The 57,671-nt window shown below is 35.3% G+C and carries 51 protein-coding genes and 1 pseudogene (2 of these 52 running past the window's edge); 9 read left to right on the top strand and 43 right to left on the bottom strand.

The window, feature by feature from the left end; translation table 11 throughout:
* From BP17_RS02940 to BP17_RS02930, 3 genes are all read right to left on the bottom strand, one after another.
* Positions 1-1,260, bottom strand: partial view of an ABC transporter ATP-binding protein gene (locus tag BP17_RS02940; RefSeq protein ID WP_035051478.1) — the 5' portion only. 501 nt of this gene lie to the left of the window's left edge; 1,260 of the gene's 1,761 nt are visible here — the first part of the coding sequence; the start codon lies at positions 1,258-1,260; its stop codon lies off the left edge, out of view.
* A gap of 316 nt (positions 1,261-1,576) precedes the next feature.
* Positions 1,577-2,431: a glycosyltransferase family 8 protein gene (locus tag BP17_RS02935; RefSeq protein WP_035051475.1), complete on the bottom strand. Its 855-nt coding sequence runs from the start codon at positions 2,429-2,431 to the stop codon at positions 1,577-1,579.
* Positions 2,432-2,549: 118 nt separating this feature from the next.
* Positions 2,550-3,413, bottom strand: a complete 864-nt coding sequence (locus BP17_RS02930; RefSeq protein ID WP_035051473.1) for a glycosyltransferase family 8 protein — start codon at positions 3,411-3,413, stop codon at positions 2,550-2,552.
* 342 nt (positions 3,414-3,755) lie between these two features.
* Here BP17_RS02930 and BP17_RS02925 point away from each other — a divergent pair, with 342 nt between their 5' ends.
* Positions 3,756-4,313, top strand: a complete 558-nt coding sequence (locus BP17_RS02925; RefSeq protein WP_035051471.1) for a hypothetical protein — start codon at positions 3,756-3,758, stop codon at positions 4,311-4,313.
* Between the two features lie 502 nt (positions 4,314-4,815).
* Here the strand turns inward: BP17_RS02925 and BP17_RS02920 are convergent.
* A complete protein-coding gene (locus tag BP17_RS02920) occupies positions 4,816-7,875 on the bottom strand; it encodes an AAA family ATPase (RefSeq protein WP_035051463.1) in 3,060 nt (1,019 codons plus the stop codon).
* A 1-nt stretch (position 7,876) separates the two neighbouring features.
* Positions 7,877-9,007: an exonuclease SbcCD subunit D gene (locus BP17_RS02915; RefSeq protein ID WP_035051462.1), complete on the bottom strand. Its 1,131-nt coding sequence runs from the start codon at positions 9,005-9,007 to the stop codon at positions 7,877-7,879.
* Positions 9,008-9,232: 225 nt separating this feature from the next.
* Here BP17_RS02915 and BP17_RS02910 point away from each other — a divergent pair, with 225 nt between their 5' ends.
* Positions 9,233-9,670 carry an acyl-CoA thioesterase gene (locus BP17_RS02910; RefSeq protein WP_035051461.1) on the top strand — a complete coding sequence of 146 codons (438 nt, stop codon included), beginning with the start codon at positions 9,233-9,235 and terminating at the stop codon, positions 9,668-9,670.
* Between the two features lie 300 nt (positions 9,671-9,970).
* Here the strand turns inward: BP17_RS02910 and BP17_RS02905 are convergent, their stop codons facing one another.
* From BP17_RS02905 to BP17_RS02895, 3 genes are all read right to left on the bottom strand, one after another.
* Positions 9,971-10,534, bottom strand: a complete 564-nt coding sequence (locus BP17_RS02905) for a 5-formyltetrahydrofolate cyclo-ligase (protein WP_035051448.1) — start codon at positions 10,532-10,534, stop codon at positions 9,971-9,973.
* Between the two features lie 88 nt (positions 10,535-10,622).
* Positions 10,623-12,299 (bottom strand): formate--tetrahydrofolate ligase, encoded by a 1,677-nt coding sequence (locus BP17_RS02900; protein WP_084676244.1) that lies wholly within the window; start codon positions 12,297-12,299, stop codon positions 10,623-10,625.
* A 154-nt stretch (positions 12,300-12,453) separates the two neighbouring features.
* Positions 12,454-13,656 carry a dicarboxylate/amino acid:cation symporter gene (locus BP17_RS02895; RefSeq protein ID WP_035051444.1) on the bottom strand — a complete coding sequence of 401 codons (1,203 nt, stop codon included), beginning with the start codon at positions 13,654-13,656 and terminating at the stop codon, positions 12,454-12,456.
* Positions 13,657-14,046: 390 nt separating this feature from the next.
* Here BP17_RS02895 and BP17_RS13005 point away from each other — a divergent pair, with 390 nt between their 5' ends.
* Together BP17_RS13005 and BP17_RS02885 are read left to right on the top strand one after the other, a co-directional pair.
* Positions 14,047-14,433, top strand: a complete 387-nt coding sequence (locus BP17_RS13005) for a DUF4362 domain-containing protein (RefSeq protein ID WP_051910424.1) — start codon at positions 14,047-14,049, stop codon at positions 14,431-14,433.
* 104 nt (positions 14,434-14,537) lie between these two features.
* On the top strand, positions 14,538-14,726 hold the full coding sequence (locus BP17_RS02885; RefSeq protein WP_035051442.1) for a hypothetical protein: 189 nt from the start codon (positions 14,538-14,540) through the stop codon (positions 14,724-14,726).
* 563 nt (positions 14,727-15,289) lie between these two features.
* On the opposite strand, the gene BP17_RS02875 is transcribed toward BP17_RS02885, so the two are convergent.
* The 10 genes and pseudogenes from BP17_RS02875 to BP17_RS02830 form a co-directional block, all read right to left on the bottom strand.
* The gene (locus BP17_RS02875; protein ID WP_035051429.1) at positions 15,290-16,627 is read right to left on the bottom strand and encodes a C1 family peptidase; all 1,338 of its coding nucleotides are present in this window, start codon (positions 16,625-16,627) and stop codon (positions 15,290-15,292) included.
* Between the two features lie 113 nt (positions 16,628-16,740).
* Positions 16,741-16,944, bottom strand: coding sequence for a heavy-metal-associated domain-containing protein (locus BP17_RS02870; RefSeq protein ID WP_035051427.1), 204 nt, complete (start codon positions 16,942-16,944; stop codon positions 16,741-16,743).
* 42 nt (positions 16,945-16,986) lie between these two features.
* Entirely contained in the window at positions 16,987-19,443 is a 2,457-nt protein-coding gene (locus BP17_RS02865) for a heavy metal translocating P-type ATPase (RefSeq protein WP_084676243.1), read from the bottom strand.
* Between the two features lie 21 nt (positions 19,444-19,464).
* Positions 19,465-19,911, bottom strand: coding sequence for a CopY/TcrY family copper transport repressor (locus tag BP17_RS02860; protein ID WP_035051426.1), 447 nt, complete (start codon positions 19,909-19,911; stop codon positions 19,465-19,467).
* A 236-nt stretch (positions 19,912-20,147) separates the two neighbouring features.
* Entirely contained in the window at positions 20,148-20,897 is a 750-nt protein-coding gene (locus tag BP17_RS02855) for an OmpA/MotB family protein (protein WP_035051425.1), read from the bottom strand.
* On the bottom strand, positions 20,894-21,700 hold the full coding sequence (locus BP17_RS02850) for a motility protein A (RefSeq protein ID WP_035051424.1): 807 nt from the start codon (positions 21,698-21,700) through the stop codon (positions 20,894-20,896). The genes BP17_RS02855 and BP17_RS02850 overlap by 4 nt, the downstream gene beginning before the upstream one ends.
* Before the next feature lie 204 nt (positions 21,701-21,904).
* Positions 21,905-22,227, bottom strand: a pseudogene (locus BP17_RS02845) (IS30 family transposase); the annotation flags it as partial.
* A gap of 48 nt (positions 22,228-22,275) precedes the next feature.
* Positions 22,276-22,737, bottom strand: a complete 462-nt coding sequence (locus tag BP17_RS02840; RefSeq protein WP_035051419.1) for a MarR family winged helix-turn-helix transcriptional regulator — start codon at positions 22,735-22,737, stop codon at positions 22,276-22,278.
* 31 nt (positions 22,738-22,768) lie between these two features.
* Complete coding sequence (locus BP17_RS02835) at positions 22,769-23,446, bottom strand: ABC transporter ATP-binding protein (protein ID WP_035051417.1); 678 nt, start codon at positions 23,444-23,446, stop codon at positions 22,769-22,771.
* A gap of 16 nt (positions 23,447-23,462) precedes the next feature.
* On the bottom strand, positions 23,463-24,554 hold the full coding sequence (locus BP17_RS02830; protein ID WP_035051415.1) for an ABC transporter permease: 1,092 nt from the start codon (positions 24,552-24,554) through the stop codon (positions 23,463-23,465).
* Between the two features lie 252 nt (positions 24,555-24,806).
* Between BP17_RS02830 and BP17_RS02825 the strand changes: the two genes are divergently transcribed.
* On the top strand, positions 24,807-25,025 hold the full coding sequence (locus BP17_RS02825; protein WP_035051412.1) for a hypothetical protein: 219 nt from the start codon (positions 24,807-24,809) through the stop codon (positions 25,023-25,025).
* A 14-nt stretch (positions 25,026-25,039) separates the two neighbouring features.
* Here BP17_RS02825 and BP17_RS02820 read toward each other — a convergent pair whose 3' ends face one another.
* Positions 25,040-25,675 (bottom strand): NUDIX hydrolase, encoded by a 636-nt coding sequence (locus BP17_RS02820; protein ID WP_035051411.1) that lies wholly within the window; start codon positions 25,673-25,675, stop codon positions 25,040-25,042.
* Positions 25,676-25,821: 146 nt separating this feature from the next.
* Here BP17_RS02820 and BP17_RS02815 point away from each other — a divergent pair, with 146 nt between their 5' ends.
* Positions 25,822-26,655, top strand: a complete 834-nt coding sequence (locus BP17_RS02815) for an aminotransferase class IV (RefSeq protein WP_035051410.1) — start codon at positions 25,822-25,824, stop codon at positions 26,653-26,655.
* Positions 26,656-26,732: 77 nt separating this feature from the next.
* On the opposite strand, the gene BP17_RS02810 is transcribed toward BP17_RS02815, so the two are convergent.
* From BP17_RS02810 to BP17_RS02800, 3 genes are all read right to left on the bottom strand, one after another.
* Positions 26,733-27,170, bottom strand: coding sequence for a threonine/serine exporter family protein (locus BP17_RS02810; RefSeq protein WP_035051409.1), 438 nt, complete (start codon positions 27,168-27,170; stop codon positions 26,733-26,735).
* Positions 27,167-27,928, bottom strand: a complete 762-nt coding sequence (locus tag BP17_RS02805) for a threonine/serine exporter family protein (protein WP_035051407.1) — start codon at positions 27,926-27,928, stop codon at positions 27,167-27,169. The genes BP17_RS02810 and BP17_RS02805 overlap by 4 nt, the downstream gene beginning before the upstream one ends.
* A 220-nt stretch (positions 27,929-28,148) precedes the next feature.
* A complete protein-coding gene (locus tag BP17_RS02800; RefSeq protein WP_035051406.1) occupies positions 28,149-29,702 on the bottom strand; it encodes a gluconokinase in 1,554 nt (517 codons plus the stop codon).
* Positions 29,703-29,985: 283 nt separating this feature from the next.
* Between BP17_RS02800 and BP17_RS02795 the strand changes: the two genes are divergently transcribed.
* A complete protein-coding gene (locus tag BP17_RS02795; protein WP_035051405.1) occupies positions 29,986-30,603 on the top strand; it encodes a 50S ribosomal protein L25 in 618 nt (205 codons plus the stop codon).
* 146 nt (positions 30,604-30,749) lie between these two features.
* On the top strand, positions 30,750-32,066 hold the full coding sequence (locus BP17_RS02790) for a hydroxymethylglutaryl-CoA reductase, degradative (protein WP_269544560.1): 1,317 nt from the start codon (positions 30,750-30,752) through the stop codon (positions 32,064-32,066).
* Between the two features lie 257 nt (positions 32,067-32,323).
* Here the strand turns inward: BP17_RS02790 and BP17_RS02785 are convergent, their stop codons facing one another.
* The 19 genes from BP17_RS02785 to arcA form a co-directional block, all read right to left on the bottom strand.
* Complete coding sequence (locus tag BP17_RS02785; RefSeq protein ID WP_035051403.1) at positions 32,324-33,496, bottom strand: hydroxymethylglutaryl-CoA synthase; 1,173 nt, start codon at positions 33,494-33,496, stop codon at positions 32,324-32,326.
* Positions 33,497-33,773: 277 nt separating this feature from the next.
* Positions 33,774-35,192 carry a glycoside hydrolase family 1 protein gene (locus BP17_RS02780; protein ID WP_035051401.1) on the bottom strand — a complete coding sequence of 473 codons (1,419 nt, stop codon included), beginning with the start codon at positions 35,190-35,192 and terminating at the stop codon, positions 33,774-33,776.
* Positions 35,193-35,340: 148 nt separating this feature from the next.
* Entirely contained in the window at positions 35,341-35,646 is a 306-nt protein-coding gene (locus BP17_RS02775) for a PTS lactose/cellobiose transporter subunit IIA (protein WP_035055042.1), read from the bottom strand.
* A 61-nt stretch (positions 35,647-35,707) separates the two neighbouring features.
* On the bottom strand, positions 35,708-36,028 hold the full coding sequence (locus BP17_RS02770; protein WP_035051400.1) for a PTS sugar transporter subunit IIB: 321 nt from the start codon (positions 36,026-36,028) through the stop codon (positions 35,708-35,710).
* Positions 36,029-36,668: 640 nt separating this feature from the next.
* Complete coding sequence (locus tag BP17_RS02765; protein WP_084676242.1) at positions 36,669-39,365, bottom strand: sigma 54-interacting transcriptional regulator; 2,697 nt, start codon at positions 39,363-39,365, stop codon at positions 36,669-36,671.
* A 43-nt stretch (positions 39,366-39,408) separates the two neighbouring features.
* A complete protein-coding gene (locus BP17_RS02760; RefSeq protein WP_408605791.1) occupies positions 39,409-40,158 on the bottom strand; it encodes a GntR family transcriptional regulator in 750 nt (249 codons plus the stop codon).
* 389 nt (positions 40,159-40,547) lie between these two features.
* Positions 40,548-41,831: a PTS cellobiose transporter subunit IIC gene (gene celB / locus BP17_RS02755; RefSeq protein WP_035051398.1), complete on the bottom strand. Its 1,284-nt coding sequence runs from the start codon at positions 41,829-41,831 to the stop codon at positions 40,548-40,550.
* Positions 41,832-42,056: 225 nt separating this feature from the next.
* Positions 42,057-43,448 carry a glycoside hydrolase family 1 protein gene (locus BP17_RS02750; protein ID WP_035051397.1) on the bottom strand — a complete coding sequence of 464 codons (1,392 nt, stop codon included), beginning with the start codon at positions 43,446-43,448 and terminating at the stop codon, positions 42,057-42,059.
* Positions 43,449-43,629: 181 nt separating this feature from the next.
* The gene (locus tag BP17_RS02745; protein WP_035051395.1) at positions 43,630-44,424 is read right to left on the bottom strand and encodes a histidinol-phosphatase HisJ family protein; all 795 of its coding nucleotides are present in this window, start codon (positions 44,422-44,424) and stop codon (positions 43,630-43,632) included.
* Between the two features lie 109 nt (positions 44,425-44,533).
* Entirely contained in the window at positions 44,534-45,886 is a 1,353-nt protein-coding gene (locus BP17_RS02740; protein WP_035051394.1) for a PTS ascorbate transporter subunit IIC, read from the bottom strand.
* 46 nt (positions 45,887-45,932) lie between these two features.
* On the bottom strand, positions 45,933-46,214 hold the full coding sequence (locus BP17_RS02735; protein WP_035051393.1) for a PTS sugar transporter subunit IIB: 282 nt from the start codon (positions 46,212-46,214) through the stop codon (positions 45,933-45,935).
* Positions 46,214-48,256, bottom strand: coding sequence for a BglG family transcription antiterminator (locus tag BP17_RS02730; RefSeq protein ID WP_035051392.1), 2,043 nt, complete (start codon positions 48,254-48,256; stop codon positions 46,214-46,216). Before BP17_RS02730 ends, BP17_RS02735 begins: the two co-directional genes overlap by 1 nt.
* A 198-nt stretch (positions 48,257-48,454) precedes the next feature.
* Positions 48,455-49,114 carry a polyprenyl diphosphate synthase gene (uppS, locus tag BP17_RS02725; protein ID WP_035051390.1) on the bottom strand — a complete coding sequence of 220 codons (660 nt, stop codon included), beginning with the start codon at positions 49,112-49,114 and terminating at the stop codon, positions 48,455-48,457.
* A gap of 160 nt (positions 49,115-49,274) precedes the next feature.
* Positions 49,275-50,132: an ROK family protein gene (locus BP17_RS02720; protein WP_035051389.1), complete on the bottom strand. Its 858-nt coding sequence runs from the start codon at positions 50,130-50,132 to the stop codon at positions 49,275-49,277.
* Between the two features lie 458 nt (positions 50,133-50,590).
* Complete coding sequence (locus BP17_RS02715; RefSeq protein ID WP_051910423.1) at positions 50,591-51,295, bottom strand: Crp/Fnr family transcriptional regulator; 705 nt, start codon at positions 51,293-51,295, stop codon at positions 50,591-50,593.
* Positions 51,296-51,456: 161 nt separating this feature from the next.
* Entirely contained in the window at positions 51,457-52,398 is a 942-nt protein-coding gene (gene arcC / locus BP17_RS02710; protein ID WP_035051388.1) for a carbamate kinase, read from the bottom strand.
* Between the two features lie 15 nt (positions 52,399-52,413).
* Positions 52,414-53,841 carry an arginine-ornithine antiporter gene (gene arcD, locus BP17_RS02705; RefSeq protein ID WP_084676240.1) on the bottom strand — a complete coding sequence of 476 codons (1,428 nt, stop codon included), beginning with the start codon at positions 53,839-53,841 and terminating at the stop codon, positions 52,414-52,416.
* Between the two features lie 110 nt (positions 53,842-53,951).
* Positions 53,952-54,968: an ornithine carbamoyltransferase gene (argF, locus tag BP17_RS02700; RefSeq protein WP_035051387.1), complete on the bottom strand. Its 1,017-nt coding sequence runs from the start codon at positions 54,966-54,968 to the stop codon at positions 53,952-53,954.
* 43 nt (positions 54,969-55,011) lie between these two features.
* Positions 55,012-56,253 (bottom strand): arginine deiminase, encoded by a 1,242-nt coding sequence (arcA, locus tag BP17_RS02695; protein WP_035051386.1) that lies wholly within the window; start codon positions 56,251-56,253, stop codon positions 55,012-55,014.
* Positions 56,254-56,493: 240 nt separating this feature from the next.
* Here arcA and BP17_RS02690 point away from each other — a divergent pair, with 240 nt between their 5' ends.
* Positions 56,494-57,003 carry an arginine repressor gene (locus tag BP17_RS02690; protein WP_035051384.1) on the top strand — a complete coding sequence of 170 codons (510 nt, stop codon included), beginning with the start codon at positions 56,494-56,496 and terminating at the stop codon, positions 57,001-57,003.
* An 88-nt stretch (positions 57,004-57,091) separates the two neighbouring features.
* Here the strand turns inward: BP17_RS02690 and BP17_RS02685 are convergent, their stop codons facing one another.
* Complete coding sequence (locus BP17_RS02685) at positions 57,092-57,523, bottom strand: organic hydroperoxide resistance protein (protein WP_035051383.1); 432 nt, start codon at positions 57,521-57,523, stop codon at positions 57,092-57,094.
* Positions 57,516-57,671 carry the end of a MarR family winged helix-turn-helix transcriptional regulator gene (locus BP17_RS02680; RefSeq protein ID WP_035051382.1) on the bottom strand. The gene runs 288 nt beyond the window's last position, so the window shows 156 of its 444 coding nt (coding positions 289-444); the start codon falls outside the window, past its right edge — the gene reads right to left on this strand; the stop codon is at positions 57,516-57,518. The genes BP17_RS02685 and BP17_RS02680 overlap by 8 nt, the downstream gene beginning before the upstream one ends.

The raw sequence follows: 57,671 nt of genomic DNA, 5'->3' as shown, positions 1-57,671 counted from the left end.
AAAGACATCTTGCATAACAATAGCAATATGGCTTCGTAATTCTCTTACATTCCATTGTTTTACATTAATACCATCAATCAATACATTTCCTTCTGTAGGATCAAAGAAACGTGAGATAAGGTTAACTAATGTTGATTTTCCAGAGCCTGTTTCTCCCAAAATACCAATCGTCATACCCGGTTTGGCCTTTAAAGAAATATGGCTTAAGATAGGTGTTTCAGGATCATCTGCAAAAGAAAATGACACATCTTGGAATTCAACGATTCCTTGGATTGTTTTAGTTGATGTCTTTTCTTCAATCGGAATCATGGGCTTAGTCGCTAATAATTCTCTGATTTTATAAGATGAAGCAATAAATCGCTGCAAATCATTTACATACCAACCAACATTTCGCATAGGCAAGTTTAACATCCAGATAAACCCATTAAAAGTAACTAAATTTCCTAGACTCATTGAACCGTTGATTACTAAAAATCCGCCATAACCGATCGTAATGACCGATAAAAATCCAGCTAGTGTTTCTAATGGTGGCAAATACGTTTTTGTGACATTTGCTGAATCCATATTACGTTGCTTGTAATCATCATTGAACTTATCAAATTTTTCTTTTTCATAATCTTCTCTAGCGAAAGCTTTGATAACTTTATTTCCACTTACATTCTCTTCTACCATTGAATTTAGTCTGGAAAAACTTTCTCGGATCTCATAATAAACAGCATTTGCTTTCGCTGACAATAGAACAGTTAACAAACCAATGAACGGTGTAACAATCAATAAAGCTAACATTAGTCGCCATTCTATAAATCCCATAACTAGGATAGCAGACACTAAAAGTAAAATATTATCTAAGATGTTGTATGACAACCACGAGATTGCATGACGGATAGCATCCGTATCCCCAGACATACGAGCCATGATGTCTCCAACCCTTGTATTGTTAAAAAAAGCAAAGTCTAATTCTTGAAGCTTTTTGTACATACTCTCCCTTATTTCGTAAATTGCGTCTTGTCCTATCCGTTCAAACATAATTTGATATACATACCGCAACACTGTGCGTAGCACTGTTGCACCTATCATTAAGGCTAATAGAGGAATAAGCATATCGCTCTGTTCATTAACGATCACCCTATCGACGATTTCTCCACCAATCAATGGTGAAACAATATTCAATACGGCAACTATTATTACCATAGCAGTTCCCACTAGAGCTTTTGTCTTATTTGATCTGATGTATCGTAAAACCCATTTAATACTTTCCATGTAGCTGTGCCTCCTTACAACGCTTTTCTTTTTATTCTTTAGACTTATTGAAGAACAAAAGAGAAAGAGAACTTTATTCACTAAACATTTTTTGACTAGTCGTAGCATGAAATAGTCATTCATGATCTTTTATCTAGTATATTTGATTAACAAAGTGAATACACGTATTCAGCTTGCTAATTGTATTTATGTAAAAGACTGTTTATCTTTTTTGCGTTATTTTCTTTAAAAGCAGCCCTTGAAAATTATAAAATCAAAAAAAGATGAGGTGGAACAAAAATTCCCAACTCACCTTTCTTTCATGGTTAAATTCTTTTTATTCCTTAGAGTAACTTGGTTTTTTTTCTATTGGGAAAAATGTTTTTTCGCGAACCTCAAAGTACTTTTCTTTAAACGGATGATTTGAATCTGCATTCCAAGGTTTCGCATGTCCGCAGAAATGAATAACAGCCGGTTTTTCTCTTGCTGCATCCCACTTTAATTGTCCTTGAATCGTTGGATGTTCTTTTTCTTGCAACATCATGTACGTTTGAGCATTCCATCGCGGATCAAGTACTAACCATCTGTCGTGCAGAATAGCATTTAATGAATCTTGATCGTGGAATCTCAATTTTTCCGGGTTATTTTCAATGAAAGCTAAGACTTTTTCTGTTATATTTTCTTCACGCCATTTTTCTAAATTCATTACCATAAGACCCGAATTGAAGTAAAGATCTGTTTCACTTTCAATTCCCATTTTTTCTAATCGGTTATGGAAACCAGCATCTTCAACTGCTCCTAATAGTTTATCACCTAAATCAACTTCCCAAAGTGCTTCGATATCTTCTAATGTAATCATATCGCAATCCATATAAATGGCACGCTTATTTTCTTTTAATAGATTCGGTATTGAGATACGATAATAAGCCGTTTGCGGAATACGGTCACTTTCTACCGCACCTGAAAATTCAGTGGGGTCAATTGTAACATAGCTGATTCTAGCATTGAATTCCCCTACTGTCCGATTTAATAAGAATTTTGACCGTAATGAAATATTATCATCAATTACATAAAAGTGAAAAGTTGAATTTGTTTGTTTTGTTGTTAAAAGGGACAGAAAGAGAGTGGCCAAGTGTGGGACAAATGCTTCATTACTCGATGAGACGATCGAGATACTTTTTTGTTCAACCATTGATAATTCCTCCTTAAAATTGCTGCTTCTCTGATACTGACTCATTCCTATTTATAAATGAGGCCAGATAAACATTTTTTTTAGAAGAATTTCTCTTCTAATCCATTAAAACGTTAATTTAAAAACTAGTTGATCGCATTTCTTTAATTGCACTATTTTTAAAAGGTGTTTCACCCAATTCTGCTAAATATTTTTCGGTATAGGGATGGTATTCATCTGAATTCCATGGTTTGTCATGTCCTGTAAAATGGATAATAAGTGGTTGGTGGACCGCTTCTTTATATAACTTAGCATATTCATCATTTGGCGGTTGATGCCTTTCAAAGAGCAAAGAAGTTTGAACATTCCACTTAGGATGTAGTGCATACCATTTCCCATAGAGGGTTCCATTTAAAGCATCTTGGTCATGATAGATAATTTTATCTATTTGTTCTTCAAGAAAGGTTAAGGTTTTTTCAGTAATTTGCGCTTTACGCCAATTATCTAAATCAATCAACAGCAAACCTGAATTAAAGTAATAGTCATCCGTCTCAATTCCTAATCTGGGATGAGCTAGGGCTTGTCCAGGATCAACAACAGCACCTACTACTTTTTCTCCTATATTTGTTTCATATAATTTGGAAATGTCATCTAATACTAAGACATCACTATCTATATACAATACTTTTTCATAATTTTGATCTTTCAACAAATCTGGTAGTGATATTCGATAGTAAGCTGTTTGTGTTATATGATCGCTTTCCATGACATTCGCATACAATTCTGAATCAACTTCTAAATAATCAATTGTAGCCGTCTGATTGGAAATAACTTCTGCTAATTTTTTTTTACTATCTAAAGATATGTGGTCATCGATAATATAAAAAGCTACAGCGTAATCGTCAGAGAGATGATCTATAATTGTTTTTAGCGTGACGCATAAATAAGGTGCATAATTGTTATCTGCAGCACTTACAATTGGAATAAGTTTTTTTTCTCCCATTTCCAACCATCTCCTTCTATATTAATTAAATAAAAATGAGTATTTAATTAATATTTGGTTTCTATCTATCCAAAATTTTACCCCTTTATTCTTTTTTTTACAAACGAAACGCCTTGGTATAACAATGTTCATTTTAATTTTTCCCAAAAAAAGGGTTGAATTATACGTGCTCAAACATAGTGTCCGCTTGCTTTCATTCTGTTTTTTGAAATGAATTTTTTTCTGTAAAATCTTTTAATTTTCCTGAGAATCATGTATACTAAAAATGAATTCTCTAAACTTAAAGAGTTATATATTGTTTCATATTTATCAAATAAAAAGTAAAAGAGATGAAGGTCTATAATGAAAATTTACCTTATGTTAACAGATACAAATACCATTCTTTCTAAAACGATTAAATTGTATACTAAAGCAACTTATAACCATGCTTCGATTGCATTAGAGCCTACTTTACTAAAACCTTACAGTTTTGGCCGTAAGTACACACACAATCCTTTTTCCGGTGGCTATGTAGAAGAAGATTTGTCTCGTTATTATTTTTTAAGAGCTCAATGTACCATTTACAGTTGTGAAATATCTGAGCAACATTATGAAAATTTAGTTGAAGTGCTCTCTTTCTACAATGAGACTAAAAGTATTTATCGTTATAACTTAGTGGGTTTAGTTACTTTAGCTTTAAATATTGACTTTGACCGAAAAGATGCTTTCTTTTGTTCGCAATTTGTCGCATCCGTTCTTAGTGAAAGTGGCATCTATAAATTCGAAAAAGAACCTCATTTTGTTACTCCTCAGAATCTAAGCCAACTCCCTATCTTTGTGCCTATCTATTCTGGCTCATTACAGGACTATTTGTGCAGTGTTTCTGAAGAACAGACCAAGCCACAATTATTGTTGTCATGAATACAAAAAAGCAACTAGGATAAAACAGCTAGCTCAAAAAAAGCCGACAGAGAAGAATTTTCTCTGTCGGCTTTTTAAGTTTTCAAACTAATGACGAATGGTAGCTGAGATAATCGGCTCAAAATCAGGTGGTGTGGATAAGTCTTACCAAAAGTGAGGATATGACAAATAGTGTTTATACTTCAAAAGAATTTCTTGGGGAATAAACAAGTTTGCTTGTAAAGCTATGGGGACCAATTTAAAGCTTTCAATCCTCAACAGACCGTAATCGCTGAAGCGTTAACGCTCTGTTATTCGCATTGGATCCAATACACGGCTATAAGCAAATCCTAGTCCTCAAGAATTTCCAGGTGAGTAAGTGGATTAAACCTATCACCACTAAAAATTATAGACCCAAACTAATGACTAGTAATAGATAAAGTAATTTGATTACCATTAGCCTTTAATTGCTTGTGGAACAGGAATTGTTATTTTTAGGCGAATATGATGCTGCTGTTTTATTTCACATTTTGATTGTCGCCTGACTGCCTCTTGAAGATTTTGTTACTTCAATGTGGATCGGTATTCGTGTTTTCAACTCTTCAACATGGGAAATAACCCCTACTAAGCGACCACGTTGATTTAATTCAAATAATGTCTCAATAGCACTGTCTAATGATTCAGCATCCAGTGTCCCAAAACCTTCATCAATAAATAACGTATCTACACTGACTCCGCCGCTGTGATTTTGAACAACATCACTTAACCCTAAAGCAAGTGCCAAGGAAGCTTTGAAGCTTTCCCCACCTGATAATGTTTTAACACTTCTTTTCATACCCGTATAATTATCGAATACATCTAGATCTAAACCTTTAGGACCTGCACCCTTTGTTTTCTCTTTATTCCGAATCAAGGCATACCGATCGATAGTCATTTGAGAAAATCTTGTATTGGCTGCTTCGATGATTTCTTCAAAATAAATTCCCAAAACAAACCGTTCAAATGAAATGTAATCTGTCTCTTTTGAACCATTAGCCATTTCTGATAATTCTTTATATAGCAAATATTCTTCTTGCCCACCCTTTTGCGCTTGATAATTCAATTGAATTTGAGAGAGAGTAGACTGGACCGTTTTTTCTGTGCCAATTAGCTCGCGCTGTTGCTCTTTTGACACCTTTCTTTCTCGTTCTATTTCTTGATTTCTCATGTCGTATATTTCAATTGGCTGATTGGTTCCTTCTTTTTCAAGCATGCTTTTTTTCTCCAAAAGATTGGTTTGATTCAGCCAGTTTTTTTTATCAAAAGCTGAGATTTCCTCGATCTGCTGCTGCTTAACTTCTTCTTCCATTAAATATTTTTCAAATGTATCGTCTAATTGACTGACGGCCAACTGTCCAATAAATTTCTCTTTCGTATCAACCTCACGGTCAATCAGCGTACTCAATTGTTTTTCAAATGCTTTTGTACTTGTTTGGTACTGTGTTTGTGCTTTTTCTAATTCACTTTTCTTTTCTTGGGCTTGACTGTATCTTTCTTCAATGCGGGTAATTTCATTTGTATTTTCATTAATTAGGACTTGGATTTCCACTAGACTAGTCGTCGTTAGTTTTGTTACTATGGTGTCAATCTCTACTTTCAATTCATCTATACGCTTTGTATTGTGCTGAACAGCAGATTTTAGGACTTGGATTTTTGATTCTTCTTCTCTAACTTGCAAGGCGGTAGCTTGCCTTTCTTTCTCTACCATTTCCTCGTTATCAATATCTTTTTGCAATGCTTTTAATGTCTCAGTTAGTTTATCTTGTTGCTCACTTTCTTCAGCCAATCGTTGTTCAATTTTAATTTGTTCATCAGGTAATTCTCTTTGTTGAATGCCCAACTGTATTTCACTTGCTTGGATAGCTTCACTTAATCCTTTCAATTCAATCGAGATTCGGTCAAATTGCTTGCCTACTTCATTTTTTTGCCCTTCTAGCTCTTCTAAAGTTTCTTTTGAAACGGTATCCTCGCCTAACTTTGCAGGAGCCGGGTGATGAAGCGATCCGCAAACAGGACATTCCTTTTCTTTTTCCAATTCAGTAGCTAGTATTCCAGCTATATTTCGATTATAACTCAATCGTTGTTCTTGATAATGACTTTCTATTTGGGTAAACCTATGTTCTATTTCTTGAAATTCTTTATGCTTCATAATCTTTTTTGTTAGGTACCCGCTGAATTCCATTAAAACAGTTTGTTGGATTTTTGTTTGATAGTGTTCTTGTTGAAGGCTACTTGCTTCGCGTTGTTTTTCCATGATACTTGTTTTAGCTTGCTGGATTTCTTGCAATTTGTGCTCTTGTTCTTTTAATTGTGACTCATCGATAATAATTTGCTCATTTAACTGCTGGATCCTCTGTTTCTTTTCTTTATTTTCTTTTACCAAACTTGTTCGAATTTTTTCTTTAGCTGCTTGCTCAAAAAGTTGTTTTTCTTGCTCTTTTAAATTGACTAAATGTTCTCGCTGATTTGGTAATTCTTTGTATGCAGATTGTAATTCATGAAAATTTTCCTCTGTCTCTAGTAAGTGTTGTGTTGTTTCAGCTAGCTGTTGGTTTTCTTTGAACAACTCTTTTTGAATAACTTTTTTTTCATCAGCAATATGGTCCACTTGTTGCTTTTTTTCAAAACAGTCTTCGGCTTTTTCAGTTAAAGAGAGTCCCAACCGTTTCGCATCGATCAACTCTGTACTAGCTTCCAATAGTTCTTTTTCTTTTTCAAGGATAGTTAAAGCGGCTATCAAGTCGATCTTTTGTTGATTGTTATGATAAGTTTTATCTAGTTCAGTCAATTCTTTCTCAAGTAACTGAATCTTTTCTTGATGGCTTTCAACTAACTGGCTCAACTCTTTTATAATTGCTGGAACATCTAATAAAAGGATGGCTTCTTTTAATGCTTCATTGGCATTCTCAGTAATCATGCCAACAAATTGCTGCAAGGTACTTTCACTCTGATCTATTTCTTGTTTTAATCGACTAGCTTTATCTTTTAGTAGCGATTGAAGTTCTTTTATCGTATCCGTCTGAAAAATATTCCGGAAAATCTTTTCTTTATCCGCGCTGTTGGATTCCAACATTTTTTTGAATTCCCCTTGAGGCAGCATCACGATTTGTTTGAACTGTTCGTAAGACAAAGAAAGCAATTCCTGTATCTCTTTATTGGCTTCATTTATTTTAGTCGTCACCGTTCCGTTATGATGAAATTCAACTTCTGATGACCAATTTTTTAATTTCCCATTTTTTCCTGGGCCTTTTTGTGCCGGACTTCTTTTTATAAAATACTTTTTTCCAGCTAGTTCAAATTCTAACTCTACAAAACACAATACCTCATCTGTAACAAATTGTGATTTAAAGGAATCCTTTCCTCGACTTGTCCCACTTGCATCATCATAAAGAGCATAAGCAATGGCATCAAAAATGGTGGTTTTACCAGCTCCGGTTGGTCCACTTACTAAAAAAAGGGTTTGATGATGAAATTGGGTGAAATCAATAACGACTTTTTCTTTAAAAGGACCAAAAGCATTCATAACCAATTTTAAGGGCCTCATTTTACTCGCCTCTTTCCATTTGATGCAGTATTTTATTAATAATGCCTTTGTGCTCGATTGTTAATTCTTTTTCTTTGTAATGAGCATAAAAATCCGCAAAAATATCTTGGACCGCTAATTTTTCCAATTGTGCTTGATGCATAGCTGACTCACCTTCTGCTCGCTCTTTCTTAGCTGCATATTCCAAACCCATTGCATTTGGATAGCGGCGTCGCAGTTGATTCATCGCATCCATAACGAAATTCTCATCTAGTAGTTCAAAAAATACATAGTCATCCGATTTTTGTTCCATTAGTACATCAAAGAAACCTTTTACGATTCGCATATCACGTTTAGCCTCGATAAATATTGGTTCAATCGCAACTTGATTTTTTTCTAACGTCACTAATGATACTTGTTTTTTATGGACGGCTTCTGATTTAGAGTATTTTAATATTGACCCACTGTAACGTATACGATCGTGTTTTACTTTTTGAGCTTTATGCAAATGACCTAAAGCAACATAATCAAAATCTTCAAATAATTCAACACTGACATATTCAGCTGTTCCAATACTGAGTGGCCTTTCCGAATCAGTTGTTTCAGATGTATCGTGGTTTAAATTGATCACGTATCCATGAGCGATCAGCACATTGATTTCCGTTGGATCCATTTCTTTTTTTATGATTTCGATTTGTACTCTCGCGGCATCTTCTAAACTTTTAATAGTCTCATCTTGTAGCAACTCTCTGATATAAGCATAGTCCGCAAACGGTAGCAAATAAAAATTGACTCCTTTGATAGTTGCTTTCCGGGTCACTTCTTTTACAGTTCCTTCAATATATAACTGATTAGTGGCTAACAGATCTGCTCCATACTCCACACGTTCATTGCTGTCATGATTTCCAGCAATAACTAAAACGGGCAATTTGACTTCTTGAACGAGACGGGTCAATACTTTATTAGCTAAAGTAACGGCCTCTTTTGAAGGTATGGCACGGTCATATAAATCGCCTGCCATGATCAGCGCATCTACTTCTATCGTTTTCAATTTTTCAATCAGTTGATCTAGAAAATATTCTTGGTCTTCTAGCATCGACATTTCATTCACTATTTTCCCAATATGCCAGTCTGCTGTATGTAATAATCGCATCAGTATTCTCCTTTATAAACTTTATTTAAACATGCATTTTCATGAACTTTTAAAAAGTTCGTCTATCCAATAAGTATACTACGAATATTTCAATGAAAACACACCGAAAAGAAAACTCGCCTCTTTTTATTCGCTTCTCTGATCAGATGAAAAAAATGATCTATAAAAGTTTTGTTGAGTTATGCTATCCTATTAATAAGCAATAGATAGAGATGAGGCCTAGTTATGGAAAAAGAATTCGACTTATACGAACATCAAGCGCACTATTATGAAACAGACCAGATGGGAATCATTCATCATTCGAATTATATTCGTTGGTTTGAAGAAGCCAGAACCAATTTATTGGATCAAATGAATTTTGGCTATGATCAAATGGAAAAACTCGGGATCATCATTCCCGTATTAGCTATTACTTGTACTTACAAATCAATGGTCCACTACAATGATCATGTTTACATTATTCCTAAAATTGAAGCATTTAATGGTATTCGTTTAACTATCTCTTATCAAATAGTAGATAAAGGAACTGGCGAATTACGAACGACCGGCGAAAGCAAACATTGCTTTTTAGATAAAAACAATCGACCTATTTCATTAAAAAAACAACAGCCAAAAATATATGAGCTGTTTGATACTTATTTAGGAGTCGATTTCTCAAAGTAAAATCAAGGTACAACAAATATAGGTCTATAATTTTTAGTGTTGATCATTCAATTAAATTACTCACCTAAAATTCCTGAAGGAATTGGGTTGCTTGTAGCCATGTAAAGAATTCAATGCGAATTATAACGCTTCAGCGATTAAGCTTTATTTGAGGCTTGAAAGTCTGAAGACTTCCTTTCAGGCTTCAGGCGCTTCCATGGCTCTCCACAAGCAAATCCATCTATTCCAGAAGAAATACTATTTGACCTAGAACCCTAATAAACCAATCAGACTTTTTTTAGTCTGATTGGTTTATTTTTATTATGCATTTATTTCAGTGATTATTTTTCGGACAGGTACATCAAAAGATTCAATTGGAAGCCCAGTGCGTACTTGTTTTGAATAAATAAGTGCGATTGTATGCTTGGAGAAGTCTTTTAAAAAACGATCATAATACCCTCCACCAAAACCGATGCGATACCCCTTTTTGTCAAAAATCAAACCGGGGACTAATATTAAATCAATACTTGTTTTACTGACTTCTTTTGTCTCTTCAGGTTTAGGCTCAACAAGGTTATGGAATCCCTTTTCTAATTGCTCCAAATTTGTAAAGTCATAAAAAATCATCGCCTTTTGTTGTGGAATACATTTAGGAGCACAAACCTGTTTGCCTTCTTGCCAGGCCCGCTCAACAATACCCAGCGTATTCCATTCAAATCCTTGCGCAAGTGTAACTCCTACACGCTCAGCTTCTTGCCATTCTTTTGATTGAAATAAATTTTCTTCTAACTTTTTTTCAATAGCAATTTTTTCTGTTATAGAAATACTTTTTAAGAAAGAAATCATTTTTTGACGTAACCCTTGTTTATCTTCTTTTTCGGTCATCAATTGCCTCTTTCTTTTCGTATGTTTTATTGAATGCACGCTTTTTACAAGTCTTAGCTTGAGCATTTTTTCTTTAGTGTGTAAAAGATTAAAATAATCCAATGACTCTTCCATCAGCCAAAAGATCTATCGCTTCAGCTGCTGGCACTTTAGGTAAACCTGGCATGGTCATGATATCCCCAGTTAATACAACAACAAAGCCTGCTCCGGCAGAAACGGTCACTTTTTTGATAGTAACCGTGAAATCTTTTGGACGGCCTAATTTATTTTTATCATCTGAAAAAGAATACTGCGTTTTTGCCATACAAATCGGTAAATTCCCAAATCCAAGCGCCTCTAAACGATTGATTTCTCTTTTCACTCCAGGAGCTAAAAGGATTCCTTCACCGCCATATACTTTCTGGACGACTTTAGTCATTTTATCAACCAGCGTATCTTCTAGCTCATAAGCAAATGTTAATGTACTTTCTTGCTCCGCAAGCTCTACAACTGCTCTAGCTAAATCTTGACCACCATTGCCGCCGTTTTCCCAAACATCTGACAAAACAACATGGACGCCAAGTTCTTGACATTTCTGTTCCACTAAAGCTAATTCTTCCGCAGTATCTGTGGGGAATTTATTGATCGCTACAACGGTCGGCATGCCAAATACCGTTTGCATATTTTCAATGTGCTTCATCAAATTCGGTAGCCCGGCTTCAAGTGCTACGAGATTTTCTGTTATCAATTCTTTTTTAGCCATCCCACCATGCATCTTCAAAGCTCTAACCGTTGCTACAACAACAACGGCTGCTGGTTCTAAACCTGATAAGCGGCATTTGATATCCATGAATTTTTCTGCCCCTAAGTCAGCTCCAAAACCTGCTTCCGTCACTACATAATCAGCGTATTTCAATGCCAATCTTGTTGCTTTGATGCTATTACAACCATGTGCAATATTTGCAAATGGACCGCCATGAACAAAAGCCGGCGTATGCTCCAATGTCTGAACCATATTTGGCTTCAATGCATCTTTTAATAAAACAGCCATGGCTCCGTGTGCTTTTAAGTCTCCAGCTGTAACCGGTTGTCCGGCTGTATTATACCCTACAATAATGGCTTTTAACTTTGATTTCATTTCTTCCATATTCATGGACAAGCATAAGATAGCCATAATTTCAGAGGCCACAGTAATGGTAAATCCATCTTCGCGCGGGACACCATTTGTTTTACCATTTAAACCATCAACAATAAAACGTAATTGCCGATCATTCATATCGACTACCCGTTTCCACGTGATGTTTCGAGTATCGATTGCTAGTGAATTGCCGTGATGAATATGATTATCCAGCATAGCAGCTAATAAATTGTTAGCTGCACTGATCGCATGAAAATCACCTGTGAAGTGCAGGTTTAAATCTTCCATTGGTACAACTTGAGCATACCCTCCTCCAGCTGCACCGCCTTTCATACCAAATACCGGTCCTAACGAAGGTTCTCTTAAAGCAATAGCTGCTTTCTTGCCTATTTTTTGAAGGCCATCTCCTAATCCTACTACTGTAGTTGTTTTGCCTTCTCCAGCCGGGGTAGGCGTAATAGCCGTCACCAAAATCAATTTTCCATCTTTTCTCGTATCTAAATCAGCAATTTCTGTTTCATTTATTTTAGCTTTATACTTTCCATATTGTTCGATAGCTTCACTATTGATTCCTAACTTTTCAGCTACTCCTATTATCGGTTCCATTTTAGCTTCTTGGGCAATCTGTACATCCGTTTTAAATTCCACTACTATTCCTCCGCATTGTTCAAAATTCTTCTTACTTAACTGTATACTACCATTTTTCCTGTATAATTCAACCTAATGACGAACATTATTTGCCATTCACATAAAAAAGGAGACGTTTTTGCTCGTTACAAGCTTAAACGTCTCCTTTTTGGTTTTATTCAACAGGTTCTTTTAAAATATGTTTATGGTAGATTTTATCCATGATGACCGCAATAGCATTATCTCCTGAAACATTTGCTGCTGTTCCAAAACTATCTTGTGTCAAATAAAGTGTGATCAAAAGATTCCCTAGCGTACCCGTAGGATCTATTCCAACCATCGTCATGAACGGTAAAGCACTCATGATTGCTCCACCTGGAGCACCTGGTGCTGCTACCATCGCTACACCTAACATGGCGATAAAGCCTGCCATTAAACCAAAATTCACAGGCATATTATACATTAGAAGCACGGCTGTCACACAAGACGTGACCGTTACGATACTTCCAAGTAAATGAATCGTAGCAGCTAATGGGATAATAAATTCACGTATTTGAGTCGATACGCCATTCTTTTTAGCAATTTCTAAATTCACTGGAATAGTAGCTGCGGAAGATTGCGTTCCAACGGCTGTGATATAACCTGGAATTTGATTTTTGATCAAAATGAGTGGATTTTTCTTTGTATAAACTCCAGCAATAACAAAAAATATTGTGACAAGTATCAGTTGCAAGCTAATAATAATAACAAATACTTTCCAAAAAATTGAAAGAATTGAAAATACACTTCCTGCATAGCTTAAATTCACAAAATTACCAAATATAAAAATCGGTAATCCTGGAATAATAAGCGAATTAAGCAACTTAGTGATAATCAAATTGAATTCACTAAAAAAGTTGTACATCGTTTCTCCCTTACCTTGTCCCTTTAACCAAGAAATACAAATACCGAACATAAAAGAAAAAACAATGGCAGAAGTGACATCCAGTAGAGGCTCTAAAGGAATTGAAAATAGTGGTTCAAGGCTTGACTGATCACCAGAAACAGCATCGCTTAAACTAGCATTAATAAACAAAGGAAATACATTTACAGCAACAAAGTAAGCGATCAGTCCAGCAATCAACGTTGACGAATAGGCCATCAAAGTTGTAATTCCTAGCAGTTTCCCTGCTCCTTGTGTCAAATCTGCGATCCCAATTACAACAAATCCAAGAATCATTAGCGGGATAATAAAGCTTAACAAACTACTAAATATAGCCGAGATCGTAACGGGTATTTGAATAATAAAATCTGGTAAAAATGCCAATTGGCCAAAAACAATACCTAACACAATTGCTATTAGCAGCTTAGCTACTAATCCTAATTTAATTCTCTTCATTTTTTCCCACTCCTTATATAAAAAGCAGAATTTATTTTTCAATAAATTCTTCATTCACTATACTAACACATATTTTCATTTCTAACCTTTTTTTAATTAAATTTTAATTTTTTATTTACTATTATTAATTTATTGCCTAAAAAAAGAATAAGAACATTCGTTTTATAGTTTACATTCAGTTACATACCTCTCATTATGACGCAAAATTAAAGGATTTTAAAAGTAGAGAAATCATTTACAGTTAATTTTATTAACTGTTTGAATAGGTATATTACTGTACTGTATAATTAAATAAAGGTAGTATTTTTATAACTACTTAAATTAATAGACACTATTCATTAGGAGGCATTTCCACTGAAAAAAGTTCTCATAATAGTTCTATTCTTAATCATGCTTTTTGGTATCGGGTGTAGCAAATCTACTAAATCAAATTCTGATAATGATTCCTCTTATACTTCTGAAATAGCCATTAAAAATGGCGATGTAGTAAATTTCCATGGAAAAGAATACAATGTCGAGAAGTTGGAACAATTCTTAAGTAATGTTAAAAAAGGTAACAATGATAAAATACGTATTACCCAGTATACAGTCGAAGGTGCTGCAATAATAACAGACTTAGATTACGATGGTAATGTGATTAATTATACTTATGATACAACAAGAGATGATTATGGAATAAAAAAGATAGAAAACAAGAAATTAGATGGCGATACGATTTATAAAAGTGGTTCTAACTATTATTTAAAAGACAGCCCTGATAATATTTTGCTTTATTGATTGTATAATATTGATACTCACGATAATAAGTTTAGTTGCCGGATTACTTTCGCCACAGAGTGTAGGCGCTATTTAAAAAACTTTTGGAAGGGAGTCCAAAAACAGTGAAAAATCTTATGACGTTTATGCCATTTTTATTAAAAATCATTTATCTTCTTTTAAGCATTGCAGTTATATGGCTTCTTCCAATTCAAGAACTTACTAGAAACGGTTTATTGTTAGTAGTTATTTTTTTCTATTGGGGATTATCTAAATCTTTATCTAAAAGAAGAAAAGATAATTCTATAAATTGAATTACAAAGCGTTAGCGCTTCAGCAATCAGGCTGTGTTTGAAGCATTCAAATCTTTTGACTTAGTGCCTTTACTATGTAAGTGGGCTCTAAATTTGATCAGTAGAATACTATGAAAATTATTTTTTCTTTTTGTTGGAAAAAATCTCTTTCATATAATCATCAAGTAAAAGTTTATAAAAGATAAATAATCCACACGTTGTTTTTATAAAGGAAACAAAAAATGCAGCTTCATAGTGCGAAGAAAGGTATTCACTATAAAAGTAATTTAACAAAAATACAATTATGATCCATACAATAAGAGCTATTATCCATTTGATTTTTTTCATACTTGCTTCAACTCAATCCATTTATTATTTTTTTTATTTCGAACGTCAATTAATTTAGCAAAGAGGAGCCTACTACAGAGAAAAAATTCATAAGAAAACTTGTAAGAAAAAATAATGATTTAACTACAAATCTAGTATCATTTTTAACTTTATGTAACTGTCCCTTATTGCTCTCTTGAAAAAAAAAAGAGAGTAAATAAAAATTACCCTCTTCAAAACGTTTGTATTTATATGTTTTACTTTACTAGCGCTAATGCTCCCATAGGATCCCAAGGTTCTAATTCAATAGTGGGTTCTTCTAAAGCTTTCATCCATTTTTCAGGAATGTATTTTTTATCCACTGCGATTTGGTAGTTAAATTCTTCAAACCATTTATCGCTCATAGAATAGATTCCTTTTTTACCAACTTTATCTCCCCAACTGTTCTCAACTTTCCATGTTAGAGGTTGGCCTTGTTCATCTAGATCCACTCCAACGAAAACCATTGCATGAGTTAATAGACTGTCTCCGTAATCTAAGCGCTGAGCTTTTGTCAAACCGTTTCCTTCACCTAGCGTCAACTCATAACTATAACTATGTTCATCCATAATTCCAACATCTCTCACTAACATTTTACCTACATCACAACCAAACCAAACGGGTTGATTGTCTTTAATAGCAGCAACTGCAGCTTCTTTTAAAACTTGGATGGGAACATTGATGTATTGAATCGGCTTAGCTTCTTTCACTGTTCCTAAATATTTAACTGTATAGGCTCTACCAAAAGGTTTATCCTTTGTTGGCGCATTTAACAGGCTCACTAGACTTGTTAGATCCCAGCTTACATATTCTTTGAAGAAAGCTTGCGGCGTAGTGTCTTCAATGCGACAGTATTCGTTGTCTTTATTTCGATAGGCATAAGTAAAGGTTTCAGGAACTTCTCCTAAAGCTTTTACCAGTACGCTATAAATAAAATACAACATTTTTTCTTTTTTAGCTGTTGATTCTTCTAGTGATGCTCCTGCTTGATGTCCTTCACGTAGTTGGCAAGCAAATTCTCTTAATTTAGATGTCAGTATTTCATTTAATTTTCTAGTGTTAGAAGAATGAAAAGTTTCTGGCATAACTGATTTAGGGACAGCACCATATTTTTCCAACAACCCTGAAAACATATCCCATTGTCCACCATCTTGAACCGGATCCATTAAAAGATGAGAAATAATTCTAGAATCTTGGGTTTCATCAAGTGTTTCCAAAATACTATCTAAGAAATAATTTGATTTCTCTAATTTATCCCAAAACAACGTATAATTTTGTGAAAACTCAAAGCTATCCATGTTTAATTTCTTCATCGTGTCTACACGAGCTGTATTTAAAGCCGCAAACATCCAACAACGACCACTAGCTTTTTGATTCGTTATAGTTCCGCGTTTTGTTTCATTTGAAAACTCAAAAGGATGTCTTCTTAACAAATTGTTGTCTAAAGAAGCATCATTTATCCCTACTTTTGCAATAGCGCCTTTTATTACTTGATTTGTGCTATCTGCATCAAATTGGTTCTTAAATTCTGTTAATAATTTATTATCGATTCCCATCTTCATTCCTCCTAAAATATACTTGGTATGTTACTCTTCTTTGTTTTATCTAGCAAGTTGATTCATTCATACCAGTAAAAAAAGGCTGGAAATATATCCAGCCTTTTTACTAGTTATTTGGTTACGGAATAATTTGTGTCGCTTAGTGATTGGATAAACGCTGTTTCCTCGATTTCATTTTGGCTTTCAACAACAGCCTGTTTATTTTCTAAATCAACGACTACACGTTCAACGCCTTCAATAGAACCTAGTTTTTCAACCACCGTGCTAGCACAACCTTCACACTTCATACCTTCGATCGTTAATATTTTTTTCATTTTTCATCGCTCCATTTCTGATACTAGTATTTTTTTACTCTTCTATTTAGCAGAGGGTTTAAATCTTTTTAAGCGCAATGCATTGATCAGTACCGAAACTGAACTAAAGCTCATGGCCGCCCCAGCCAACATTGGGTTTAATAGTGGGCCACCAATAACATGTAATAAGCCCATGGCAATCGGGATTCCAAGTACATTGTATCCAAATGCCCAAAATAAATTTTCTTTGATATTTTTGATGGTTGCTTTGCTTAATTCAACAGCGGTTGGTACATCCATCAAATCGCTTCTCATCAATACAATGTCAGCCGATTCCATTGCTACATCTGTACCTGATCCAATAGCGATTCCGATATCTGCTTGAGCTAAAGCTGGGGCATCATTGATTCCATCCCCAACCATCGCAACCGTTTTGCCTTCAGCTTGTAATTTTTTCACTTCATTGGCTTTTTCTTCCGGCAGCACTTCACTTAACACACGATCGATCCCGACTTGTTTTGCAATAGCTTCAGCTGTTTGCTTATTATCGCCTGTTATCATGGCTACTTCTAGACCCATTTTATGCAACTTCTCAATTGCTTGTAAGCTGCTTGCTTTTACAGTATCTGCAACAGCAATTATTCCAGCTAACTGACCATCTTTAGAGATAAACATGGGTGTTTTACCTTCTCCAGCCAATGCATCAGAAGTTGCCTCCACTGCGTCAAGCGAAATACCGCGGTCGGTCATTAATTTTTTGTTTCCTAATAAGAGTGTTTGATTCTCAATCGTTACCTCAATTCCATGTCCTGGAATTGCATTAAACGCTTGCGTTTTAAGCAGTGTTAAGGCTTTCTTTTCTGCTCCCTGAACGATGGCTTCTCCTAATGGATGTTCTGATCCTTTTTCAGCAGATGCTGCCAGAACAAGCAATTCATCTTCAGTCATGCCATTAATAGTTAGGATATCTGTCACTTCAGGTTTCCCTTCTGTGATCGTACCCGTTTTATCAAAGATGATTGTCTGGATTTTGTGTGTTTTTTCTAATGCTCCACCACTTTTTATTAAAACACCGTATTCTGCACCTTTACCTGTGCCGACCATAATAGCAGTAGGTGTCGCTAGTCCTAGTGCACAAGGACAAGCGATAACCAATACAGAAATAACGATTGTTAATGCAAATACGCCTGATTCTCCAGCTAGATACCAAATTGATCCAGATAAAATAGCCAATACGATTACAATTGGTACAAAGTAGCCAGAAATAATATCAGCTAATTTTGCAATTGGCGCCTTTGAACCTTGTGCATCTTCAACTAGCTTAATGATTTGAGCTAAGGCTGTATCCTTGCCCACCTTTGTAGCTTTGTATTGAATCGTTCCGTTTTTATTGATGCTGGCTCCAATAATCGCGTCGCCAATCGTTTTTTCAACCGGTATACTTTCTCCAGTCAGCATTGCTTCGTCTACTGAAGTATTTCCTGCAACAACGATTCCATCGACCGGCATTTTTTCGCCTGGTTTGACGATGATAATGTCATTTACTTGGACTTCATCAATAGCCACGTCGACTTCTTGGTCATTGCGTATCACTCTAGCTTTTTTGGGAGCTAATCCTATCAATTTTTTTATTGCTTCAGATGTCTTCCCTTTTGAAAGAGCTTCAAAGTATTTTCCAAGCGTGATCAATGTCAAAATAACAGCCGCCGATTCATAATAAAGATTCATTGCTATATTCGTGTTTCCTATCCCTATTCCTATCGTTAGCGCTAAACTATATAAGAAAGCTGCACTGGTTCCTAATGCAACGAGCGAATCCATATTAGGATGGCCCTTGACTAACGCCTTAAAACCTACTTTGAAAAATTCTCTACCTAAAACTAAAACGGGCAACGTCAAAATCAATTGAGTTAAAGCAAACAATCCGGCATTCATCATAGGATTGATTACTTCAGGTAAAGGCATTCCCAACATGTGTCCCATTGAAATATAGAGTAGTGGAACAGTGAATACTGCTGAAATCCAAAATCGCTGCCACATATCTTTTATATGCTGAGCTTTCTTTTCGCGATCCAAATCAGTTGCATCGGCTGTTTCAATTTCTTCATGAGCTTCATAACCTGCTTCTTTAACAGCGTTTGTAATATCGGACAGTACTAATTGTTCGGGGTCATATTGAACAGCCATTTTTTCTGTCGCTAAATTAACAGCAGCACTCACAATACCGGGTAATTTCCCAGTAGCTTTTTCAACCGTTTGGGCACAAGATGCACAAGTCATCCCTTCAATAATAAATGTTTTCTTTTTAATATCTGATACGACTTTATAGCCAGATTGGCTTACGGCATCTTTGATGTTTTTATCCGTAAGACTAGCTTCATCATATTGAATATGCATTTTCTCAGTAGCCAGATTGACACTTACTTCTTTAACTCCTGGCAATTTTTTGGTTGTTTTTTCGATGGTTTGCGCACATGAAGCACAACTCATCCCTTCGATTGTAAATGATTTCTCAATCAATTTTATACACCCCCTCTTTTATTAATGATTGTGGTTTTGGCACTCACATTGTCCCGGTATACAATTGCATGGAACGACATCGACCGCTTCGACCTTTTTTTGCTGTAAGATTTCTTCCAGCATTTGAACGTCTGTATGGCTCAATGTTGCTTCACTAATGAGATCGGCAAGAGTTGCCCCAACTTTCCGATTACATAAATGATTAAAGAAGTCATTGGTTTTACTTTTCAAACTTTTTTCTTCTGAAATTAGTGGGCTATATAGATACTTATTGCCAACGGCTTCTGTTTTCAACATCCCTTTTTCAACTAATCGACCAATCAATGTTTTTATCGTTGCTTGTTTCCAATTCATTTTTTCCTTTACTATTTCTGTGATTTGTTTGCTGGTCACCGTTTGGTTCGCCCAAGCTACCCGCATGATCTCCCATTCAGCATCTGAAATATTGGGTTTGATTTTGCTGATCATCATGATTCCTTCTTTCTTTCGACTACGTTTGTAATCGTTACATGATTTCAGTTTACGCTTGTAATCGTTTTTTGTCAACCGTTAAAATTTCTAATGATATAGAGCGTAAAAAAGAGTGAAATCTCCACTCTTTTTTACGCTCTATAATTTTTTTATATTAGTAGATTTATTCCAATAATTTATTTAACGTTCTTGGAGGATAGAGTTGCTTGTAGCATATGACGTAGAACCTATTTTCACTGTACTACTTGCTCAGTATCATTAAATTCACTATTTAAAATTAGAATATCAACTCGTCTATTTTCAAGCCGACCTTCTTTTGTTTTATTGTCTGCCTTCGGCCTATATTCACCGTACCCTACAACAGAAACTCGATTTGGATCGATTCCTGAGTCACTAATGATGACTTGAGCTACATTACTCGCTCTCAATGCAGATAGGTCCCAGTTGGATTTATACTGAGGATTTGAAACAGGTACAGAATCTGTGTATCCCTCTACTCGAATAAAACTATCTTTTAATGTCGGTTGATTTAATAACTTTCCGATGTCAGCAAATTTTTCTGTTTGGCCCTCTTTGATCTCTGCATTTCCACTATCAAAAAACAGCGCATCATTAAAACTCAAAACCAATCCTCTTTCTTCGATAGATGTCGTTACACTACCGTTCAGTTCACTAGTATCAATATAAGTATCGATATTTTTTTTGACTTCTTCTTGTTTCTTCTCTTCTGTTAACTCTTCCTCAGCTACGCTAGTTTCACTGTCAGCAGATTCGCTTCCGCCTTCAAGGACACCTGTTCCGCCCCCACCCATTTCTATGCTGAAAACTGAAGCTAACTGATTGTATTTTGATTTGTCCATTTCGCTCATGGAGTATAGGATAATAAAAAATATCATTAAGAGAGTGATAAAATCTGCATAAGAAAGCAGCCATCGTTCATGGTTTTCTGGTTCTTCCTCGTTTTTCTTATTTCGTCTACTCATACTTCAGGAACTACCTTTGCTTCTTGAGTGCTGCTAGCATCTAATACGATTGCTGTTCCGTTAATAAAGCCCATCAATTTTTCATTTATCAAGTTAGGACGAACACCTTGTTGAATCATCAAGATAGCTTCTAAAATCAATTCTTTTTCCATTTCTTCCTTTTGAGCAATTTTTTTCAATCGTGTTCCAATAGGAAGAAAGACTAAATTCGCACTTGCTAAACCATAAAGAGTTGCTAAAAAAGCGGCAGATATACTTTCTCCTAATTGAGACATATCCGCATCTGCTAACCCGCCTAATACATGAACTAATCCTAATACCGTTCCTACAATGCCCATAGTTGGAGCCGTACCACCCGCGGAGTTAAAAATAGCAGCCCCTGTTTTATGTCTTTCTGAAATAGCATCCATTTCAATTTCCAAAGTATCACGTATCATTTCATAAGATTCTCCATCTACAATTAATTGAATACCTTTTTTGATAAATGGATCAACCTCAGAACCATCTGCTGTTTCAGACTCGATACTTAGTATACCTTCTCTTTTTACTTTTGCTGCTAGTGTACTAAAATAAGCAATGATTGTTGTTAGATTTTTAGATTTTCTAGTAAAAGCTACTTTTATTATTTTTCCAATATCTTTTATATACTCTAAAGGAAATGCAAGCAGCACACTTCCAATAGTTCCGCCAAAAACAATCATCGCTGGTGTCCATGAGATAAGTGCTCCTACATGTCCTCCTTCTCCCATAAAACCGATGATCATAGAACCAAAACCTATAATTAGCGCAATAATTGCTCCCATTATAACTCCTCCAAATTTTTAATACTGATCAATAATTTATTTCTATCTACTATATCGGGTAATAGTTTACTTTATTAAGTTGTTATTTAGTTTCTAATTAAAAGACTTCTTATTGTTTTCAGTTACTCTTTAAAGATTTTTTCTATTCTACTATTAGGAAGCAAATATACACTAATTGATTCAAATTTTATAATCTCTGATTTGTCAAATTAAGTTAGACAAAATATCTTCATCCATGTAACTCAAAAATACTTCCAGTGGCGTTTGATACTTCAATGATTTTCTTAGAATATTATTTCTCTTATCTGCAACGGAGGAAACAAACGATTGGTCGACTTGATTAAAGTCCATTTCTTTTGGTAAGCCATCTTTTCGAAAGTAATAATGACTTTCGACAAACGTTCCACTAATGTGATGCCAGCACTTTTATGCTGGACACCTACAATGGTGTCGCCTTCTATATGACCGAATTCTTTAGTGAAATGGGGGTAATCTTTCTCTCTTTCTGCGATATTCCGCTTGAAAGAGAAAAAGATTACCCCCATTTCTTATTTTCTGCCGTACATTTTTTGAATTTATTTTAAATTATTTTTTTCTTCTAAGCTTTCAAACTCATCATTCAGCGATTCCAATCCTCTTTTGAATGCTGCGTTACCTATATCCGTTAAATCACACTGAATAACTTCATTTAAGATTGCTTTTGAAATAGCATTTTTAGACTGGTTACCTTTTTCAGTCAGTGTAACCACCACTGCTCGTTTATCACTATCTGAGGCAACTTTTTGGATCCACCCTTGAGCTGTCAATCGGTTAAGTATCGGGTTTAATGTTCCGATGCTCATTCCTAATCGATCGCTGATATTTTTTATAAAAATATCATCTTTATCCCATAAGGCTAGCAACACAAGGTATTGTGGAAAAGTTATTCCAAATGACTTCAATGCTCTGCCGTACATTCTTGAAAATCCATTTGAAGCTTTGTATACTTCAAAACACAGTTGGTCTTCTAATGATCGAGCAAATGTTGTTTCATCCAAGTTAAGCTCCCCCCTTCATCTTAAACTGATCTTAGTCAGATTCTCTTAACGTTAAAATACCATCCTTCATAACATATACTTTATCACATTGACTGATTAATCGCTCATCATGTGTAACCATTATCGTCGCTTTTTTTTTGCTTTTCGTTTCACGTGCTAATATCCCCACTACTTCAAATGCTTTTTCAGAATCTAAGCTAGCCGTTGGCTCATCTGCTAAAATAACAGAAGGATCATGGTACAAAGCTCTAGCAATTGCTACACGTTGTCGTTCTCCACCTGATAAATCACTAGGGTATTTATCTTTCAAATCAAAAATACCTAATTCTTCTAATAGTTTTTTCTGTTTTTCTTTATCGATTTTTGACTTTTCAACTTTGTTCACTAAATTCAATTGGTCTTTTACTGTTAAAAAAGGAACTAAGTTGGAAGCTTGTAAAATAAATCCAATCTCTTTGAAGCGCAAAGCAGCTCGTTTTTTTTCGGTAACATTGCTGAATGGTTTTTCATTGATCTTCACGCTGCCTTTTGAAGGCATTTGCAATCCTCCAATAATCGTCAACAACGTACTTTTTCCAGAACCACTTGGGCCAATAATGGCAACGAATTCGCCTTCTTCGATAGAAAAAGAAGTTTCTTTCAATGCATCGATGCGCTTGTGTCCTTCACCAAATGAACGGCTTACATTAGTTAATTCTATTAATTTCATAGCTACTCCTCCTTTTTTATCCGATTGCCTTTAATGGATCGATTTTAACAACTGTTCTTACGGAGAACAAAGCTCCTAAAACAGCTACAACTATAAGTAATGCTGTTATTCCAGCAATAAACAACCCATTCATACTGTAAGGAACCGCGGCTGGAAGAACCAAGGATGTAAGAAGGGTTAAGATCAGACCTATTCCGACTCCAATAATGGACAATAAAAAGGTTTGTGCTACAACCGATTTTGCTATGTAGCTTGAAGAAATCCCTTGAGCTTTCATAACGCCAAACATACTCGTTTTTTGTAAAGTCAATACATAAATAAAGATTCCAATAACAACGGCTGCGATCACAATCAAGAATCCAATCATTAAACCAAAGGTTAAGACTTGTGCGCTATAGCCAGGTATTTTGAAAATATAGTCTCCAATAGAATACGCGGCTAGATCATCCGTATCTGCTACAACTTCTTCAAAAAATTCTGCTGAATCTCGAACAACTACTGCGCTGATTCGACCATTTTTTGAATCGTCCGTTGCTTCAAAACGAACTTCTTGATAAGAAGCAATCGTAGTATACAAAACTGGTGCTACATTGAACTTCGCATTCTGTGTAAAACCGACTACTTCGACTTCTTTAGAGCTTCCAGCTAGTTGAACAGTATCTCCTAACGCCACATTATCTTCTTCTTTCAAACTAATATCGGCCACAACTTCATCATCGTTTTCGAATGCTCGGCCCTCATTGACTTCAGGCATAATAAATTCTTCAGGATCGATTCCAAAAAAAGTAACATTGATTTTCGATGCTTCTCCTGTTTCGCCGATTTTTCTAATGACACTTGGCGCTAGCCCGAGCAAAGCAGTTTCATCTGCCTTAATTTCTTCTGCCTGTTCAAAAGTCAACATTGACATATTGATATTAGTATTTGATTCATCTGTCAGAACAATGGCATCCGATTCCCATTTATCTACACTGGTGCGATTGTCCTGCGCTAAACCATAAGATAATCCGGTTAAAAAATAAACCAAATAGGATACCAATATCATGACTCCAATAATCAACGCGAATCTGGTTTTTGAATACTTAATTTCTTTCCATGCTAAAAACATGTTAAATCCCCCTTTTAAACAAATGAACTAATTACTTATTTATGCATATCGTTCATTTTAGTTTTACATCTCACACGATATATTATACAACGAATAAACTGACTTGTACATTTTCAAATCATCTTTTTTGATTTTTTTATTAGGATATGTTTTAAAACTAGTGACTATTCTGCTTTTTAGGCTAATTAAGAAAAATATGAGGTGATTAAGATTAGAAACGAACAATATGAATGACCCAAGGAGTCAAATAAATTGGCTCTCGATTTTCAGTTACTCGAACTAACGCTCGTTCCGGCTACTCAAACGGAAATTGGGTCTCAGCTACTCGAACTAACGCTCGTTCTGGCTACTCAAACGGAAATTGGGGTCTCAGCTACTCGAACTAACGCTCGTTCTGGCTACTCAAACGGAAATTGGGTCTCAGCTACTCGAACTAACGCTCGTTCTGGCTATTTGCTCTTAACAAGTTAGTTTTAAAACACGCCCTAATTTTCCGGATTTTTTATCATCCATTTTTTATGCTCTTTTAACAATTTCACAAAATGATCAGTAAATCTAGCTGTAAACCCCCATAATGTATGTTTATTCAACGTATAGAACGGTACAACATGTTTTCCTTGCTTCCAGTTGTATTTCTTACCCTCTGGTATCAAATCGAATGGAAAACCTTTTTCATGCTCTAATTTTACGTTGGCACTATAGTACACCGGTTCGTGCGTTAAAAAGTAAGTTAACGGAACAGTATATAGTTCTTCCACTTCTTCATTAAATTGAATATCCTCTACTTTAATATTTTGCAGTTCTCCTACAAAAGCTCGAATGACCACTTGCTCATTCACAATGTAATCCATTTCACCTAAAATTTGGACGTTTTCCTTAGAAATGGTCAGTTCTTCCATTGTTTCGCGAATCGCTGCTTCTTTATACGTTTCGCCTGCTTCAACTCTCCCACCAGGAAAAGACGTTTCCCCCGGTTGAGAGATTTTTTTGCTGCGTACTTCATACAAAAGATGAGTTTCACCATCCACCTCTATTAAAGGGATCAGTACTGCGAAATGACGTTGCCTAATAATGGGTTTTGCTTCGTGACGCTTCAACATGTCATTTATATCTTCTAACATTTTTTAATTCTCCTCTTTTATATCTTTTTATTCATTTTAATTCATCAAGCTAGTATACATCAATATACTTCTTGCTAAATCTGCAATAAGTTCATTACAATAGACGAAACAACTCAACTCATTCGTTCATACAAAAGGAGCTCATTATGGAACAAGTAGAAGAAATCTTTTATTTTATAAACGACCAAAAAACACCTGTAGAGGATACTACTGTTTTTAACCACTTAGAAGGAAAAACAATTTATGAAGTTATTCGTGTTCAGCAAGGAATTGCTCTTTTTTTAGCAGATCACTTAGAGCGGTTTAAAGCTTCCGCTGCTGCTACAGGTCTATCTCTAAAAGATTCCGACACGGTTATAACGCAGCGTATTTACCAATTGATTTCAGAGAACCAAGTTACTCATAAAAATATCAAACTCATTTTAAATACATCAAAGGGACTATTGATTTTTTTCACAAAAACCGTTTACCCCCCACAAGCTTATTATCTAAATGGTATGCATACGACTTTATTCAAAATGGAAAGAATTGATCCGACCATCAAAACTTTACGGAATGATTATCAAAAAGCCGTTTTAGCTGAGCGCGAAAAACAGCAAGCCTATGAAGTCTTGCTCGTTGATCAAACTAATCACGTGACAGAAGGCAGCCGTTCAAATTTATTTATTGTTAAGGATAGCAAATTATACACGTCTCCTGCCAAAAATGTACTACTTGGTATTGTCCGCAAAAAAACATTGGCATTATGTGAAACTTTAGGTTTTGAAGTCGTAGAAGAGAACATTTCCGTCTCAAAATTAACTGAAATTGATGGAGCATTTATTACAGGAACTGGAAATAATATTCTGCCGATTCAATCCATCGGAGATTTACAGTTAAACTCTACAACCAATCCAATTATTAAAGCCTTGATGCGTGAATATACGAATCTTGTTGAAGCCTATATCCAAGAACAGCAGATTATTGATCCACTCATTTAACTGAAGAAGCTAGACTTTTTCCTAGAAACTAAAGAAGCCAAGACAGCAAAACGCGGTCTTGGCTTCTTCTACAGGGTTTAGTCTGCTTTTTTAATATACTGAACTCTTGTGATCACTTTAAATATCGTATCCATAGTAAAAATCGCTAATGCAATCATCCCTGCTATTTGCACGGTATTCTGCAGATGATCCTGCGCTAATGCGGTATTGCCTTGAATAAATTCATAGACGGTTAGATACATACCAGAACCCGGAACTAATGGATAGAAACCAGGTAAAAAGAAAATCGTTACTGGAACTTTAAATATCCGTGAGAAAATATGCGATTGGGTAGAAATCACTAACCCTGAAATATATGTAGCTAAGACAGATCCTAGTAATCCAATACAAAGTAAATAGGCTCCCCAACCCACAGCCCCTACAATGGCGGCTGAAAAAATGTGTTTCCTTGGGGCTTCTAAAATTATGGTAGCTGCTAAAACGGCTAAAAAAGCTCCTATGACTTGGCTGATCAATATACTGCACCTCCAATAACTAATCCGATCGCAACTCCCAAAGCAATGGACAAGGCTACTACAAATGCCTCTAAAGCTTTAGCTCCACCAGACATGTAATCGCCTTGTAACGTATCTCGAATCGCATTCGTAATGGCCGTTCCGGGTACTAACGGCATGATCGTCCCTATTATGACTATGTTCATATTGACCGTTGGGAAAATAAAAGCTTGCATCAATCCAGCGCCTACCGATATAACTGCAGTGGATAAAACATTTCGCACAAATGATCCCATATTCAACCTTTTTTCGCCTTTTAATACTAAGGCTAATAAGCCACCATTGATTCCAGCAGCAAGTATTTCAAAAAAACCGCCGCCTAATAATAAAGCAAACGATGCCGTTAAAGCTGCTATCGCAATATCTTTGTAAAGTCGCTTGTACTGTACTTCCCCCATGCTCTGTAAGGCCACATACGCTTCTGCAATCGTTATTTCTTCACCGGTCAATTGGCGCGAAATAGTGTTTACTCTGGTAATATTATTTAAATTTATATCTCGTGTAGTGATCCGTTTGACGATTGTGATTGGATCATCGATACTGGGGTCATCTAATGTAGCCACTAATCCCGTTGTCATTGCCAATGCTTCGGTTGTCTCAAATTTTGAAATTTTCAGAATATGATTCATTGTATCTTCAACACGATACGTTTCAGCGTTACTTTCTAACATGATTTTACCTGCTAGTATAGCAGTATCCATTAGTGTTTTGTAATCCATTTTGTGTCCTTATCCTTCCCCAACACTAGCCATTATTCATTCTTCCAATTTACGTAAGCCATGCAAATCCAAATTTAGTATAGCATAATTATTTTTACTCATTCGACCCTTTCTATTTTTTCTTAGTTCTTTATTATTAATCTTAGAAAAGCTCAAAACTGACAACTAAAAAAACAGAGCCGAAAACTCAGCTCTGTAAATTTTTATCTTATATTTGGACTCATTTAATTTCGCTTATGACTTTACGGAATTTGCTCATCTCTTGAGCTGTCCTTTGATAAACTGGAATAATTTTCTGGTATTTTTCAGTAGTCCTTTCATTAGGATGCAACCAAATCCCATCTTTTGTTTCATCAATTAGCACTGCTACAGCATCTTTTTGTGATGCGGAATTTGATGTGACTTCTTTGTCTAAGTTTCCTAGCATCACTGCACCTAAACAAGAACTTTCAACACTGACAGGTTGTTGCATAGCTTTGCCGAATATATCTACCAGCATTTGTTTCCATAATGGAGAGCATAAAAATCCACCCGTTATCTTAATCGTTTTAGATGGCCCACCAACTTCTTGGATCAGCTGCCAAACTTCATAAAGGTTAAATAATACACCTTCCATCGCTGCTCTTACCATATGTCCAGTAGTGTGACTGGAAGCTAAACCAATGTAACTGCCAGTAGCTTCTGATTCCCATAAAGGTGCTCGCTCCCCATTTAAGTAAGGTAAGAAGAACAATCCATCCGCACCAGGATCGATACTTTCAGCAAGTCGATTGAGCTGCACCAACCTTGTTTCACCAATATTGTCTACTAGTAGGCCTTCTGCTGGAAAAAGGATATCGGTCAACCATGCCATCACGTTGCCACCATTATTTACAGCCCCACCAATTACCCATCGATTTTTAGATAAGTAGTAACAAAATGTTCTGCCTTCTGCATCCAATACAATGTGGTTGGTAACCATTCGAATCGCTCCGCTGGTCCCAATCGTAATCGCTGTTTGGCCAGGTTCCATTGCTCCTACACCAAGATTGGATAAACAGCCGTCACTTGCCCCAATCACTAAATTTGTTTTTGGATCGATTGCCATTTCTCTCGCATAAAGTTCTCGAATAGTATCCCATCTATAAGTCACATCAACCGGTTCGGATAACTTAGACTCTTCAATTCCAACGAGTTTTAAGATATCTTTGTCCCAGTCCAACTCATGGATATTAAACAATCCTGTTGCTGAAGCAATTGAGTAATCAATTTTGTATTCTCCCGTCAATTGGTACAAAATATATTCTTTGATGCCAATGATTTTCTTTGCTTTATTTAAGATATCGGGAAAATATTCTGTCAGCCACATGATTTTACTTAGCGGGGTCATCGCATGAACAGGCGTACCAGTTTTGCGATATAAAGCTTTCCAATCCGAAGTTTTTTTTAATTGAGCGACTAGCTGTGCTGGCCGGTTATCCGCCCAAATAATACATTTAGTCAACAATTCATCTTTTTCGTCTACAACAATAACGCTGTGCATAGCACTTGAAAAAGAAATAAAAGCTACTTGGTGCTTGATTTCTTTCCTATTTTCCATCAATGTTCGGATAACCGTCAGTACCGCTTGGAAAATTGCTTTTGGATCTTGCTCTGCCATTCCTATTTCCGTTTGATTAATATCATATCCTACGTAAGTACTGTCGACTAATTGCAGATCTTCTTGGTACAATACGGCTTTCGTACTTGTTGTACCAATGTCGACTCCAATTGTATACTTTTGCTGCCTTATCATTTTTTTAATCCTCCTTGCTTTGAACCGAATGTCCTCCGAATTCATTACACAATGTTGCTAAAAGGTAGCCTTTAAATGATTCTCTATTTGTGAAATAATAATGAGACATCATTGTTTGAGTTTTTTTAGAGTTGTACTTAAAGTAAAAAAATGGTAATCTAGCTTTTTCATCATTTTTTTGTTATACTAATATTGTAAGTGTTTTGAACTCATTTTTCTAGTTTAACTAGCAAGAGTTAACATTAACCACTCATTACCATAGTTTGAAAGGGGAAAATTATATATGAAAGTCAATGCTACTTTAAGAACAGAGGTCGGATCTTCAGCGGCTAATCGTTTCAGAAGAGAAAAAAAAGTTACAGGTATCATTAATGGAAAAGGCGTTACAAGTACTCCAATTTTATTAGACAGCAAAGAATTAGATGCTATCTTAAAAAAATTAGGTAAAAATGCGATTTTTAATGTTGCTGTTCAAGATGGAGATACTCACCAAGTGATTATCAAAGAAATTCAAAGTGCAACTCTTATCGATCAAATTTTAGATGTTGAATTACAAGTTATTAAAAAAGGTGAAAAATTAACGGTTACTGTTCCTATTCATGTTGCAAATGCTGATAAAGTTCAACGCGGTATTGTTTCTCAAACATTGAATGAACTAGAAATCGAAACTCTTCCAGCTAATATCCCAACTTCATTTACTGTTGATGTTGGTGAACTTGAAATAGGAGATGCAATATCTGTTGCAGATATTAAAGTTGCTAAATCTATCACTGTATTAAGCGATCTTGAACAATCTGTAGTAAGCGTATTGCCTCCATCTGCTGAAGAACCTGAAACAGCTGCTGAACCTGCTGAAGCTGCTGAACCTGAATTAATTGGTGGAAAAGAAGAAGAAGCTTAATCATCTTCAACAACCTATTAAGTAAGGTATAAGAAAAGTCTTTCTTCCATTGCTCCTTAGAGCTCTGGATGGAAGGCTTTTTTATTTGGAACAACTTAATTAGTTTCAGTTAACCGAATAGAGTATGGTAAACTTTGGATAAGAGAATTCACAAGGAGACTGATACTATGGATAAAACTCATTTAACTAAATTTTATAAAAAAACTCCTACCGAGAGAATAGAAGCTCTTGTCGCTGCAGGTGCTCTGACTTCAACTGATTTAACGGGAACCGACAGCTTACATTTAACCGATGAACTAGCTGATCATATGATTGAAAATTATTTAGCTACTTATGACTTGCCACTAGGATCAGCTTTAAATTTTCTAGTTGATGAAAAAGACTATATTGTTCCCATGGCTATTGAAGAACCTTCTGTTATCGCAGCTGCTAGTGCTGGTGCAAAAGTTATTGCTCTAGCAGGCGGCTTTAAAACAACAATTTCAGATCGTATTATGATTGGCCAAGTTGCTTTAAAAGATGTACCTGATCTACCTCTTGCAAAAAGTCATTTGCTCCAACATAAAAAGGCTATTCTAAAAAAAGCTAACGCTGCTCATCCCTCCATTGTTGCACGAGGAGGCGGAGCAACCAATCTGTTAATTCGCATCATTGAAGCAGATGATGAAGCCGCAACACCTGAATTTTTAGTAGTCCATTTACATGTATCCACTCTGGAAGCTATGGGAGCTAATATTATTAATACTATGTTGGAAGGCATTACAGCTTACCTTGAAGAATTAACTGGTGGTAAAGCTTTGATGAGTATTCTTTCTAATTATGCAACTGAATGTCTGGCGACTGCTGTTTGCCAAATTCCTGTGGATTTATTGAAAAGAAACGATTACACAGGTGAAGAAGTGCGAGATCGTTTAATCGAGGCCAGTCAATTCGCTTATGTAGACCCTTACCGAGCAGTTACGAATAATAAAGGTATCATGAATGGCATTGATGCGGTTGTCTTAGCCTCTGGAAATGACTGGCGTGCTATTTCTGCCGGTGCACATGCTTATGCCTCACGCAGCGGCAACTACCGTTCGCTTTCCACTTGGAAAAAAGCTGATAATGGTGATTTGATTGGACAATTGACTTTGCCATTGCCGGTCGGCTCAGTCGGAGGTTCTATTTCCATCCATCCAGCTGCCCAATTCAGCAAACGTTTATTAGGATATCAAACGGCAAAAGAATTAGAAGCTGTGATTGTTTCCGTAGGCCTTGCTCAAAACTTTTCTGCTCTTAAAGCACTTGTGACAGACGGGATCCAAAAAGGTCACATGGGCCTTCAAGCGCGTTCGCTGGCTATCAGCGCGGGAGCTTCGGGGACGGCCATCGAAAAAGTAGCTGAACAATTAAAACTGGCTAAAAATATGAACTTAGCTACCGCAAAAGCTTTGCTACAAGATATCTTAGCGTTAGAAGAATAATAAGGATGTGTGGAATAAACGGTCGTTTGGGTAAACCCAGACGGCCGTTTATTTTACTCCCAGCGGTCATCTGAGCTTTTTCGCTTTTTCATAGAAGAATGAAGATTTTTTTTGCTTCACTTTTACATGAAACTAGCTTTGACGAAAGAGTGACAAGCTCCTCACCTCCCATATCGAAGAGACGGAAAAAAGGACCCATACTTATGTTTGATGAGAGTTTCATCAAACATAAGTATGGGCTCTTTAATAGGTATTTTTTAATTGGCTTTATTTTCGTATTGACGCATATTATCTTTTATACCTTTTAAATAAATTGGTGCAGGATCTTTCACACTATCAAAAGTTGCCGTGGATCCATCAACTGGGACCGTTTGTTGGAACACTTCTTCATACGCTTCAATCGAAATTTCTGTTCTAGAATCAAATAAAGCAGCGTGTTTTTCTACATACAAATGTTCTCGATAGTTTGGTTGCAAGATTCCCGCAAAGAATTCTCCAACCGCGCCTGAGCCATAACTAAACAATCCAATTCGTGAACCAGCTTTCAACTGTTCATTCTTTTCAAGTAAAGAAATCAGACTTAAATACAACGAACCGGTATAAATGTTTCCAACGTTCCGATTGTAAAGCGTACTTGACTGAAAGTTAGCCAATAAACGTTCCTGGCTTTCTTCTGTGGCTTCTTCTAGAATAGTCCTCAATGCTTTAAGCCCCATTTTAGTATAAGGCAGATGGAAACAGATAGCTTCAAAGTCATTTAACCCTAAATCCGACTTAGTTTTGTATTGTTCCCAAACAGTTTTGAAAAACAATACATATTGTTCATTTGAAAATTTGCCGTCAACAAAAGCATAATCCGAATAGATAGGACGCCAAAAATCCATAATATCAGCTGTTAGATAAGCACTTTGATTTTCTAAAACCATGATTTTGGGATCAGCGCTGATCACCATTGCTACAGCCCCGGCTCCTTGTGTTGATTCGCCAGCTGTATTCAAGCCATATCGTGCGATGTCAGAAGCCAATACCAACACTTTACTGTCTGGATTTAAAGCAACATGACCTTTTGCCATTTGGATACCCGCAGTAGCTCCATAACAAGCTTGTTTCACTTCAACAGAACGCGCATTGGGATTTAACCCTAACAAATGATGCACATAGACTGCTCCTGATTTTGAATTGTCGATACCAGATTCTGTACCAAAAATAACAAAATCAATTTTTTCTCTATCTTCTTCATCTAGTATAGCTAACGCCGCATTCGCTGCTAACGTTACTGGGTCTTGCGTGATTGGAGCAACTGCCATCTTTTCTTGTCCAATACCGATCGTAAATTTTTCCGGCTCTACATTTCTAGCCGCTGCTAAATTATTCATATCTAAGTATAAATGGGGTGCATAAAAACCAATTTTGTCTATTCCGATTTTCAAAAGAAAGGGCTCCTTTTTTATTTAATGACTACTCTTTTCTTATACACAGCTTTATATTCCATGTATACCTGCCTAATGCCTCTCTAGTTTAGCATTCTAATAAATAATAAATTATTTTCAGTTAAAAAACAACTGTTTGCATATAATCTAAAGAGAAGCTTAATAATCTGAGCTGAGAGTCATCTATAAAATAAAAAAGTTGAGCTTTCTATTTCCAGTTTGATTTCAACTAATTTAGCGATTTCTTTTTCCAACACTTCTTTAAAAGAATCTTTCGTTAGTTGAACTCTGTTTTATCGGCAACGTCAAAAGTGCGGTTTTCAATTAGACTTTTATACCAAAAAGCTGATTTTTTTAATGAGCGGTCTCGATTATGTTCTAAATCGATTCTGACTAATCCATAGCGATTCTTGAACGCATTCATAGGAGAAACACAATCTGTAAAAGCCCATAACATATACCCTTTACAGTTTGAACCTGCTTCAGTGACCTCAATCAATTGACTCAAATGTTCTGCAATAAATTCAATTCGGTAATCATCTTGTACGACTCCATTGTTATCCATAAATTGCTCTTCGGCCTCAATACCCATACCATTTTCTGTAATCATCCAAGGAATGTTCTCGTAATCATTTTTAATGCGCATTCCAAAATCGACCATCATTTGAGGATAAATTTCCCAGCCTCTTGATTTATTCATTTTACGTCCAGGCAATTCAAAATGGTCATAGTAATAAGCCGGATGGAACGGTGTTTGGTCATTCCACTGATAATTTGGCGCTTTGACACGATTTGGGTAATACAAGTTGATTCCTAAGTAATCTACTGTATTTTGCGCAATAATAGCCATTTCTTCTTTCGTGTAATCAAATTGGACACCATGTTTTTTGAGCAGTGGAAACAATTCTTCAGGATAATTCCCTTTAACTAAAGGATCTAAATAAATGCGATTAAAAAATAAATCATACATGTCTGCAGCCTTTTTATCTGCACTTGAAGATGATCTTGGATAGGTTACCTCTGGATTCAAAACAATCCCAATCTGACCATCGTAGTTTTTTCTATGGTACATTTCGACAACTTTAGCAGTTGCCAAAACTTTATGGTAGTTCCATTGCATCCACTTTTTTGTATCTTGCTCATGTGGATAGCGAATAGCATCTAAGTAAATTCGGGTTTGAATAACCACCGGCTCATTAAAGGTAAACCAATAGTGCACACGATCTGCGTAACGATCAAAAACAATTTCAGCATATCGTACAAATAATTCAACAACTTTTTTCGAACTCCATCCATCATATTTATCTTGTAGGAATGTTGGCAGTTCATAATGTTCTAGACAAAGCATTGGTGCAACACCCGCTTCAATCAAGCTATCCACAAAACGATCAACATACGAGGCATACTCTTCATCCACTTCCAGAGTTTCATAATCAATAAAAAATCTTGCCCAATTGATTGACGTTCGAAAATGAGTCAAACCAATTTCTTTCATCAAATCAATATCTTCTTGGTAGCGTTCATAAAAATTAGTTGCGACTCCCGGTCCATAGCCTTCATGCCAAACCTGTTTTTCATTTTTATACCAGGTATCAAGATAAGAATCCTGTCCTTCCTTTTTGCCTTTCCACCCCTCTGTCTGCCATGCTGATGAACCAGCACCAATAATAAAATCTTCTGGAATTTGTCTTTTCAATTTAAGCGCCCCCTTGTTTATCATTCGAATACTATTACTGTCATTCTCCCTCATAGATGTTCAAAATCAATTTATTATCTTTGAGAGGCAATAAAAAGCCATAAAATAAAGTTTTTATGACTTTTTATCAACTGCTATGAAATTATTGTTAGTCTAAATCTATTGGTACACCTGCCATTTTTTTATAAACATCAACAACTTCAGATGCTAGATCTCTGAACGTAATAGCATTCATCAAATGGTCTTGACTATGCACAGCTAATAAAGAAACTGTTAATTCTTCGCCAGAAGCTTCTTGCGTCAATAAACTTGTTTGCGCATGATGTGCTTCTATCAATGACTTGTCTGATTCTTCTAATTTTTTGGCTGCTAATTCAAAATCATCTTTTTTCGCAGCACGAATAGCTTCCATCGCATCACTTTTAGCATTTCCACCATGAATAATCAAACCCATGATTGTTTCTACTTCTATAGCTTGTCCCAATTTTGCAACTTCCTTTCCACTGATTATTTCTTTATGCTTTGATTAATCCAAGAGCTTGATTCAATACATTTTCACCATTCATTTTTCCGTAGTCTTGCATGTTAATGATTTCTAAAGGAATATTTTTATCGGCTAATTTCTTTTCGAATTGACCTTTCATGAAACGAACTTGTGGTCCTAATAACATGACGTCAATTTTTTTATTCGCAATGTTTTTATCGGCTTCTGCTGCTGATACTGCAAAAATTTCGGTATCTAAATTGCGTGCTTTTGAAGCTGCTTCCATTTTAGTCACCAATAAACTTGTACTCATACCTGCTGAACAAACTAACATAATTGTTGTTTCTGCCATTATTTATCACTCCATTATTTTATTTGCTTTACACTTATATAAATGCAAATATCGTGCCAACTTTAATGCATGTAAACCTATTCAGAAAGCCTTCTCTTTGACTTTTTACTATTACACACTCGCATAAAAAAATACACACTAGAAAAAGTGTGTATTTTTTAAGGTCTAAATCAATACTGCAAATGTTTCAAGATTAAATTTCTTCTGGAATAGACGGTTTTGCTTGTGAAACCATGGGAACGCCTGAAAGTGTCATTCTAAAACGTATTTCAAAAATCAGACCCAACGTCCACTTTGTCATGACTGTAGTTGCTTCAGCTACGTACAGGCATGATACACTTAGGCGTAGCCTACATGCTTTCGCAAGGTGGTCGGTGACCATCCTGAGCTTATTCGTTCCAGTTGCCCTAGCTCTTGTGGCTTTAGCCACATTAGAGATACGGTATGCGTTAGAAGATTTCGGGTCTGAACGCTTTTAGTCACACTCTCTTCAAATAAACCGCGATCGCTAAAGCGCCAACGTTTTGTAATTCTCATTGAATCCTTTACAGGGATACAAGCAATCCTATTCCTTCAGAAATTCTTGGGTATATCATTTAATTTATTTAGGTATCCATACCAAAATTTATCTAACTTTTTTCTAATGCGTTTTGATTTTATTTTCGCTGATCATTTGAGTAATATAAGCAATCTCATCTTCTGGGATAATAAGCTGATATTGTTTCTCTAAAGGAATTAAGGTTGCTTTAACAATATCCATGATCATTCGATTTTTTTTGGCATACGCGTCTAATTCAGAAAATTCACGGATGATCGTTCCTGTTTTTAATCCTTCAATCAAAAAGGCCAAATGTAATAATACCCCTGTTTCTACACCAGCTGGAATCATGATCGCCAATTCATTTTTTAATTGCTGCAGTAATTTTTGTAAAAAATACATCAACTGTTGAACAGATCCCACTTTTTTTAACGTTCCTGTCAATGATTGAATCATCTCATTTATCGGAAGTTCTTCTTCTATTTGATTTTTTAATAACACTAATTTTTCATCATTAAAGATATCGTAAGCTGTATAAAATGGGATATTTTGATAGTCAAATTCGACTGTTCCCACAATTGCTTTAATGTCATAAGTTTCCATTAATTGGTCAATTTGCTGTTTGAACGCTTCTCGATGTAAAAATTGCAACGGAATGATTGTTACTTTAGCAGCATCCACTACAGGTTGGATACGTTCTTCTAATTTTTTAGCTACCCCTTCACCCGTAAAACAAGTTACTAGAATCGCTTTTGTTTTCTTCGCGTCCAATACTGTTAACTGTTTTGTACTGCTTTTCAATACCGTTTGACAACTTTGGAAAATATCTTCTAAAGTGCGCCCAATACTGGCCATTCGTACGGCTTCTAGAACAACTGCAGTACTCACCATGGGCAATGATTTGATCCGCAAACCTAAATCTTCTGCTAACATATTTCCAAAAGTATTTAGTGAACCCATGTCAGTTAATAGCAACAAACCATGCTGATACTTTTCTTTATTTTCCACAACCGTTTGCCGCACTTGTTGATACATATCTTGGACTCTCATCGTCAGCGGCATATTAATGGCTGTACCGACAGTTGTTTCTAATAGTTCTTGCACAGTCTCCATCATGCTACTTGCCGTTGTTTTTCCATGCATCAATACCATAATAGCGGTTGTTTTTCCTTGTTTTTTACTCACTTCTACTTCTTCTTGTTTAGTCAAAAATAATGCAATAAATCCGATTTCTTCAAAAGGAACATCAATGGAATACGTTTTTTCGATCATAGCCGATAGATCAATGGCTACTTGAAACTCTTTTGAATAATTTTTTCGAATCTCATTTAAGTTAGAAATAGTAATTTGTTTTTTTGCTTTTATACGTTCCAAAGCGCTTTGCAAATGCAAAGCAAAAGCAAATTCAATTTTAGCCGAATAGGAGCGATGCAGCCGCTCTTTAGCAACCAAATACAGCTGCTCAACTAATTCTTTTAATACTGGATCAATAATGTGCTTACGAATATCGGCTGTTGTGGAGAGCGTTTTAACATATTCATTAAAATAAGATTTTTGTTCCTGATGACCTGAGCCTGCCAAGCGATACGTTTCTAAAAGATGCTCATTTGTTTTTTTTAATAAATTTTTTTCTATTAAAGGATCTATAATCGTTTCGTTGCTTTGCTTTGATAAATTCTCTGTTCGCTCACTTGTAGGCACATAAACAAATTCAGCTTTATCTTGTTCGATCAACCGCTCCATTTGTTTAGACATCTCTTTGATTGACAATAACCCTTTTTGAACTTGAAAAGGCAGGTCCTTTTGATTGATTTTTAGAGACTGCCCTTTCTTCGTCCTAAAATTCAAGTAAGCTTTAGCGCAAACTAACTTTAAATCTCTCTGGAATTGACCGATATTTCCTTCTGGCTGATACAACATAAATGCGAGCAAAACTTCTCTTTTAATGGTGATCTTTTGGTTAAGGCGTTGAGCTTCTTGTTTTAAAAAACTGTCAACCAGTTCATACCGTTCTTCAACCGTACGTTCAACTAGATCCGGTAAGGTTATACTCATTGGGATCCTACGAGTAAATGTTGACAACAACACATCCGATTTTTCTGTTGTTGCTCCAATGATCAATACGTTTGCCTGATATGTCTCATTGCTTTCGCCTAGAGGACGATAGATGCCTTTATCAATAAAGGTAAACAACATTTCCTGTCCTTCCGGTGGCAATCGGTGAATCTCATCTAAAAATAAAACACCATTATTTGCTTCATGAATGAGTCCTGTCCGATCTTGGGCAGCACCCGTAAAAGATCCCTTTTTCACTCCAAAAATATGTCCAAATAACAATTGCGGATTTTGGGCATAATCTGCACAATTATATGTTATAAATGGGGCATCTTTAGCTAAAACACTCGATTCTAAGGCATATTGGTACATACATTCTGCAAATAACGATTTTCCTGTACCCGTTTGACCAAAGATGATGGTGTGCAATCCATTGGGAGGATATAAAATAGCTGCTTTTGCTTGTTGAACCATCTCTTTTAAAGAAGCGTCATAACCAATCAAACGAGAAAAAGCTTTTTTATTGTAGTCTTCCTCCTGATTATCGCTATTTATAGTAATTGCTTGATACAGTACTGGACGCCCAATAATCTTTTTCAATTGGGTTTCTTTATGCAATTCATTCAAATAGCGACTAACATTTGCTCGATCTAAAGATAATACTACTGCAATTTCTTTTGCAGTAACCGCTTTGTCTAATGTATTTAAATAATCCAATACTATTTTTTTACGATTTATGGTCACACTTATTCCTCCTTATCTTAAGGATGTCGTTCTTTTGACCCAATTAAACTTTTTTATTCATATCGATAAACGTATAACTGCGTGTATCATAACGGTGACGGCTTCGAGAATGTTCAAAAGGACGACCATCTTTTAAGTACACAATTTGTTCAACTTCTAATACTGGATCATTAACACCGCAATCCAAGTATTCTTGGTCATATTTAGAAGATTTATCTGCACGAATTTTACGATAAGCTCCAGTAAATTTTATTTTTAATTCATCATGAATGTATTCATAAATAGAGCCTTTAATAATATCTTCCGTTAATCCTGTTGTCAGATCAGTTGGCATATAAGTATGTTCTAAAACATAGGGTTTATCGTCAATAATCCTTAATCTAATCAGATTATAGACCGGAACACTTTTTTCAATCATCAAATGTTGCATTATTTCTTCATCTGGAAACTCGACTGTAAATTTGATGATTTTACTTTCTATTTTATGGCCCTTCATTTGCTTTGTTAAGCCATCGTATTCATTTACTGCAGCATTTTCTTTATTTAAAGGAGAATTTTTCATCACAAATGTTCCAGAACCACGCTGGCGATAAATCAATCCTTCTAACGCTAAAATATCTAACGCCTTTTTTATGGTCATTCTACTAACTTTAAATTCTTCGGATAAGCTCACTTGATCTGGAATAAGAGATTCCACTTTATATGTTCCATCTGTAATACGGTCCCTTATTTCATTTGCTATTGCTTCATATTTTACCACTGTGGACCTCCTTGTTATCGTACTCACAATCATCATAGCTTACTTGAAATAATAAGACTAGCCTTTAGACAAAAAAAGATGTTTTTTATTAGGATGTGCTTGAAAACTAATAACTATTCTGATTTTTGAGGTAACTGAGAAAGGTAGGGATGCTTAAAATAACTATCGAATAACAAGAGCGATCTAATGAATCATGGAGTTAAATAAAATAATCCTCTATTTTGAAGTTACTTTAGTTAAGGCTCGTTGTGGCTACTCAAACGGAAAAGTGACCTTCAGTTGCTCGAACTATTACTAGTTACGGCTAATTACCTCCTAACAAGATGTGTTTTAAAACACATCTTGTTAGGAGCAAAAAAAGAACTTGTCTTTTGAACGACAAGTTCTTTTTGCTATTTATTGTTTAATACCTTCATAGCTTATTATTTATCAGCCATAGAAACAGTGTTTAAGTTTACTTTATCAACTAATTTAAGGAATGGGAACCAAATTACGCCGATAAGAGCCATATCGATGATTTGAAGTAATCCACCCATAAATGAGCTTGTGGCCATAATACCATTAATAACGACTGGTATTGTCCATGGAATTAGGACACCGGTTGGAATTGGGAATATTCCCGTAGCCATCATAGCATAGTTGAATGCAGTTGTTACTAATGGAGCAACAACCCAAGGAATAAAAATAGAAGCATTCAATACTAAAGGCATTCCGAAAATTAATGGTTCATTTACGTTGAAAATCGCAGGGCCTAAAGCTAAGCGACCGATTTCTTTATTCTGTTTGCTCTTCATAATGAAGGCTAACAATAATACAACAATTAATGTACTACCTGATCCACCCATACCAACAGTATAAATTTCCATAAATGGTTTAGTTACGATATGAGGTAAAGCTTCACCGGCATTATACGCATCAAGATTATCTAAAGCTAAGGTATTCCAGATAGGGTCCATTACTGAGTTAACAATAATTTGACCGTGTAATCCGAAGAACCATAGGAATTGAACAAAGAATACAGCAATCAAGGTAGCTGGCAATCCACTTCCAAGAGCTGTTAGCGGTTGTTGAATAGCTGTATACACAACATCATGTAAATTTGTATCAAAGAAACCAACAACTGCTCCATTAACTAGTAAGAAAGTAAATAATGTAATAAGAGCTGGTAGCAAGGCTGCAAATGAATTTGCAACTGCTGGTGGAACGCCATCTGGCATTTTAATGACGATGCCTTTTTTAACAATACGAGTATAGATCTCACCAGCAATAAAGGCTGCGATCATACCAATAAACATCCCTTTAGCACCTAGACGATCTAATGCTAATACACCTGTTACAGCTTCACCGGATTCAGTAAGCATTGAGAATGGTGTTAAGATAAGGTAAGCAGCTAAAGAAACAGCCCCACCAAAGATAGCTTCAACATCGTATGATTTACTTAAATAATAACCGATACCGAATGTAACAAAAATGGTCATGATCGACATTGTCGCATTTTGTCCATTTCCAAACAAGTTTCCTAAAGTACCTTTTGTTGCATCACTGAAAAATGGCAAGTTATTTAGTACAACAACAATTGATCCAAACATGGTAAGGGGGAAAGCAAGCATAAATGCATCACGTAAAACTTTAAGGTAACGATTTTCACCAAGTTTTCCGGCAATAGGGAGTAATTTTTCACCTAATTTATCAATAAATCCATCCACTAGTATTCCTCTTTTCTTTTTTTAATCTACACTAAGTAATCTTATATTATTTATTACATCTAACTAAAAAGAGGCCTCTTATTAGTTTTCTATCAATTAATTGAAATCGATTACATATAAAGAATAGCATTTCATTTTTATAATGTCTAGTCTTTTATTTAAAAAAACTAAACTTATTTAAAAATGGATCTTCCAACTGGAAAACCCACCTTAACCTGCACCTTTTTAATCAAAACCGTTCGCGTCAGATACTTCTTTAAACCATCGTCCACTTTTCTTCACAGTTCTTTTTCCTTCATTCTCAATATCAACAGCTATAAAGCCATAACGATTTTTGTAAGCGTTCGTCCATGACCAATTATCCATACAGGTCCACATGTGGTAGCCTAGTACATTACTGCCTTCTTGGATTGCTTTGTGCATAAAGGTTAAATGATCTTTTACAAATTCAATCCGGTAATCATCCTCGATTACGCCATCTTTATTTATAGAATTTTCTTCACCCTCTACACCCATTCCGTTTTCTGAGATATAACAACGGATATTGCCATAGTTTTCTCTTAAGTTTGTTAAAATATCATAAACGCCTTCTTCATAAATTTCCCATCCACGATAAGGATTCATTTTTCGATCTGGTTTGATGTAATTATCAAAATAATCATCCGGCATAGGACCCTCAGCTATTTTTTCGTTTGATTCCTTGGCTTTGATCCGACGCGGTTGGTAGTAATTAACGCCTAATAAATCGACCGTATTATTTTTGATCAACTCTAAATCGCCTGGTTCAATAACCGGTAAATGATCAATTTCTTTAAGTAATTCAACTAAATCAGTTGGAAATTCCCCTTTAACTGAAGGATCTAAAAATGAACGATTAAAAAATGCATCAGCAAGTTGAGCTGCTTTAACATCTTCTGGATTTGTTGCATCTCTTGGGTAGCTTGGCGTCAAGTTTAATATGATTCCAATTTCGCCACCTAATTTTAATGCATGGTACTCTTTGATTGCTTTAGCACTTGAAAGAACTTCGTGGTAAGCAACTTGAACGGCTTTTTTCATATTTACTTCATTAGGGTAATGGAATTGGTACAAATAACCGCCTTCAACCGGAACGATTGGTTCATTATGTGTAAACCATTTTTTTACACGATCGCCAAATAATTCAAAACATATCTTAGCAAATTCTACGTATGCATCTACTGTTTTACGGCTTTCCCAGCCACCTTTTTCTTGCAATTTCATTGGCATATCAAAATGATACAAGTTGATGAATGGTTCGATATCATTTGCAATCAATTCATCGATCACATCATTATAAAAAGCAACCGCTTTTTGATTTACTTCACCTATGCCATTCGGAATTAAGCGACTCCATTGAATAGACGTTCTAAAAGTTGTGTGTCCTGTTTCCTTCATTAATTGGATATCTTCTTTATATTTTTGGTAAAAATAAGATGTTTTTTCTGGTCCTACTTGGTTAAAAAATTTTTCTGGTTCTTCACGGTACCAATGATCCCAAATATTATCACCCTTGTTATCGCCTTCAAAAACACCTTCTGTTTGTGGTCCACTAGCTGCAGAACCCCACCAGAATCCTTTTGGAAATTCATAGTTCATTTTACTAAACACTCCTTTTTTTATCCTAAAAACTAAACGAATTGTCTAGTCTTTTGTATAAAACAAGTATACATTTAATAGAACGAAATTACAAGATGTTAGCGTTATATTTTAAATCAAAAAAGAGAAAAATAGCCCTAGCAGCTACTTCCCTCTTTTTTCAGATTACTTAATGCAATTTTTAGAATTCGACTTTTTTTGATTTTCGTTTTTCAAATACATCTATTCCTTTAAATCCAGCTTCTTTTGCCATTTCTATAGCTGCATCATGATTAGAGCCTACTGTTTCCGCACAATGCGAATCAGAACCAATCGTTAAAATCTTTCCTCCTAATGAATGATACAATCGTAATATATCCATTGAGGGCAACGTCTCATTTAATACACTGTTTGATAATCCAGAAGTATTGATTTCGATTCCGATACCACGTTCAATTGCTTTACGTAATATTTTTGCAATAATCGGCTTATAATCATCAAATTTATAATTTCCTACTGATTCTACTGCATAACGTTTGATTAAATCTAAATGAGCGATTACATCGATATCCGCGTGAGCAACCAATGCGTAAACTTCTTCGAAATACTGCTGATAGATTTCTTGCGGTGTTTTATTAATAATGAACATGCGTAATTTTTCTTCCTTTATATTATGAACGGACCCCATTATAAAATCTATTTCCAAATTAGCTAACGCTTCTTTATATGCTTCTTTTGTCAAATGAGGTTCACATAGTTCAATTCCAGCTTTGATTGTTAACCGACTGCCAAATCGTTCACGACACTCTTCAATTTGGGAAAAATACCGTTTGAAATTCATATATCCATAAGTTGGTACCTTAGGATTAACAGAAAAATGTTCGGTAAAACAAACTTCATTCAGTCCTTTTTTTATCGCTTGTTCGCATACTTCTTTCATTTGTGCTTGAGAATCAAATGAATTATCTGTGTGATGATGGTAATCTGCAAAATACATAATAGTCTACTCCTTAATCTATTGCTAAAAAATAAGATAACCCCAATTGATTGGATTATCTTATTCTAGTTTAATACAAAATCATTTAATTCTCTCTTTTTTTTAACAATTAGCCTTTTTTAGGTTCTACTTCAGCTGTTTTCTTTTTAAAAGGTATAGCCATTAATACAAGAATCATAATTAAACTTACAACGATGGCAATAGGTCCTGCATAGTTAGCTAATGCTCCAAAAAATAGACCACTAACTCCAAAGTCAGCATCAGAGAATGTTGTACTTGCAAAACCTAAATCTCCTAATACTGGCATTAAGAATAACGGCAAGAAAGAAACAATCACACCATTAACAAATGAGCCAGCTACTGATCCTTTAATTCCACCTGTTGTATTTCCAAATACGCCAGCGGCAGCTCCTGTAAAGAAATGTGGAACTACTCCTGGTAATATAACTGTACTTCCAACTGCTAACATGATAGCTAAACTAACGATTCCACCTATGAAACTAGAGAAAAAACCGATCAATACAGCATTGGGAGCAAACGTAAAGATAATAGGAACATCAAGAGCAGGTTTTGCATTTGGAACTAATTTTGTAGAAATCCCTTTAAATGCAGGTACAATTTCGGCTAAAACTAGACGAACACCAGCTAAAATTACAAATACACCTGCTGCAAAGTTACCAGCTTGAATCAATGAAAATACTAAGAAATTTGTTCCTCCACTTAGTTCTGATTCAATGAATTCAGGACCTGCAAATAAAGCAACAATGAAATACATAACAATCATAGTAATTGCAATACTTACTGTGCTGTCTCGTAAAAAACCAAGACCTTTTGGAAAATTAATATTTTCAGTAGAATGTTCTTTATCTTTCTTAAAAATTCTTCCAATATATCCACTTACTGCATATCCTACTGCGCTAAAATGTCCTAGCGCAACATTGTCATTCCCAGTTAATTCACGCATAAAAGGTTGAACGATAGCTGGAGATAACGTCATAATAATACCTAATGCTACCGATCCTGCGATAATTAGCGGAATGGTATTAAATCCAGCTACAGCCATTATTACAGCTAACATACACGCCATATATAAAGTATGATGTCCTGTCAAAAAGATGTATTTAAATCTAGTAAATCGTGCAATTAAAATATTAGCAACCATTCCGAAAAACATAATTAAAGCAGTATTTGTTCCATATTCAGTTAATGCTAATGCAACAATTGCTTCATTATTTGGTACGACTCCTGCTATATTAAAAGCTTCTTGAAACATTAAACCAAATGGTGCTAAAGAAGTTTCTAGTATTCCTGCTCCTGCTTGTATGACTAAGAAACCAACAAACGTTTTAACCGTACCTTTTATAACATCTGATGTTTTTTTCTTTTGAACCAGCAGGCCCACAAGTGCAATAAAAGCAACAAGAATGGAGGGTGCACTTAAAATGTCAATTAGAGTATTCATATTTTTTCTATCTCCTATTCATTTAATAATTTTTATTGCATTAGTTTTAAAGCACACCATTTTCTTCAAGAGATTTTTTCACTTTTACTCTTAACTCATCAATATCAATAATACTGTCTAAAATTACAATGTTTCCCAATTGTTCGCCGCCTTCAGCAATATCTTTAGCTAAGAAAAATACATCTGCATCTCCTGATTGCGCAGAACTCAAGTCAGAATGTGATACCTCTACATCTTTAACTCCTAGTTCATCCAATACCTGGTTAATATTCATTTCCACCATAAAACTCGTTCCTAATCCTTGGCCACAAACTGCTAAAATTTTCATTATTCATCTTCTCCTTTTTTTATGATACTAATGATCTCTTCTACTGTTGTTGAATTTTTAATTGCATTTAACGTTGTATCATTACTTAAAAGTTTCGTGATTTGTGCTAAAGCTTTTAAATGAGCTTGGTTATCGATAGCGGCTAAACAGATAAAAATATCTATTTTATGCTCTTCCTTGTCCAATAGTAGTACAGGAGTAGTCGTTCTCAAGAAAGAGATACCTAGACTATTTACACCTGCTTCAGGTCTTGCATGTGGGATTGCAATTCCTTTACCTATATGAATGTAAGTTCCAATTTCTTCTACATTTTTTATCATTGCTTCAACATATTTTGATTGAACTTTATTGAAATCAACTAAAGGCTGAGCTGCTTTAGCTATAGCCTTTTTCCAATCCATTTCTTCATTTGCAAATTGAATCATATCTTTAGTTAATAATTCTGAAAGCATGGGCTTATAACTCTCCTTTTCTATTTCTCCTGAATGAATGAGATTGATTAATTCTGATAGCATTTTTTCTTCATCTTTTACTTCTGTATATTTATGAATAATCTTCATTAACTGATCAATTGAAATATTTTTTAAATTTAATCTTGGAAATTGATTAGCCACAGATTGGATAAGATTATTTTTTTCAATATCCGTTAATAATGGCTTCACTCTGTAAACCGGTTTAATTGAAATAACCTCTATTGTTGAGAAAATCAAATCATAATCAGTGATTGGAATATGCTGGATTTGCTCGATAGTATGCACTCGTGAAAACTGGATATGAGAAAACATATCCTGCAATTGTGAACGAAGCATAATTGAAGTACTAACACCATTTGAACAAACGATTAATGCATTTATTTTCTCTGGTTCTTTTTTTTTGTTTTTTTCTAGGTAACTGCCAAAATGTAGTGTGAAAAAACTTATTTCAGTCTCACTAATCAGTTTTCCCGTTAAAGCTGACAAAGGATTTAACGCTCTTTTTACAAACTCAAATAAATCTGCGTACTCTATTTTAATTCTGGATACCATTGGATTTACTAGTGGAATTCCAAATGTAATTCTAAAAAATGCTGGAACAAGGTGATCGTACAAACTACTTTTTAATTGTTTTTTATAGTGCATCGGCAATAAGGTGTTTTTTTCAAATTCTTCAATGATTTGTCCTGCTAATTCATCAAGAAAGGGTTCTGCCTTATCCTCTATCTCTTCCCTTGTAATCAATAACTGAATAGTTAAAAAATAAGTAATCATTCCATTTTCCTCGTTAAATAAAGATATCGCTAATTGTTTCCCGTTTTCAAATAATAATTGTCTTTGTAATAATCGTTTTTCAAATTCAGTATAGCGAAATTTTTCCGTTTTATTTCTTAATTTAACAAAAAGAATATGAAAAATCATTTCTGCTTTTCTACTCTTAACCAGTTTCAAGTTACTTTTTTTTATTAATTCATCTACTGCTTGCTGGACAAGTACTAAATCTACTTCTTTACGCCAAGCTTTAATAACCAATATAATAAGTTCTTTACCTATAGGTTGTGATAATAAGTAATCGATACAATATGAAACGAATTGCCATTTTCTATTTTCAGTTCCTTCGAAATGGTAGCCCTCCCTTCTAGAATAAACTAAACTGATATCCCACTCTTCACAGTAAATTTTTGCTTTTTTCACATCAGTCAAAGCCGTATTTTTACTTACACCCAATAATAATTGATAGTGGTAATTCGATAATGCTTCACTTCTAATATAAGTATATAAACAAATCAAAAGACTTCGTGTCTCTTCAGGTATCACAAATTGATTTGCGTTGATATTCAAAGGCATTCCGATTTCGATTCGTTTCTTTAATACGTTATCAACCAAAAAAATTTTTTCTTCCATTCTAATCACGGGTAAATTCATCATTTGAAGTGCATCATTCACCTTATCAAAATCATATTGAAATTGTCTTTCAGTTAGATTTAATACTCTCATCACTTCATATTCACTTATTTTATCATGTACAGTTATTTCTTCGAATAACCTGTAAGCTCTTTCATCAAACAAAAGAGTACCTCCTCTTCATAAACCAACTATAATAGACCAGCCGTTTTATATCAATAAAGTTTAAACCCAATCTTTGAAATCGTTTTCTTCACACTCTGTGCTCAGCTTAAAAATTTACAAAAATGAAGCAAATCTAACCCTAATAAGATTAGACTTACTTCATTTCATTTGCATTACTATACTTTTTTTTCAAAACTTTTAACCACCTAGTGTAACGTCTTGATCTTGGTACCATTGTAATGCCGCATGGACTTGACTAGTATTGTAATCTGGCCATAGTTCATCGGCTACATAGAAATCAGAATAAATTGATTGAACCGGTAAAAAGCCACTTAATCTTCTTCTACCACCCCATCGAATGATAAGATCCATTCTTGAGATATCTGAAGAAGCAATTGTTTTGGTAATGTCACCTTTTGGATCAAAATTTGCTTGTTTCATACCATAATTCAAATCCCAACTCCAACCGTAGTTTATTAAGAAATTAATTTTCATTAAACCTTTTCCAGATTTAGTTCTTTTAGTGTAAGGCAGTAGCTCTTTTGGGAACAGTGGAGAATCCGTATTTCCAATGACCAATATTTCTGCATCTTTATCTTTCAATACATTCACCGCATCAACACAAGCTTTTTGAAAAGCTTGTGTTTGTTCTGTTGGGCGTTTAGTATTATCTACCGTAAATCCATAAAAAGTCATTTCCTTAATGCCTAATGCTAAACAAAGATGATACAGTTCCAATCCAGGTTCTACACCAAATTTATAGCCTTCTTTTTTTTCAAACCCTTGCTTTTGAGCCCATCTTCTATTTCCATCTGGAATAATGCCTATATGATTGGGTAGACGTTTGTAGGTTTCCATTTGATTTCCCCCTTTAACTTACCACTTTGTTATTGTACCTGAATTTTGGCTAAATAAATAATAAATGACTTTGAACTAAAGAACCCTCTCAAAATAAATTTTTGAGAGGGTTCTTTAATTTTTAGTGATGATAGTTTAATTAACTTATCACGCAATATTTTTAGTCTTTTTCACTAGCCATAAGTAAACAACCTACGATTCCGGCATTATCCTCAAGTTCAGGCATTACAATGTACTCATCTAAAGCAGGGGTGTTGACATATCCCGCCATCAATTTAGTGAATTCTTTTTTGACTAAAGAAAGCAGTTGCGTTTGTTTCATAACGCCCCCACCCAAAATGATTTTTTCAGGACTAAGAATTAAAGTATAATTTACTAAAGCTTGTGCTAAATAAAAAGCTTCTATTTCCCAAACTCTTTGATCTTCCGCTAATTCATTTCCTTTTTTGCCGTATCGTTTTTCGATAGCCGGACCAGCAGCAATACCTTCTAAGCAATTCCCATGATATGGGCAAACACCTTTAAAATTATCATCAGGGTGCATACTAACCAAAAGATGTCCCATCTCTGGATGACCAAAACCATTCAATACTTTGCCGCCAACGACTGCTCCGCCACCAATACCTGTTCCAATGGTTAAGTATAAGCAACTTTCTGTCCCACGGGCACTTCCTTTTTTATATTCCCCATATGCAGCTGCATTTACATCTGTCGTCCAAGCCACAGGAATTTCATACTGCCGTTTAACTGCTCCTAGAAAATCAAAATTTTTCCATGCTGTTTTAGGAGTTGAAGTCACATAGCCATATGTAGCCGATTTCTCATTCACATCGATAGGCCCAAAAGAACCAATCCCGATAGATTTCAACGTGTATTGATCAAAAAAATCAAACACCTGTTTAAGAGTTTCTTCAGGGGTGGTAGTCGGAATACTCACACGTTCTTTTATCTCTAACTGCTTATCACTAACTGCACAAACAAATTTTGTTCCACCTGCTTCAATTGCGCCATACATCATGTATTTTCCTCCTACTAATTTTCTATATTGATTAATGAAAAGGTTTTCTCAAACCTAATAGTACCACAGAGTTTTTTAGAGTACTAGGAAAGTATCGGCCATGCTGTACCCTAAAATAAAAAAATATTCAAAAGATTGACTGTCTAATTTTAGGTGTGAATAAATATATTAAATGACACACTCAAAATTTTGGGAGGAAAAGAGCTGCTTGTAGCCATGCATAGGATTCAATGAGAATTATAAACCGTTAACACTTTAGCGATTACGGTTTATTTGAAGCTTGAAAGTCGGTAAAACTACAGGCTTACAGATGTTCCCATAGCTTCACAAGCAAACCCATCTATTCCAGAAGAAATTTTAATTTGAAGCACCCACTCCATTTTACATAGAGCTGCCAAGAGACTTCCCCTTCTTTAAGAATTCTTGGCAACGTTAAACTTCAATGACAAATCACTGGTTCATTCTGTATAGGAATTAAAATAAACCAGGTCTTTGAATAAAAAAAGTTTGTGCTCATAGGCTAATTTATCCATTTCTTTTAACTTTTTAATTGTATTTCCTACAGTTTCTCTTGAACAGCCACTAATATTTGCTACTTCATTAATTGTTATAGGATAGGGGATATTGACCATGGTCGGGTTTGTGTAATCCCCCAACTCTTTCATCAAATAGTTCAATGTTTTAATAATACGATTGGTCGCATTTGATACGACCATGTATTGTACTCTTCTTTCATGACTTTCAAGAATTTTAGATAATTTATGATAGAAATAAATCATTTGTTTTGGATTGTCAGCAATACTATTTTCAAAAATCGTTGTTGGCATATAGTACAGTTCAATATCTGTCACAGCAATCGCAGAATAGTGATATGCTTCGTCGGAGAACATACCTCCATAAGGAAATATCGTTTCTTTTTTCACATAATCTGTATACGTGTAAAAGGCACTCTCATCATATTTTTCGAGTCTAACCAATCCACTAACTAAATAATATATTTTCTCCCGGATATCGCCTTCATCAAACAAGACTTGCCCTTTTTTATACTTGCGGAGATACATATTTTTGCAAAGATGATTAAATTCGGGATCCGTAAATTCTGAAAAGATTGGTTTATAACGTAGTTCGTATAAATTAATCATTCTTTTTTGAATAGTTGTCATCAAAACACCCCTAAATCTGACATTTTTTCACTCTACTAATAGCTTGAATAAAAAGCGATAGATAAAATATTCACAATATCATTGTACCATAAAAGCAAAAAAAGCCCTTATAGAAACGGGCTTTTTTGCTTTATTATGTGGCATTTCTAATAGCGCTTACTTCATTTTGTAATAATCGTTCCTGCTCCTTCTGTTAATACAGATTCGATATTTTCTAAAGAAGTAATGATGGCTTTTCCATCTTTTGAGTTTTCGACAAAAGCAATGGCAGCTTCAACTTTTGGCAACATACTTCCTGCCAAAAATTGATTTTCCGCAATATAACCTTTCATTTCTTCAACGGAAACTTCATTAAGTTGCTTTTGATCAGGCTTATTAAAATTGACGTATACATTATCTACTCCTGTTAAAATAACCAACAAATCGGCTTGGATCAATTCTGCTAATTTTTGAGAGGCGAAATCTTTATCAATAACGGCTTCTACCCCTCTTATTTCATTGCCCTTTTTCACAACGGGGATCCCACCTCCGCCAACTGTAATAGGAATCACGCCGTTTTCGACCAATTGATTGATCACAACATATTCCTTTATACTGATTGGTTTTGGAGAAGGAACCACTTTACGCCAACCTCTCCCTGCATCTTCTTTAAAGATTGCTTGCGAATGTTCCATTTCTGCTTTAGCTTCTGCCTCAGATAGAAATGGACCAATTGGCTTACTTGGATTTTTAAAGGCTGGATCAGCTTCATCTACGATTACTTGAGTGATCAGTGAAACAACTTGATTCGTTAGATTTCGTTTTTCTAATGCACGTGAAAGAGCATTTTGCATCCAATACCCAATGCTTCCTTGCGTCATAGCTACGCATGTATCTAATGGCATAGCTGGATTTTTAACGCTATTTGTTGCGTTTTGCTGCAACAATAAGTTGCCTACTTGTGGACCATTGCCATGCGAAATAACTAAATCGTCTCCATTTTCAATAAATTTGACCAAATATTCGGCTGTTTCTTCAAGAGCTTTCTGTTGGGCTTGAGCACTTGCATCGTTTGACAATATAGCATTCCCGCCTAAAGCTACGACAATTTTTCTTTTCCCCATATTTATCACATTCCTTTACATATTACTGATATCAATTGTACCAGTTACTATTTGGAAGATGGCTAACAAGAAGAGAGCTACGACAACTCCTGCTGCAACCCATTCAATTTTAGTAAAGATTTTTTCTTTATTCTCTTTTTGTACCCAAGCATAAATGATGATTCCTGGTGCATACAATAACATGGTTAAGAGCAAGTAATCTACTCCCCCTGCATAAATCAACCAAACTGCATAGATACTTGCAACTACTCCAACAAAAATATTTTGATTGCGACGTGGAGTTGTACTTTTTTCCATCAGTGAAAGTTTTAATTGATAGAATGCGGTAAACGCATAAGGAATCAGAATAGCTGATGAAGCTAGTGAAAAGGCAAAATTATAAGCTCTTGAACTAATCAAGAAAGTAAATAGGAATAATTGAATCAAGATATTCGTAAACATCAATGAATTGACTGGTGCGCCATTTTTATTTTCTTTAATAAAGAACTTTGGAAAAGAACCTTGTTTAGCTGCTTGATAAGGCAATTCAGCCGCAAACATCGTCCATGCAAGCCAAGCACCCGATACCGAAATGATTACCCCAATATTAATTAGTATGGCACCCCACTTACCTACAACACTTTCTAATAAATAAGCCATTGCGGGTTGAGGTAATTCTGCCAATTCAGGTCTTGTTAAGACGGCCATTGATAGAATCGTTGTCAATAAATAAATTGAAATAACAGTCACTAAACCAATAATGGTTGCTTTCCCAACATCCGATTTTTTATTAGCACGACCAGAAAAGACAACGGCCCCTTCAATACCGATAAATACCCATACCGTTACTAGCATTGTTCCTTGAACTTGATCCATCACTTCTGAAAATGTGAAATCTCCTGAAATTGTCCCCCAGAAATCAGCTGTAAAAACATCTAATTTAAAGGCTACGAACATCGCCACAAAGAAGATTGCCAACGGTATCAATTTAGCTGCCGTAACGATTGTATTAATAAATGAAGCCGTTTCAACCCCTCTTAATATAAGTGCATGAACTAACCAAAGCATGACAGACGCCCCAATAACTGAAGCGAAGTTTTGACCATCTCCAAAAACAGGGAAAAAGTACCCAATTGAACTAAATAATAGTGTTCCATAAGCAACATTTCCTAAGAAAGCTGACAACCAATAACCCCAAGCGGAATTAAATCCCATATATTTCCCAAAGCCTTCTTTGGCATAACTATAAATCCCAGCATCCAAATCAGGGCGCTTAGCTGATAAATTTTGAAAACTAAAGGCTAAAAAGGCCATACCTATGCCGGCGATTACCCAACCAATAATAACTGGACCTACAGAAGCTTCAACTGCCATATCTGACATTAAATTAAAAATTCCACCACCAATAATTGACCCTACAACAAGGGCAACTAAAGGAGTCAAACCTAATTTTTTCTCTTCCATTATTTCTCCTCCTCCATTTTTCAAATTGACTGTCCAGACAATTTGTTCGTATAAACAAAAGTATAAGAAACTGTCGTTCTCATACTTTTTTATTTATACAAACTTTTTTATTAAACTTTGGGAATAAATAAGTTGCCTAACGTTGCAGCCATAATTGCTTTGATTGAGTGCATCCGGTTTTCAGCTTGACCAAATTGACGCGCATGTTTACTTCTAAAGGCTTCATCTGTAATTTCCATTTCTTCAATGTGGTGTTTTTCTTTTACGTCTCGACCGTAATCTGTCGTTGCATCATGAAAAGCTGGCAGACAATGCAAAATAATCGTATCTTCTTTGCCCGTTGCACGAACCATATCCATGTTTAATTGGTAAGGAGTTAACAATGCGATTCGTTCTGCAAACTTATCTTCTTCTCCCATTGATACCCAGACATCAGTATATAAAACATCCGCATCTTTAACGCCTTCTGCAACGTCTTTTGTGATCATTAGTTTACTACCCGATTTTTCGGCAAAACCTTGAGCCATATCGATGGTTTCTTTTGTAGGGAATAATGATTGAGGAGAGACGATTCGAACGTTCACACCTAAAAGCGCACCAGTAACTAACAAGCTGTTTGCCATATTATTGCGACCATCTCCAACATAAGCTAACGTAACGCCTTCAAGGTGTCCAAAGTTTTCTTTAACCGTTAAAAAGTCAGCGATCATTTGTGTTGGGTGCCATTCATCAGTCAATCCATTCCATACAGGAACACCTGAAAATTCGGCTAATTGTTCTACTGTACTTTGTTTGAACCCACGAAACTCAATGCCATCGAACATACTACCCAATACCCGCGCTGTATCTTCAACGGATTCTTTTTTGCCCAATTGGATATCATTTTTTCCAAGGTACTCAGGATGTGCTCCTAAATCGATCGCTGCTGTAGTAAAAGCTGCCCGAGTACGCGTTGAGGATTTCTCAAACAATAAGGCAATATTTTTTCCTTCCAGGTAATGATGTGGAATCCCTCTTTTTTTCAAATCTTTTAAATGTGCAGACAAATCGATCAAATACATCAGTTCATCTTTTGTGAAATCCTTTTCGGCTACTAAACTACGTCCTTGAAATACTTGCTTTGTCATTATTTATTCCTCCATATACTTTTAGTTGTTGGTAGCATTTGTTTTATCTTGCTGGAAGATCTTCACGAATTAAAGGCATACTCATACAACGTGGACCACCACGACCTCTAGATAACTCACTTGAAGCAATTTCAATGACTTCAATTCCATGGCTTCTTAATAACGCGTTGGAAACGTAATTGCGGTCATACGTGACAACCACTCCTGGTGCAATTGCCAATGTATTCGAACCATCATTCCATTGTTCACGAGCTGAAATGATTGGATCTCCACCACCACAAGGAATCAAGGTCAGCTTAGGTACATTCAATGCTTCACGTAAAATTTCTTGTAAATCGGAACGATGAGATATCTTAACTACTCCAGATTTTTCGCCCTTTTCTAAAATATACGTATCTACTTCGCCATTATTTTTTTGTATTCCTGGATGAATCGTGAATTTATCGTAATCAACCATTGTAAATACGGTATCCAAATGCATCATAGCACGGACATTAGGTATTTTTATCGCTAGCACTTTTTCAAAACTTGAGTTGTTATCAAACAATTCAATAGCTAACTCTTCGATAGCTTTAGCTGAAGTCCGTTGTGAAATCCCAATAGCCAGCACCTTATCACTTAAAACTAATTCATCTCCACCTTCGATCCGAGAAAGATGATTACGATTACGCCATACACTTACACCTTGACTAGCAAATCTTGGATGGTATTCCATAATCACTTCCATAAATAACGATTCTCTGTTACGAGCTTCAAAAGTCATACGGTTGATTGTTAGTCCATTTCCAATAGATGCAGCCGGATCTCGTGTAAAGTAAAGATTTGGCATAGGATCCATAAAAAATGGATAGACATTATCTTCTGAAATATCTGCTAAATGATGGCTTTCGATAGACACATCTTTTTTACGGACGCCAGCCATAATGACATCTACCATTTCCAGTGTGTCAAAACCCAACAAGTATTTTTTCAGTCCTTCTTTAACCGGTAGTGTTTCTAGATTTGATTCATCTAGAATACGGTCAACAAATTTTTCCTTATAGTTGCCAGCATCAATTGCTTCTGCAGCTAATTTTTCCAAATAAACGACTTCTATTCCACGATCTATTAAAGCTTGAGCAAATGCATCGTGTTCTTTTTGGATGACTGCCAAATGAGGAATATCGTCAAATAACAAACGCTCCATAATTTCAGGAGTTAAATTTTCAACTTCTTTTCCTGGTCTTTTCAATAACACTGTCTTCAATTTTCCAATCTCTGACATTACATGAATGGGTGTTTTCATTGCTATTAACCTTCCCTTCTTACTGCTTATTATTGATTACATCTATATAATAACGCTTACCCATTTTATTTGAAAGTTTAAAGCACTCACTGAAAATGTCGATTTCATCACATTAGTTTCTTTGCTTTTCATATATATTCTCTTTATAGAATATTCACTCTATAATAAATCTTTATACTGTATATGAATCACTTTTATACATTTTTTATAAATTGACATTTTTTAGAAAAGAGGCTGATTATGAATCGAACTGACCGATTATTTACGATAAAAAATCTTATTCTTAGGCACGATATTGCGACACAACAGGAATTAATGGATTACCTGGAAAAAGATGGTTTTCAAACCACTCAAGCAACGCTTTCCAGAGACATAAAAGAGTTGCATTTAATAAAATTAACTCAATTGGGGAAGTCATCAAAATACGCATTCTATCATGATGTTTACCGCGAAAAAAGTCTTTATTTCAGACTAGAAAAAGCGCTACATAATTACGCACAAAGTGTTACCACTGTCCATTTCTTAGTTTGTTTGCTGGTTACACCCACTTATCCAAATGTGATTGCTTCTTTGATCGATGAATTAAACCTACCAACAATTGCCGGTACGATTGCTAGTTTTGATACTTGTCTGATCATTTTAAATACAGAAGCAGATGCACATTTATTAAACGCTATTTTTTCTAAAGTCATTCGCGGTCAGTCCATTACTGACCTTGAAAAAATGATGTCTCCTTTGTTGCAAAAGTAATTTATGTAAAAAGACAAAAAAACTAACCTAGAAAAAAATCGGTTTTTATATCGATTTTGTTCAGGTTAGTTTTTCATTTGGTCTATTTTTATTTGTATTCTACTACTTTTATTTCAACAGTGATATTGTTTTGAACAGCTTTAGAGTAAGGGCAGAATGCATGAGCCTTTTCTGCTAATTCTTTTGTAGTTTCAAGACTTTGTCCTTCGATTGCGACAATAAGTACTACAGAAAGCTTAACCCCACTATCAGTTGGATCTGAATTTAAAGAAACTTCAGCTGTAACTTCTGATGCAGCTTCAATTTTAGCTTGCTTGATCATAATTTCTAGTGCTGAGTTGAAACAAGCACTATAACCTAAAGCGAATAATTGTTCTGGGTTGCTGCCTTGTCCAGGACCGCCCATTTGTTTTGGAGTCGATACTTTTACCGAAAAAGAGCCATCTGGTAAGTGACTTTCTCCGTTACGTCCACCTGTGTTGATTGCTGTTGTTTGGTACAATACTTTTGATTCAGCCATTATTAATTCCTCCTAAAGTTTTTGTTAATTGATTTATCTTTTTCAATAAGTCAAAATAATCTTTTTCATTCAAATTTAACAGGGCTAAACAGGCAGAGACCTTTTTAAGTATCTCATCCTTTAAATTATCAGCTTTTGGAGTAGTTGC

The organism is Carnobacterium pleistocenium FTR1 (genome assembly GCF_000744285.1).
Classification (GTDB): Bacteria; Bacillota; Bacilli; order Lactobacillales; family Carnobacteriaceae; genus Carnobacterium_B; species Carnobacterium_B pleistocenium.
The sequence above is the reverse complement of the archived record's forward strand: the minus strand, read 5'-3'. Positions and strand labels throughout refer to the sequence as shown.

What these genes read in the sequence shown, in the direction of transcription:
- BP17_RS02935 (WP_035051475.1), bottom strand. Translation starts at nt 2,431, where the DNA reads ATGGTTGAACAAAAAAGTATCTCGATCGTCTCATCGAGTAATGAAGCA.
- BP17_RS02930 (WP_035051473.1), bottom strand. Translation starts at nt 3,413, where the DNA reads ATGGGAGAAAAAAAACTTATTCCAATTGTAAGTGCTGCAGATAACAAT.
- BP17_RS02925 (WP_035051471.1), top strand. Translation starts at nt 3,756, where the DNA reads ATGAAAATTTACCTTATGTTAACAGATACAAATACCATTCTTTCTAAA.
- BP17_RS02920 (WP_035051463.1), bottom strand. Translation starts at nt 7,875, where the DNA reads ATGAGGCCCTTAAAATTGGTTATGAATGCTTTTGGTCCTTTTAAAGAA.
- BP17_RS02915 (WP_035051462.1), bottom strand. Translation starts at nt 9,007, where the DNA reads ATGCGATTATTACATACAGCAGACTGGCATATTGGGAAAATAGTGAAT.
- BP17_RS02910 (WP_035051461.1), top strand. Translation starts at nt 9,233, where the DNA reads ATGGAAAAAGAATTCGACTTATACGAACATCAAGCGCACTATTATGAA.
- BP17_RS02905 (WP_035051448.1), bottom strand. Translation starts at nt 10,534, where the DNA reads ATGACCGAAAAAGAAGATAAACAAGGGTTACGTCAAAAAATGATTTCT.
- BP17_RS02895 (WP_035051444.1), bottom strand. Translation starts at nt 13,656, where the DNA reads ATGAAGAGAATTAAATTAGGATTAGTAGCTAAGCTGCTAATAGCAATT.
- BP17_RS13005 (WP_051910424.1), top strand. Translation starts at nt 14,047, where the DNA reads ATGCTTTTTGGTATCGGGTGTAGCAAATCTACTAAATCAAATTCTGAT.
- BP17_RS02875 (WP_035051429.1), bottom strand. Translation starts at nt 16,627, where the DNA reads ATGGGAATCGATAATAAATTATTAACAGAATTTAAGAACCAATTTGAT.
- BP17_RS02870 (WP_035051427.1), bottom strand. Translation starts at nt 16,944, where the DNA reads ATGAAAAAAATATTAACGATCGAAGGTATGAAGTGTGAAGGTTGTGCT.
- BP17_RS02860 (WP_035051426.1), bottom strand. Translation starts at nt 19,911, where the DNA reads ATGATCAGCAAAATCAAACCCAATATTTCAGATGCTGAATGGGAGATC.
- BP17_RS02855 (WP_035051425.1), bottom strand. Translation starts at nt 20,897, where the DNA reads ATGAGTAGACGAAATAAGAAAAACGAGGAAGAACCAGAAAACCATGAA.
- BP17_RS02850 (WP_035051424.1), bottom strand. Translation starts at nt 21,700, where the DNA reads ATGGGAGCAATTATTGCGCTAATTATAGGTTTTGGTTCTATGATCATC.
- BP17_RS02835 (WP_035051417.1), bottom strand. Translation starts at nt 23,446, where the DNA reads ATGAAATTAATAGAATTAACTAATGTAAGCCGTTCATTTGGTGAAGGA.
- BP17_RS02830 (WP_035051415.1), bottom strand. Translation starts at nt 24,554, where the DNA reads ATGTTTTTAGCATGGAAAGAAATTAAGTATTCAAAAACCAGATTCGCG.
- BP17_RS02820 (WP_035051411.1), bottom strand. Translation starts at nt 25,675, where the DNA reads ATGTTAGAAGATATAAATGACATGTTGAAGCGTCACGAAGCAAAACCC.
- BP17_RS02815 (WP_035051410.1), top strand. Translation starts at nt 25,822, where the DNA reads ATGGAACAAGTAGAAGAAATCTTTTATTTTATAAACGACCAAAAAACA.
- BP17_RS02805 (WP_035051407.1), bottom strand. Translation starts at nt 27,928, where the DNA reads ATGGATTACAAAACACTAATGGATACTGCTATACTAGCAGGTAAAATC.
- BP17_RS02800 (WP_035051406.1), bottom strand. Translation starts at nt 29,702, where the DNA reads ATGATAAGGCAGCAAAAGTATACAATTGGAGTCGACATTGGTACAACA.
- BP17_RS02795 (WP_035051405.1), top strand. Translation starts at nt 29,986, where the DNA reads ATGAAAGTCAATGCTACTTTAAGAACAGAGGTCGGATCTTCAGCGGCT.
- BP17_RS02775 (WP_035055042.1), bottom strand. Translation starts at nt 35,646, where the DNA reads ATGGGTTTGATTATTCATGGTGGAAATGCTAAAAGTGATGCGATGGAA.
- BP17_RS02770 (WP_035051400.1), bottom strand. Translation starts at nt 36,028, where the DNA reads ATGGCAGAAACAACAATTATGTTAGTTTGTTCAGCAGGTATGAGTACA.
- BP17_RS02760 (WP_408605791.1), bottom strand. Translation starts at nt 40,158, where the DNA reads ATGATTGTGAGTACGATAACAAGGAGGTCCACAGTGGTAAAATATGAA.
- BP17_RS02750 (WP_035051397.1), bottom strand. Translation starts at nt 43,448, where the DNA reads ATGAACTATGAATTTCCAAAAGGATTCTGGTGGGGTTCTGCAGCTAGT.
- BP17_RS02745 (WP_035051395.1), bottom strand. Translation starts at nt 44,424, where the DNA reads ATGTATTTTGCAGATTACCATCATCACACAGATAATTCATTTGATTCT.
- BP17_RS02740 (WP_035051394.1), bottom strand. Translation starts at nt 45,886, where the DNA reads ATGAATACTCTAATTGACATTTTAAGTGCACCCTCCATTCTTGTTGCT.
- BP17_RS02735 (WP_035051393.1), bottom strand. Translation starts at nt 46,214, where the DNA reads ATGAAAATTTTAGCAGTTTGTGGCCAAGGATTAGGAACGAGTTTTATG.
- uppS (WP_035051390.1), bottom strand. Translation starts at nt 49,114, where the DNA reads ATGGAAACCTACAAACGTCTACCCAATCATATAGGCATTATTCCAGAT.
- BP17_RS02720 (WP_035051389.1), bottom strand. Translation starts at nt 50,132, where the DNA reads ATGATGTATGGCGCAATTGAAGCAGGTGGAACAAAATTTGTTTGTGCA.
- BP17_RS02715 (WP_051910423.1), bottom strand. Translation starts at nt 51,295, where the DNA reads ATGACAACTATTCAAAAAAGAATGATTAATTTATACGAACTACGTTAT.
- arcC (WP_035051388.1), bottom strand. Translation starts at nt 52,398, where the DNA reads ATGGGGAAAAGAAAAATTGTCGTAGCTTTAGGCGGGAATGCTATATTG.
- arcD (WP_084676240.1), bottom strand. Translation starts at nt 53,841, where the DNA reads ATGGAAGAGAAAAAATTAGGTTTGACTCCTTTAGTTGCCCTTGTTGTA.
- argF (WP_035051387.1), bottom strand. Translation starts at nt 54,968, where the DNA reads ATGACAAAGCAAGTATTTCAAGGACGTAGTTTAGTAGCCGAAAAGGAT.
- arcA (WP_035051386.1), bottom strand. Translation starts at nt 56,253, where the DNA reads ATGAAAACACCCATTCATGTAATGTCAGAGATTGGAAAATTGAAGACA.
- BP17_RS02690 (WP_035051384.1), top strand. Translation starts at nt 56,494, where the DNA reads ATGAATCGAACTGACCGATTATTTACGATAAAAAATCTTATTCTTAGG.
- BP17_RS02685 (WP_035051383.1), bottom strand. Translation starts at nt 57,523, where the DNA reads ATGGCTGAATCAAAAGTATTGTACCAAACAACAGCAATCAACACAGGT.